The following is a 57,671-nucleotide window of genomic DNA, read 5'->3' on the forward strand; positions in this document are numbered from 1 at the left end:
TTTCTAGCTTAACCTCACTTGCGCCAGATTTGGCTACAAATTTTATTAAGTTCTGAATTTCTTTTAAATCCATAATATTTAGATAGTTTTTGTTAGTAAGTTTTTAGTTGGGGTTATAAGCCCATTTGTAATAAATCGATCCCCAAGTAAATCCGCCTCCAAAGGCTGCAAATATCAAGTTATCTCCTTTTTTAAGCTTAGACTCGTAGTCGTTAAGTAGTAATGGTAAAGTTGCGGAGGTTGTGTTACCATAACGCTCAATATTCATCATTACTTTTTCTTCTTCTAGGTTAATACGCTGTGCTGTGGCATCAATGATTCTTTTGTTTGCCTGATGTGCTACTAACCAAGAAATATCGTTGTTTGTAAGGTTGTTTCGTTCTAAAATGCGCTCGGCTACATCTGCCATATTAAAAACAGCATTTTTAAACACAGTTCTTCCGTCCTGAAAAACATAATGTTTTCCTTGATCGAATGCTTCTTGTGTTATTGGATAAGAAGAGCCTCCATAGGTAGCTTGTAAAAACGCTCTACCTTCACCGTTGCTTCTAAGTAATTCATCTTGCAATCCTAGCCCTTCTTCATTGGGTTCAAATAACACAGCTCCTGCACCATCACCAAAAATTATACAAGTTGCTCTGTCTTTATAATTGATAAAAGAGGAATTTTTGTCTGCTCCTATAAGTAATACTTTCTTATATCTGCCCGATTCAATATAGGCAGCGGCTGTTGACATACCAAAAAGAAAACTAGAACACGCTGCTTCTAAATCGTAAGAAAACGCATTTAAAGCACCTATTTGAGTTGCGGTATAGGCTGCTGTTGAAGCGGCTTTCATGTCTGGTGTCGCTGTAGAAACGATAACCAAATCAATTTCTTTGGGATCTAATTCTTTTTTTTGAATTAAATCTTTAGCTGCTTTAATCGCTAAAAATGATGTTCCCTTACCTTCTTCTTTAAGGATTCTGCGTTCTTTAATACCTGTACGCGTTGTAATCCATTCGTCGTTGGTATCTACCATGGTTTCTAAAATCTTATTAGAAAGCACGTACTCTGGCAGATATGCTCCTACAGCTGTTATTGCCGCTGTGATGTTACTCATTATTAGCTTTTAGGTTATTAAAAGTATTGAAAAATGACGAAAATTAACTGTTTTATTCCGTTTTTAGCATTTTTTGGCAAACAATAATGCAAATAAAGTGGTTTTTCAGTTATTCAGAAAATTTAAATAAAAAAAACGCCCACGAGTGAGCGTTTTATTATATGCGTGCATAACACTTATGCTACATTTTCTTCTTCTACAGAGTTGTCAATTAATACCTGCCCTCTATAATATAATTTACCTTCATGCCAATGTGCTCTGTGATATAAGTGTGGCTCACCAGTTGTTGGGCAAGTCGCTATTTGAGGTACAGAAGCTTTGTAATGTGTTCTTCTTTTATCTCTTCTTGTTTTAGATATTTTACGTTTTGGATGTGCCATTTTAAATGTTATTTATCCGTTAATAGTTTTTTTAAATTATTCCAACGAGGGTCTATATCCTCAGATGTATTATTTTCTACACCCTCTTTTGGGCTCAATTCTTCTAATTTTGAAAGTATTTCAGACTTTAATGTTCCATCTTGTATGCCAGGATGTACTCGCTTTACCGGTACCGCTAAAACAACAAGCTCATAAATATACTGAGCTACATTAATCTCGTACTCACCATGTGGTATAATCAAGATATCTTCGTTATCATCGTTATATTCAGAGCCAAACTTAACAACAAGTTTAAATTTATCTTCAATCTTTTGATTGTAAGGCTCGTTTGTAAGATCACAATTTACGTTTACAAAACCAGTTGCGTCAAAATACAACTCTAATAATGTTGATTTTTTAATGAGTTTTAAATCAATTTCAACATTAACTTCATTAAACTCTTCGTATTCAAAATTCTTAAAGAACGTATTACTTATTGTGTAATCAAAACTGTGCTCGCCTTCTTTTAACCCAACGAATTGGATTGTATACTGTTTTAATGCCTTCATTATCACACTCATTTTGAGCCTGCAAATATATAAATTTTTAGTTATTTAAAGCTTAGATATCAACAAATTTTGTTAATATCTATTTTGAGGTTTTCTTGAGCGGGTTTTTTGAGTAAATACTGTGTTCTTTTCTCTTCTTAAAAATGTTAATGGCGGTATGAATGGCCTGAACAAAGGAGTTTTCGTCTGCTTTCCCTTTTCCAGCTATTTCATAGGCGGTTCCGTGGTCTGGCGATGTTCTTACCTTACTTAGCCCTGCGGTATAATTTACTCCACCACCAAACGCAATGGTTTTAAACGGAATTAAACCTTGATCATGATATGATGCTATAATCGCATCAAAATTCTTGTAATTATTTGAACCAAAAAAACTATCTGCTGAATATGGTCCATATACAAGTGTTCCTTCTTCTCTTATCTTTTCTAAAGTTGGTCTTAATACAGTATCGTCTTCTTTACCTATAATACCATTATCTCCTGCGTGAGGATTTATAGCCAATACGGCAACTCTTGGTTTATTGATACCAAAATCTTGTTTCAGAGATGTTGTAACTGTGGTAATTTTTTCTCTTATTAGGTCTGCTGTGATGTGGTCTGCTGCGTCTTTTAGAGGCACATGGTCCGTGAGTAGTCCAACACGCAAATTACCTGCTACCATAAACATTAAACTTTTACCACCAAAGGCCTTTGCCAAATAGTCGGTATGCCCAGGAAACTTAAATTTATCTGATTGTATATTGTGTTTATTAATTGGAGCTGTAACCAATACATCTATGGTTCCACTTTTTAGCGCGTTGGTTGCGGCTTCTAAAGATTTTATAGCGTATTCACCTATTTTTTTATTTTCCTTTCCAAACTCAATTTTGACTGGTTCTTTCCACACATTAACGACATTGACCTTTCCGTGAACCAATTTTTCGGCGTTATCGATGTTAAAAAAGTTTATTTTACTGTTAAAATGTGTTTTAAAAAACTGCATGGTTTTTCCAGATGCAAATATTACAGGTGTACTCAACTCTAGAGATCTATTGTCTTCATAGGCTTTAATGATAATTTCTGGACCTATTCCGTTAAGATCTCCAACAGAAATACCTACAACTACTTTTTCTTCTTTCTTCATACGACGTTATCCTATTTTTTTATTAAAACATACAGCAGTGTTAATTTGTGTACTTAACTTTGCAAGTGCAAATTTAACTAAATAAAGCGTATACTAATGTTTACAGGTATAATTGAAGACTTAGGAATTATAAAAAAACTCTATGCTGAGGGCGAAAACCTTCATATAACAGTACAAACTTCTTTAACACCAGAGCTTAAGATAGATCAAAGTGTTGCTCATAACGGCGTTTGCTTAACAGTGGTCTCTATCGGTGTTGATAATTACATAGTTACGGCAATAAAAGAGACTTTAGATAAAACAAACCTAGGGAAATTAAAAATTGGCGATATTGTAAACATAGAACGTGCCATGCGACTAGGAGACAGGCTAGATGGGCACATTGTACAAGGGCACGTTGACCAGACTGCTGAATGTATTTCAGTAATTGAAGAAAATGGCAGTTGGGTTTTTACATTTCGCTACGATAGGTCGTATAACAATATAACGATTGAAAAAGGTTCTATTACTGTAAATGGCGTAAGCCTTACTGTTGTTAACTCTAAGATAAATGAATTTTCTGTAGCGATTATTCCATACACCTACGAGCATACCACATTTAAAACATTGAATACAGGTGATGTTGTAAATCTAGAGTTTGACGTTATTGGTAAGTATGTTAAACGTCTAAACGATTTAAGAAGTTAAACTGTTGTCTTTAGCGATTTTATAAGCCTTGAAGACCCCAAAACTAAAAGCTACGGTAAAAAGAATCATCAATCCACTATCTATAGGAAGACCTGGCGGTGGAGGTGGCATAGGTGGAGGTGGTGTAGCGCCCTGAGCCACAGCGGCAAGACCCGTGGATAAAAATAAGATTAGGATAAATGCCTTATTATTCTTCATATTATCAATTAAGGGTGCGTAAATGTATGAAAAAAACCAATCTAACAAAATTATTTCAATTAAAAAACGTCTTTGAACGGCAAATATTATCGACGAAATGCTTAAATTATGCTAAAATTAGGGAAGATACGCACAAATTTTATAAACATTTAACGCAAATATAATATTAATTCTTAATCGCAGAAATACTAAGCCAACGAAAATCAAGATAAATATCCATAAAATATAAAAGCCCTTCTGATGTAGAAGGGCTTTTTGTGGTCCCACCTGGGCTCGAACCAGGGACTTTCTGATTATGAGTCAGATACTCTAACCAACTGAGTTATAGGACCTATTGGTTATTACCAATCTCTTTATTTCTAAAGAGTTTGCAATATTACTATATATTTTAAAACTCTACAAGAATTTTAATCGCTAATGTCTTGGCATAATTCTATTAATACGCTATTTGTAGATTTTGGATGTAAAAAAGCTATGATTTTGTTATCTGCGCCTTTCTTGGGAACTTTATGGATCATTTCAAACCCTTCTTCTGTCAATCGATTAATCTCTTCTTCGATATTATCTACGGCAAAAGCGATATGATGAATTCCCTCGCCTTTTTTTTCTATAAATTTAGCTATTGGGCTATTTTCATTTGTGGCTTGCAATAATTCAATTTTATTAGGTCCACATTTAAAAAAGGATGTTTTTACGCCTTCGCTTTCTACCTCTTCAATCTTATAATGCGATTTATCAAATAATGCTTTAAATAGTTCATTTGATTTTTCGATATCTTTTACCGCAATACCTATATGTTCAATTTTTTTCATCTTAATTAATATTGGATTATAATTTCTGTCTAAGAAATAAAATTCTATCCTTTTAAATTATGATTTTTATTCTATAAAAATACCATAATCTTTAAATATCATCTACTTTTGCGGTATGGAAAGTAATAGACAAAAGAAAATAGCAGGTATTTTACAACAGGATTTAGCAGAAGTGTTACAACGTGCTGCATCTACTGGAGGGCTACAAGGTGTTATTATTTCTGTTTCTAAGGTTAATGTTACGGTAGATCTATCTATTGCCAAGGTCTATTTAAGTATTTTTCCTAATAAAGAGGCTAAATCACTATTAGAAGGTATTAGGTCTAATACACCTTTAATTAGGCATGAATTATCACAAAGAACACGTCACCAATTAAGACGTATGCCTCAATTAGAGTTTTTTATTGATGATTCTCTAGAATATATTGATGGTATAGAACGTTCTCTAAAAGGTGAGGACAATCCGCTAGATAACACAGACTTATTAGACAAGCGTAAAAAATCTTAAGTGAATTTTCCGTTATATATAGCAAAACGCTACCTGTTTTCTAAAAGCAGTAGTAATGCTATAAATATAATGACACTTATTGCCTCTGGCGGAGTTATTATTGCCTCTGCTGCGCTGTTTATTGTTCTATCTGTATTTGCGGGTTTAAAAGATTATAGTCTCCAGTTTTCATCTTTTGTAGATCCTGATTTAAAATTACTTCCTAGTGAAGGAAAATCTTTTATACTTACTGATGAAGACAAAATTAAGCTGAGTAATATAAAAGGTATTGTTTCTTTTTCTGAAGTGATAGAGGAACGCATTATAATAAAATCTGAAAACAAAAATTTGCTCGCTTCGCTTAAAGGCGTGGACCCAAACTACTTAAATGTAACGCAAATTGACTCCATGGTTAGCAAAGGGTACTGGCTTGCGCCAAACAGTAACGAAGTGGTTTCTGGTTGGGGCATTTCTCATAACCTCTCATTCGGAATATTAGATTTTAGAACCGCCTTATCCTTATACGTTCCTAAGCCCGGAAAAGGACAGATTAGTTCTATTAAGGGAGCTTACAATGCTGTTTACGTTAATAATGTTGGTTTGTTTGATATTAATGAGGAATTAAACGATAAATATATTTTTTCTGATATCTCTCTAGCCAAACAATTATTAAACTATAAAGACAATCAGATAAGTGCTTTAGAATTGAAAACACATCCTAAAGCAAATGAAGAAGACATTAGAAACGCTATAGATGCTAACTTTAAAAATAGATTTATCATAAAAAACAGAGAGCAGTTAAATGATGCTTTGTTTAAAATGTTGAATACCGAAAACCTCGCCATCTATCTCATTTTCACCTTAGTTATTATTATTGCTTTATTCAATGTAATCGGTGCAATAATTATGATGATTTTAGACAAAAAGAAGTCTTTAAATACACTTTTTAACTTAGGTACAGAACCCAAAACAATAAAATCTATCTTCTTTTGGCAAGGCAGCCTCATGACCATCATTAGTGGTATTGTGGGTATAGTAATTGGTTTGCTAATCGTATTTTTTCAGCAGCAATTTGAGCTCATTATGCTAGCACCAGATTTACCTTATCCTGTTAGATTAAAAATGTTTAATGTCTTTTTGGTTTTGATTACCATTTTTGGATTAGGTATCATAGCGTCTCGACTAGCTTCTCAAAGAATAACTAAGACCTTAATACAGGCTTAAGCAAATTGAAAATCTCCAAACTTATCTAAGACTTCATCAAAGGCATTAAAGACATCTTTAGAATCATCACTGGTTACCATTTTCATGCGATATTCCTTAAAGTTTGGAATACCTTTAAAGTAGTTAGTATAGTGTCTTCGGGTTTCAAAAACACCTAGTTTTTCTCCCTTCCAGTCTATGGACATTTGCAAGTGACGACGTGCCGCTTCAACACGTTCTCGCATAGAAATAGGTGCTAAATGCTTACCTGTTTTAAAATAATGTTTTACTTGCTTAAAAAACCAAGGATTACCTATCGTTGCTCTACCGATCATAGCTCCATCCAAACCATATTCATCTCGCATTTCTACAGCGCGCTCCGGTGTGTTTACATCACCATTTCCAAACACAGGAATATGCATTCTTGGATTGTTCTTTACCTCAGCAATTGGTTTCCAATCTGCATTACCTTTATACATTTGCGCTCTTGTACGACCATGAATGGCTATAGCCTTACAGCCAACATCTTGCAGTCTTTCTGCTACTTCGACAATTTTTATTGAATCGTGATCCCACCCTAACCTAGTTTTTACAGTAACCGGTAAATTGGTGCGCTTCACCATTTCGGCAGTAAGCTGCTCCATAAGACAGATGTCTTTAAGAATTCCAGCACCTGCTCCTTTAGAAACCACCTTTTTTACAGGACAGCCAAAATTGATATCTATTATATCTGGGTTAGATTTCTCAACAATATCTATGGTCTGTAGCATGCTTTCCATGTTAGCACCAAAAATTTGGATACCAACAGGACGCTCTTTCTCATAGATGTCTAATTTCATAACACTTTTAGCCGCATTACGAATAAGACCTTCACTTGATACAAACTCTGTATATACTACGTCTGCTCCTTGTTCTTTACACAATGCTCTAAATGGAGGGTCACTCACATCTTCCATTGGTGCTAATAGCAATGGAAACTCACCTAACTCTATGTCACCTATTTTTACCAAGTATAAAATTTTGGAGCAAAATTACATCTTTTTATAATATTTGCTATTCAAAACCCAAAGTCCATAAAAACCTAAAAGTAATTCCCCAAATATTCCTATGACATAAACAATAGAAGGTATGCCATCTAATATTAAGCTAATTATTCTACCTAAGCCAAGACCTATCATAAATAACACATTAGACAGTAATGCAAAACTTAGAAATTTTCTTTTAAATATACCTAGAATCCATAATATTGAAAACGCTAAATAAATGCCCATAATGGCTTTTGAGAAATTCCGTTCATCTATCGTTTTGTAAGAAATGTCTAAAAAAAGTTGAGGTTGAAAACCGTAAATGAATGCCGCAGGAATTACAATCAAAACAGAAATAATTAAGTGGATTTTAGTTATTATATGCTTTTGTTTCATAGTTTATGTCTAAAATCTACTTATGTATAAACAAGAAGTTTAAAACTTCTTTCTACTCATGTTTAGTACATCACGTCTGCTTGGCCTTGGGTAAGGCTTAAGTCAGCACCTGCAGCACTTTCTACTATACCATAAAATGTTGCTTGTAAAATGTTATCAGAACTAGCGGATGTGTTAGAAGTAAAATCGTCAAACCCTTGCGTAGATGGAAAATACTCTGTGCCATTTATAGTTAGTACAAAATTTTGAAACACATCTGCACCAGTGTCTCCTTCAGCAACTTGAAAATAAATTTGATAGCTACCGCCTTCACTAACACCTTCAACCGTAATTATTCCTTGATTTATTGAAACGGTTTGCTGCGTAAAGTCTATTGGTAAAGTTCCTGTTGTTACCTTTAATATACCAGAACTGTCAGATCCAGAGGAACATTCGCCTAGATCATCTATTATATCTTGTAAACTACCGTCAGGATCTCCACATTCTGCTATTTGATTTTCTAAGGCTTCTTTGTAAGCTATACATAAGTCTTCATTAGTGTTGTCGTTATTGTATGCGGCAGCAGCTTCGTTGGTTGCTTCCTCTGCTGTACAATCAGGAGATGAGTTAGCACCTCTTGTCCAAACAGAGCTAGACACTTGGGTGCTTGTAGAAGTAACTCCCGTTGCAACGTCGGTTTCTGTTGTTGTTTCATTTTGGCTAAATATTAATGTTTGCCCATTATCAGATATCTCAAATGTTGCTGTTTGTTCACCGTTAAGCTCGGCAAAATCCATTCCTTCAAAAGAAAACTCAAAGAAAGATCCGTCTACTGTCATTTCATTTCCATTTACGGAATAGCTTCCGCTGCCAGAAACATTTTCTAGTGTGTAAGGTTCTCCTTCTATATTCATACCATTAGCAACAATATCAGCTACGTAACTATAACTGCCGTTTGTAGTAAAATTGCTTTCGGTAAAATTCAAGGTATAATCTACAGTTGTGCTATAAACTTCTACGTCCGAAGAAATCTCTTGTCCCTGAAAATTAGCAGAGGTGCTTACTTCAACATCAAATTCTACAAGATTCCATTCCCCTAATAAGTCGGCATCGGTTCCACCTGTTTCGGCATCAAAATCTAAAGGTTCGTTTTCGCAAGTAAAGGCAAAGAAAAGTGTAAATAAACAAAGAAGTGATAATAGTTTTTTCATTGTAATTGATCTAGATTAGGCTTAAATGTACAATTAAATATTTTTTTTAAAGAAAAGACTTGTTGACTGGTTTAAAAATTCACTTTTGTTTCGATTGTTTCACTTCCTCTTTTAACAATAATGGCTGCCTCATCGCCTTTTTCAAAGACGGATAACGCTCGCATATAACTCATCATATCTGTAACTGTACTGTCTCCTAATTTTACAACAATATCTCCTTTTTTTAAGCCAGCATTAAAGGCTGGTGTTTCTTCTCTAGTACCATCAATACGCATACCTTTTCCGTCGAACAAATAGTCTGGCACTACACCCAAACCAACTTTAAATCGTGGTGTTTCTTCACTTTCATTTTTGGTTTTTCTAAAAGCTAATTCGCCGTTATCATCGAGATCTGATATGATATCGAAAATATAATCAGAAATTAGATTCATCCCTTCATAATTCAACTTGTCTGAATCGTCTGCAGGCTTATGATAATCTTCGTGTTGGCCTGTAAAAAAATGCAATACTGGCACATCTATTAAGTAAAAAGAAGTGTGATCGCTTGGTCCTACTCCACTTTCATTTTGAACCAATTTAAATCTATCGTTGTGTGCTTTTATGGTTTGCTTAAAGATCGGTGAAGTGCCTACTCCATAAACCGCTAAAGTGCTATCTGCTTTTAATCTTCCAACCATATCCATGTTAATCATATAATTAATAGTCTCGGCATCAATAGTTGGATTTTTAGAAAAATAATTAGAACCCAACAAACCCATTTCCTCACCAGAAAAAGCCATAAATAAATAATTATTTTCATCCTTCGTTTCTGCATTATCGTTCTTAACTTTAAGTCTTTCGGCTAAATTCAACATAATAGCTACACCACTCGCATTATCATCTGCTCCATTGTGCACTGCTTTCTCTTCTCCTCTATAAAGCGAGCCTTCACCACCATAGCCCAAATGATCGTAATGCGCACCAATAATGATTGTTTTTTCAGCATTATTATTTATAAAACCTATTACATTATTACCAGTAATTGTGCTGTCTGCATTAGTAGTAAACTCAACTTCTTTGTGAGGGTCTGTTTTTGGTTTAAATGAAAAAGGTTGTAAAAAACCTTCTGTTCCTTTTGCTTCGAGCCCAATTTCCTTAAAACGCTTAATGAGGTACTCAGAAGCTTTTTTCTCACCTTCAGTGCCTGTTTGTCGGCCTTCTAGCTTATCATCAGCTAAAAAATAAACATCTTCTTTTATTTTGTTCTCTGCAACTTTAGGTTCTTTCTTGCAAGCGCACACACTTACTAAAAGAAACAAAAACACTATATTTTTCATCACTAAATCTTATTTTTGCAAAATTAAGTATTAATGCCCATATAATATAATTATTAACCATGAACAGACTCGCCATTATTTTTCTATTTTGTGTTGCTATTTCTTCTTGTAAAAATGAGAAACAATCTTCTGATGCCGATAGCCATCCAGAAGCATCTGACCTAAATACGTCTCTCATATATCCAGAAGAAACAAACTTTAAATCGCTCAGGCAGGTTACTTTTGGTGGAGATAATGCCGAAGCTTACTGGAGCTTTGATGACAAACAATTGGTATTTCAGTCTAACAATGCAAAATGGGGCGTTAATTGCGATCAGATGTTTTTGATGAACGCAGAAGAAACTTTTACTGATAGTATTGCTCCACCAATGGTGAGTACAGGAAAAGGAAGAACTACCTGTTCTTATTTTTTACCAGATAACAAACATATTATTTACGCGTCTACGCATTTGGGAGGTGAAGGTTGTCCAGAAGTTCCTGTAAAAGAAAATGGTAAATACATTTGGCCAATCTATGATACTTACGACATTTTTGTTGCCGACTTAGAGGGTAACATTGTAAAACAACTCACATTTGAAGATGGTTATGATGCCGAGCCAACGGTATCACCAAAAGGAGACAAAATTGTATTTACATCTACCAGAAGTGGTGACCTAGAGCTGTATACCATGAATATAGACGGTACAGACGTAAAACAAATTACCGACGAGCTTGGTTACGATGGCGGCGCATTCTTTTCGCCAGATGGTAGTAAACTTATTTTTAGAGCGTCGCGTCCTAAAACGGAAAAAGAACAAAAAGAATATAAAGATTTATTAGCTAAAGGATTGGTGGAGCCTAGCGATATGGAGCTTTTTATCTGTAATGCAGATGGGAGCGATATGAAACAATTAACGGATTTAGGCAATGCCAATTGGAGTCCGTTTTTTCACCCAAGTGGTAAAAAGGTGCTGTTTTCTTCTAATTTTGAAAGTGAAATTGGTTTCCCCTTTAACCTTTATATGATTGATATTGATGGTAAAAACCTAAGGCGCGTTACTCATGGCAACACGTTTGAAGCTTTTCCAGTATTTTCTAATGATGGTAAATATTTAATTTTCTCTTCTAACCGAAATAATGGTGGTACAAGAGATACTAATTTGTTTATTGCAGAGTGGCAAGATTAATTTAAATCTTTTAGTCTATCGCGCTCTTCTGCAGATGCAGACCGCTCATTAGTGCTAAGTTTGGTATTACCAAATTTATAACTAAAACCTAATTTTACAAATCTATTGTCTTGATCTAAAATCCTTCCACTTGATTGGTTGAGATAATCTATGGAAATATCGTAATCTTGCATATTAAAAATATCATCAATACTTAATGATATAACGGCTCTATCGTTTAAGAGTGATTTTGAAACACTCAGGGTAGAAATTAATCTATCATCTACACGTTGCAAACTCTGAAGGTTTCTTCCAAACCACCAAAAAGTGGCGTTAATATTTAAACTATTATCTTTAAGTAACGTAAGCCCAGACGATAAAATAAACAGTTGAGACCATTGATTTAATTCTACAAAGCCATTTCCAAAATCCACTTCTTCATTCATATTAAAAGTAGATGAAACTGCATAAATATTAAATCTGTTAGACGGATAATAGTTAAACTCTAAATCAAATCCGTAATCTACACGGCTATCTAAATTGGTTGGTGTATAAGCAATAATATTAGTTTCATTATTCTGCCTTGGTAGCTCTTCTATGGCTCCATCATAGTTTGTGTAGTAGGCAGAGAAAGTAAAATTCTTTAAGAAATCTAAACTAATCTTGTAATTATCGGTGTAAGTGGGTAATAAATTTGGGTTTCCTAAAACCACAGTGTTTTCATTTATAAAGAAAGTAAATGGATTTAGATTTGTGTAGCTTGGCCTTGTAATACTTCGTTTATAATTAGTAGATACCCTCACATCATCTGAAATTGCGTAGGTTAGGCTAGCATTAGGAAACCAATTGAGGTAGTCTTGGGTGTTTGTTTCGCTAAGGCTTAAAGATTTGCCCTCAATATTAGTTTGCTCAGTTCTTAGGCCTAAACTTAAATCCCATTTATCCCAAGATGTACTATAGTTGGCGTAAACAGCAAGTACGTTTTCGTTGTACTTAAAGGCGTCTGAATTATCTGTATCTAAAACCTCGTTACCATTAATAATATTCAACCGCACGATATCGCTGTCCGTATTAACATTAGAATATTTTACACCTGCCCCAAAACTAGAGGACTCGCCAATCGGTAGATTGTAATCTGCTTGTGTTGTAAATATTCTTGTGTCTTGATTAGCTAATGTATTAAACTCTGAATCGTTTAAAAAGCCTGGTTCATCCTGAAACACCTCTTGGTCACGGTTGTAATCGAAAATCGTAAGATGGCTATTAAAAGTTATGTTGGCATTATTTTCAAAATCGTGTCTAAAAATCAAATCTGTACCAATATTGTACTTGTTGTCTAGAGAGAGATTATCTGCTGTAAAACTCGATTCAAAATTTTCGCTTTCGTCAAAAATATCTGTTCTATTATTAACCTGATACTTAAAATAAGGCATATACAAACCTGTACTTGTTAAGCTTAAGGTGTTTTTATCATCAAGGAAGTAATCAAAGTTTATATTGAGGTTATGGGTTTCTGACCATGTGTTTCTATTGGTATTTGATTTCCAAATCTGGTCTATTTCATAAATCTCTTCTCCGTTTGGATTTGGATTTGTATTTTCTAAAAAATTAACCGTGTCGTCTTGGTCTCTATTGATCTTCTGGTTTGTGTAATTATAATTGAGGTTAAAGTTAATTTTATTGTTTTTTAAATAGTGACTTGTACCAGCGTTGTACCTCGGAAAAACACCTTGGGTATAATTTGTTTTAACGCTACCTCTGTAACCAGTTACCAAATTCTTGCTCATAATTATATTTATCACCGATCCGCTATCTGCATCGTAATTTGCAGGCGGATTGGTAATAACCTCAACAGATTTTATACTATTTGCTGGTGCACTCTCTAGCAGTTGCATTAGCTCTTCTGAGGTTAACTGAACTCTTCGGCCGTTAATGTAAACTGCTGCGCGAGCGCTTTTAATATTAATACCTTCTTCGCTAACAATAACACCTGGAGTACTTTTTAGAACACCAAGGGTAGACCCTTCTACTAGTGCCGTATTTTCTACATTAAAAACTAAACGGTCTGGTTTTCTGGTAATCGTTGGCTTCTTTGCAACAATGGTGACTTCGTCTAAACTTTCAGAGTTTTCTTTAAGTAGTATCGTTTTTAAGTCTAAATCTCCTGTGAGAACGATTTTTTGCTCAAACTCTACTAAACCAATAAAACTTATTTTAAGATAGTAGGTGTCCTCTCTTAGATTGACCAAATTAAAATAGCCATTATCGTCTGTAGATGTACCTAGTAAAAATTCTCTTTCTTCTCCTTGTAAAAGAATCACATTGGCCAATTCAATAGGTGTGTTTTCAGCATCAACAACCTTGCCTAAAATAGAAAAATTCTGGGCATTGACGCCATAAGACAGCACAAAAATAAATGTACAAAAAAGAGAGCGCAGGTAAATAATCATTAGTTAGCTTTGTACTCGCAATATAAACATAGTTTTTTATATGTTATTACGGTTTTTCCGTAGTTTATTGAATTTTAATTGTTCTTTTTTGTTGTTACAAAGGACAATAAATCAATTATATTTGCAATCTTAAAGTTGCTTTAGAAAAAGAGAAATGAAGAATATTCGTAATTTTTGCATCATTGCACATATAGACCACGGAAAGAGTACACTTGCAGATCGTTTATTGGATTTTACAGGCTCTGTAACTGATAGAGAAAAACAAGACCAGTTGCTAGACAATATGGACTTAGAGCGCGAACGTGGTATTACCATAAAGTCTCATGCCATTCAAATGGAATATACCTACGGAGATGAACAATATATTCTTAACCTTATTGACACGCCTGGTCACGTAGATTTTTCATATGAAGTTTCTCGTTCTATTGCGGCATGCGAAGGAGCGCTTCTTATTGTTGATGCAGCGCAAAGCATACAAGCACAGACCATTTCTAATCTATATTTAGCTTTAGAAAATGATTTAGAAATCATTCCTATACTTAATAAAATAGACTTACCAAGTGCCAATCCTGAAGAGGTAACAGACGATATCGTAGATTTATTAGGTTGCGACCCTTCTGAAGTTATTCCTGCGAGTGGAAAAACAGGGCTTGGTGTTGATGCTATTTTGGCGGCAATTATAGAACGTATTCCTGCACCAAAAGGAAATCCAGACGAGCCTTTGCAGGCACTTATTTTTGATTCTGTTTATAATCCTTTTAGAGGTGTAGAAACCTATTTTAGAGTGATAAATGGATCTATTAAAAAAGGGCAAAACATTAAATTTATTAATACTGGTAAAAACTATTTTGCCGATGAGGTAGGTACTCTAAAACTAACTCAGGTTAAAAAGCAAGAAATAAAAGCTGGTGATGTTGGCTACCTAATAACAGGAATTAAAGATGCTCGCGAGGTAAAAGTTGGTGATACCATTACTGATGCAAAAGAACCCACTAAAAATGCTATTTCTGGTTTTGAGGATGTAAAGCCTATGGTTTTTGCTGGTATTTATCCTGTAGATACAGAAGATTATGAAGAGCTACGCGCCTCTATGGAAAAACTTCAGCTAAACGACGCATCCTTGGTATTTGCTCCAGAGAGTTCTGCTGCTTTAGGTTTTGGGTTCCGTTGTGGATTCCTTGGTATGCTTCACTTAGAAATTATTCAAGAACGTTTAGAGCGTGAGTTTGATATGACGGTAATTACTACAGTACCAAACGTAAGTTACCACGCTTTTACTAATAAAAACCCTGATGAGATTGTTATTGTAAACAATCCTTCAGATTTACCAGAACCTTCTACTTTAAATCGTGTAGAAGAACCATATATTAAGGCAACTATAATTACAAAATCTGACTTTGTTGGTCCTGTAATGAGCCTTTGTATAGAAAAACGTGGACAAATTACTAATCAAACGTATTTAACGACTGAACGTGTTGAACTTAGTTTTGACATGCCGTTAGCAGAAATAGTATTCGATTTTTATGACCGTTTAAAAACCGTATCTAAAGGTTATGCCTCTTTTGATTACTCACCAATTGGTATGCGTGCTTCAAAACTGGTAAGAGTAGACATCTTGTTAAACGCACAAACCGTTGATGCGCTTTCTGCTTTAGTACATGCTGACAATGCCTATACGATTGGTAAAAAAATGACTGAAAAACTAAAAGAGCTTATACCAAGACAACAGTTTGACATCCCAGTACAGGCTGCTATTGGTGCTAAAATAATTGCACGCGAAACCATTAAAGCGCTTCGTAAAGACGTAACAGCAAAATGTTATGGAGGTGATATTTCGCGAAAGCGTAAACTTCTTGAAAAGCAGAAAAAAGGTAAAAAACGTATGCGCCAAGTGGGTAATGTAGAAATACCTCAGCAGGCTTTTATGGCTGTATTAAAGCTAAACGATTAACAGAAAAACTCCCTCATATATGAGGGATTTTTTTAATTCTTATACTTCAACTTAAGAAAGTAATAAATAGAATAGATAAACCAGTGCGAGATTAAAAAATCCGTATATGATGAGTATAAAACGAAAAGGAAATTTGATGATTTTAAAAGTTTTATCACTAAAGTTATACTTGTAATTTGCAACTAATTCCTCATTAGAAGATGATTCAAAAATCGCTTGTTTTGGTAATGTTTTAACCTTTTTTAATACATACTTTTTAAATATTGTGTCTATTATGAAAACAAATGGAAAGGCAAAAAACTTTACTCGCTTCCCAATAACTTTATTTAATGCTGGCTTTATTACAAACAACGCCACACCTTTAAAAACGTCAGAAAAAGTAGTTTTTAATGTCACATCATTTTGTCTTTGCGTACGTAACAATCCTGTATCTTTATATATGTTTTTAGTGGTTTGTAATGTTATCTCATAGACTTTTTCGATATCGCTTTGTATAGTGCTAAAAAGCCTAATTACAGAAAATATAATAACGGTTGGTAATGATATTATAAAAGCTAAAAACCAAAATAAAATACCAAAAAAGGTGTTTTGAAAATGCATATATGCAACCATGGTTAACATCACTAAAAAAACAAGTAATACCAAGCCAAAAACTTTACCAATATAAAGCGGAAATAAAATAGCGTCAGATATAGTTTCGGCTAGTTCATCTACTTGATATTTTGAATAATCTATTCTCTCAGTTTCATTCATTTGTAGGAGCTAGCTAAGTTTGTTAATGGCAGTTCTTATTGATTTAACCATATATTTAAAAGCCTCATAGTCCTTAAAGTAGGGTTCAAAAAATTCTGAACCATTAACTTTTTTGTTAATATCAAAATTTAAATAATTAGATTTTTGAGGTAATGTTATATATAATTGACCTTCAGAAAAAGCTATTATTGGTGTATAACCATTTGCTAAATATATGTTTTTAAGTGCTATGGCTATAGCTTCTACTAATGGATGCGATGTCTTAAATTTAGAAAATAATTTGTACTGCTGTGGCATGCCTAATTGTTCAAAATTTAAAGTATCAACCTCATTACCATAATCAATAGCAGAGAATTTTGTTTTATCTTCTGAGTAAATTGTTGGTATTAAGAGTAACTTATCTTTATTTTTAATTTTAAAATTAGCATGCATAAAAAGACCTTCGTAAAACTTAATTTCATCCTTTATAATTCCAAGCCCAGGTAAATCATTATCTTCTTCTGTTTCAGTAAAAATTCCTCTTATAATAAAAAGCGGTAATAAAAGAATAGACAATAAGCAACCTCCTATTGTTTTGCCATAATTTATAACATCTTTATAAAACTTAACTTCACTAAAACTAATAGGAACGTCTTCAATTTTTCCAGAAATATGGTTAAACCCTACAATATATTTTGATTGATTAATGAACGTATTTTTAAAAATTTTACTACTACTTACAAGTGTTTTTAATGAGATATTAATGCTATAAATATTTTCTGGATGTAAAGATTTTACCAGTTTTTGTAATACTTTTTCCTTAACTGAATTGGTATATTTATATTTTGGAGACGGAATTAATCCCGAAAGAATACAAACCGTACCAGAAATAGCGAGATACATTAAAAGCGGTGGAAAAATTAGAATGACAAATAATATTACAATGCTAGTAACTTTAGCTATTTGAAAAATTGGCATTACAGTAATTTTGTATGCTCTGTACAAGACATATAGCCTTTTTCGTTTCAGCTCTAGGGCTCTTGAGACATTTTCTAAATTAAGATGGTCTAACATATTTTTAGTTAGAGGCTTCTATTTTTTTACCGAGATAAACCAGTACGCTTTTAGCGTCTATTTCCTTTTCTACATCATCATCTAATGAAGGAATTATATGTATTTCACCCTTACTGGTTTTAAGGAATAACGGAATTTGATCTTTATCAGATTTAATAATCTCTAATGTATTGTGATAAGTATCTAGGTCTTTAACTGCAAACTCATGTATTTCTGGGTACTCTTCTGTAACTTCCATAAGATTATTAAAATCATCAGACATGGTAAACACACCGTCTTCTGTTGAAATAGAGCTGTTTTCTAATTCTGTTTTAGATGCAAGCCTAAATGAGCCATTTTCACCGAATTGGGCTCCAAATTTTTCTACTGCGTATCGGTTAATATCTGCGTTTCCTGTAAGAGCTAAAAGGTATCCTATATCATTAAACTCTACATTATCTTTTAATGTTTCTGAGTAAATATTTTCAGTATGCGCCTCTATTCCCATTTTTTGAGCTTCATTAACATTACTTTGGTTACTATCTACCAAAACCACGTGCCTTCCGTTGTCTATGAGATATTGAGCAACAATGCGAGAAACTCTAGATGCGCCTATAATTAAAATACCTTCGGATTTTGACAAGAAAACACCAGATACTCTTGCAAACAAACGTGCTGTGGTTGCATTTAGTAATACTGTCCCTAAAACGATCATAAATACTAAGGGAGTAATGTACTCAGCCCCTTCAACTCCTGCTGCTCTTAACTTACTGCCAAAAAGAGAGGCAATACCAGCAGCAACTATACCACGAGGACCAACCCAGCTAATAAACATTTTTTCATTAGTTTTTAATGTTGAGCCTTGAGCACTTACAAATACTGCCAAAGGTCTTATAAAAAGTACCACTGCTAAAAAAAGAGCAAGAGTTTCCCACCTATACAATAGCATTAAATCTTGGTAGTTAATATTTGCAGCCAAGAGTATAAATAATATGGAAATTAATAATACACTAAGCGACTCTTTAAAGTAAAGTAACTCTTTAATATTGTCTAGTTTGCTGTTTCCTATTACCATTCCCATGACAACAACGGCCAATAAACCAGACTCGTGGGCAAATATTTCAGACTCAATAAACACTAAAAGAACTACTGATAGCGACACTACATTGAGAAGATAATGTGGTATAAACTTTTTATTAATTGCAAATACCAAAGCGTGCGCAAAAGTAAAACCGAATGTGGTGCCAAATAGTATAATTTTGCCAAATTCTATTAGTGCAGTTTTTGTAAAGCCAACTTCCCCTTCAACAGAGATAAACTCAAACACCAATACTGCAACCAAAGCACCAATTGGATCAATTAAAATACCTTCCCATTTTAAAACCGTAGAAACATCTCGCTTTAAAGGTATATTTCTTAAAATAGGAGTTATTACCGTTGGCCCTGTAACAATAATTAATCCTGAAAATAAAAAACATAAATCCCAACTAAGACCAAAAAGATAGTGTGCTAAAACAGCTGCACCAAAAAAAGTAACTGCAGCACCCACAGTAATTAATTTTGTTATTACAGGACCAACATTTTTAATTTCGCTTCGCTTTAATGTTAGCCCTCCTTCAAAAAGAATAATGCTAATAGCCAAGGATACAAAGTAAAATAGACCTTCACCAGGGAATAAGCCTTTTTTTTGCGTTTCGTCCCAAATGGGTTCTATCCATTTTGTACCATCAGCATTTATAAATTCGGCAGCAATTGGACCAACCAAAAGGCCAATAAGTATCAAGGGAAGGATTGCTGGTATTTTAAATTTCCAAGCTACCCATTGCGCTAATATTCCAAGAATAATAATACCAGCTAATTCAACCATAGTGTAGTTTTTAAAATCATCTCGAAAATAGCCTTTTTTTTACAATCGTAAAAATCCTAATAATTTCAAAAGGATATTCCGTTTTAGAAGCTAATTTGGTAAATTGCGTAATTATGAAATTATATCCTATAAACGCTGGCAATTTTAAACTCGATGGTGGCGCTATGTTTGGTGTAGTACCAAAATCGCTTTGGCAACGTACCAATCCTGCTGATAACAATAACATGATTGATATTGCTGCGCGCTGCTTGTTAATTGAAGATGGCAATCGATTGATATTGATAGATACAGGAATGGGCAATAAGCAAAGCGATAAATTCTATGGCTATTATTTTCCCTGGGGAGACGATACCATTGATAAATCATTGTCAAAATACGGTTTCCATAGAGATGACATAACAGACGTCTTTATGACGCATTTACATTTTGATCATTGTGGTGGTAGCATTAAATGGAATAATGACCGAACAGGTTACGAGCCAGCTTTTAAAAACGCTCATTTTTGGAGTAATGTAGCTCATTGGAAATGGGCAACGGAACCAAACCGAAGAGAAAAGGCTTCGTTTTTAAAAGAAAATATAATACCAATGGAAGATAGTGGACAATTAAAGTTTACAGCACTACCTGAAGATAAGATTTTAAAAAACTCCGAATTAGGATTTAATATTTTCTTTGCAGATGGCCATACAGACAAGCAAATGATTCCTATGATTAACTATAAAGGAAAAACCATTTGTTTTATGGCAGACCTATTACCCACAGCTGGTCATTTACCTTTACCATTTGTAATGGGTTACGATACCAGGCCATTACTAACCTTAGATGAAAAAGAGCTGTTTTTAAATATGGCGGCAGATAAAAATTTTTACCTCTTTTTAGAGCACGACGCACACAATGAAATTATAACTGTAAAACACACTGAAAAAGGTGTTAGACTCAATGAAAACTATACTTGTAAAGAACTATTTAATTAATACTAAACATCAACACATGAAATTTAACATTAAACCATTAGCGTACCTATTTGTTTCTTCAGCACTCTTTATGGGTTGTGGTGGTACAGCAGATATTTTATCTACACCAGTAGAAAATATAGATACGTCTCCACTAAAAGTTACAGAATTAACCGAAGCCGAAAAGAAAAATTGGGGCCATTTAGATCTAGAAAGAGATACCATTCCTGGTATGGCTGTAGACAGAGCTTACGAAGAAATAATTAAAGGCAAAAAGGGTAAAAAAGTAATCGTTGCCGTAATTGATTCTGGTATAGATATCGATCACGAAGACTTAGATGATGTTATCTGGACTAATAAAGATGAAATACCAAATAACGGAAAAGACGACGATAAAAATGGTTACATAGACGATATTCATGGTTGGAATTTTTTAGGTGATGCCTACGACGAACAATTAGAATATGTGCGTATGATTGCTGCCAAAGATACTTCAAACCCAAGATATGATGAGGCTGTAGCACTACAAGCGTCCGAATACGAAAAGTGGTTGGGTCGTAAGACGCAGTACGATCAAATTTACCAAAGAGTAGTTTCTGCTGATGAAACTTTAGCTAAAGCCACAGGTAAAGAAGATTACACAAAAGAAGATGTTAATGCAATAGATTCTCAAGATGAAGCTGTACAACAAGCAAAAGGTATGGCGCAGTACATGTATAGTAACGGTTTAGAGTCTATGGCAGATGCCAAAAAAGAAATTAAAGAAGCATTAGAGTCTATCAATGAGCGTTTAAACTATAACTTAAACATCAATTTTTCTGGTAGAACAACTAAAGATGATATTAATGATTTAACTGATGTAGGTTACGGAAACGGAAACGTAAAGCATGTAAAAAAATCTGAGTCTCATGGTACACACGTTGCTGGTATTATTGCGGCTGAACGTAACAATGGTTTAGGTGCAAACGGTGTGGCTAACAATGTTGAGATTATGGCGCTACGCGTTGTACCTAATGGAGATGAGTACGACAAAGATGTGGCGCTATCCATACGCTATGCTGTAGATAACGGAGCTAAAGTTATTAACGGTAGTTTTGGTAAATCTTTTTCACCTCATAGCGAATGGGTAAGAGATGCTATAAAATACGCGGCAGATAATGATGTTGTTTTTGTGCATGCTGCTGGTAATGATAGTAACAATGTTGATGTAGAGCCAAACTTTCCCGACGATAACGTAAACTTTGTTGAAGTTGCTGATAACTACATAAGAGTTGGGTCTTTAACGCAAAACTACGGTTCTAAAATGGTGTCTGGTTTTTCTAATTACGGAAAGCAAAATGTAGATGTTTTTGCACCTGGTTCTTCTGTATACTCAACCACACCAGAAAACGAGTACGACTTTAAAGGAGGTACATCTATGGCTGCACCAGGTGTTGCTGGTATTGCTGCTTTAATTCGTTCGCAATATCCAAAATTAACTGCTGCTCAGGTTAAGCAAGTTATCTTAGATTCTGGGTTACCTTTAACTACTAAAGTTATTGTTGGTGGTGATGCTAATAACGTAAAACCTTTTGCAGATTTATCTAAATCTGGAAAAATTGTTAATGCCTACAATGCACTAATAATGGCTTCAAAAATAAAATAAACCCTAATGGGACTTTAAATAAGGTAACTGTTCTACATTTTAAACTAGAATAGTTACCTTTTAATTTTAAATCATTTTGAAATGAAAAAATTACTTCTAAACCTTTCTGTTTTTGCTATAATACTATCGTGTGGAGCCACAGAAAATCCAGTAAAAAACACATCAAAATCTACTGTTAGCACTTCTTCTTATGGTTATTGGCAACAACACGTAGACTATGCTATGGAAATTGATATGGATGTTGAGACGTTTCAATATCAAGGTAAGCAAAGATTAGTATACACCAATAATTCACCAGATGTACTCAATCGTGTGTATTACCATTTGTATTTCAACGCGTTTCAGCCAGGAAGTGAAATGGATATTAGGTCTAGAACCATAGCTGACCCAGACCCTAGAGTTGGTGATAGAATAAGTAAACTTCAACCCAACGAAATAGGTTATATAAAAGTAAACTCATTAAAACAAAATGGTAAAGACATCGCTCACGAAACTGTAGGTACAGTACTTGAGGTAAAACTTAGTCAACCTATTCAACCAGGCGAAAGTGTAACCTTTGATATGGATTTTGATGGCCAGGTACCTTTACAGATTCGTCGGTCTGGTAGAAATAATAAAGAAGGTGTTGCACTTTCTATGACACAATGGTATCCTAAATTAGCAGAATATGATGATGAAGGTTGGCATGCAGATCCTTACATAGGAAGAGAGTTTCATGGTGTTTGGGGAGATTTCGATGTAAAATTAACCATAGACAAAGATTATGTAGTTGGTGGCACAGGTTACATTCAAAGTGAAACAAAAGCCAAAAAAGGCAAGAAAACTGTTCATTTTAAAGCTCCAAAAGTTCATGATTTTACTTGGGCCGCAGATCCGGATTTTATTCATGATACGTTTGAAATGGAAAATGGGCCAACACTTCATTTTTACTACAAAAAAGACCTAGAGCCTAAGTACATAGAAAACTGGAAAAAGCTTCAACCAGATACTGCAAAATTAATGACTTATTTTAGTGAAAATATAGGCGAATATCCTTACGATCAGTACTCAGTAATACAAGGAGGAGATGGCGGAATGGAGTATGCCATGTGTACGTTAATTACAGGAAAAAGATCTTATGGCAGTTTACTTGGAGTCACAGCCCATGAAATGGCACACACATGGTTTCAGTTTTTATTAGCAACTAACGAAGCTAAGCACGAATGGATGGATGAAGGTTTTACCAGCTACATTTCTACATTAGCAGAAAACGAATTTGGATCTAGTAAAAGTGATAATCCTTTAAGCGGATCTTACAGAGGTTATATTGGGCTTGCTAACTCTGGTTATGAGCAACCGCTAACTACACACGCAGATCGTTATAAATACAACCAAGTATATGGTGCTGCTGCATATAGTAAAGGTGCTGTTTTTATAGCACAATTAGGTTATGTTATTGGAGAAGAAAACCTAAAGAAAACCATAAAAAAGTACTTTGAGGATTTTTCATTTAAGCACCCTAAACCAATGGACTTTGTACGTACTGCAGAACGTGTTACAGATTTTGAGCTAGACTGGTATCTTATTGATTTTGCACAAACTACAAATACAGTAGATTATGGAGTTAAATCTGTAGAAGGCAATACAATTACCCTAGAGCGTATCGGCTTAATGCCAATGCCAATAGATCTTTCTGTAACTTACACAGATGGTTCTACCGAAGAATTTTACATTCCGTTACAAATGATGCGTGGCGAAAAACCAACATCAGCAACTATAATAAGTGACTGGGCTTGGGCAATGCCTACTTATTCATTTAATACAAAGAAAACCGTTAAATCTGTGGAAATTGATGCTTCTAAATTAATGGCAGATGTTAACCGTGAAAACAACACACTTACTGTAGAGTAATTTTGGTATTACTAAAAATTTTAAAGAGGTTGTTTAAAAAGTTAATGTTTTGTCAATCTGAACTCGTTTCAGATTCTAAAACAAATTGAAAATCAAATTATTGAGATTCTGAAATAAACTCAGAATGACAGGATTCTTCTACTTTTTAGACAACCTCTTTTTTAATACCACTTTTCATTCTTATACATGGCCCTTTTAGCTACACGCTCTCTGTTGTATAATAAGAGGTGATTTTCGTCCATTTGTTTGTTTCTGTAACCAAAAAGATGAAATATAGATTTTGCTAAAAACCGAGCAACTTTTAGATTGGCCTTTAAGATTCCTTTTTGCTTATTGTGCCAGGTAATACCAGGTAAAAAAGTTAACGCATGATCTGCTTTTACTAGTCTTAGAAGTTCTGATAATTTTAGAAAGAATCTTGGTATTGTTTTAATAATAAAGAAGCCGTCCTTTCCTGATTTTTGATATAGTGGCATAAACAGTTTAGCTGAATAAGTTGAACGAATGTCCCTACCGTTAGAGCGAGCCAAAATGGTTCCTTTTTTTATAGATTGAAAGCTTTCAAATCCTTGATACATCTTAAAGTTTTCCTCTGGCTCTATATGGTATTTATAAACAACTTCAAAAATAGAGTCTATAGATTTTGAAGCACTTTCTAATTCATTTTTATACACATTTATCTTTTCGCTATCTGGATTTATAAGGTTGCTGGTATGACTCAAAACCAAATAAACAAAAGCCTCGCAACTTTTTATTGCTTGAGGATCGTTATGCTGCCCAGCCTCAAAACCTAGAGACACATAACCAAGCGTGTTTAGATAACTTAAAAGAGGCCCTTCTAAATATTCTTCAATACCAAGTACTACAGGTATATTAAAGCAGGCTGAAAATTTACGATTGATTAGAGCGTCATTAATGGTTATAAACGGTAAGGTTTTGCTGGATGTGGTGTGAAGGTCAATAAAATAAATTGGATTATCTGTAGAAGCTAAAACACCTTTTATAAACTGAAATACACCTATTTGCTCTTGGAGCTCGTTTTCGGGATTCTTTTCCGTTTCTAATTGCTCAAGTTGTTTAGTTGTCCATAATCTGTTTAAGTCTAAGTCTATGAATCGCTTGTTGGCTTTAAGTGCTTTTATATTACCATAAACACCAAATATTTCTCCTCTAATAGTTTCTTCATTCAGTTGTGGCATTATAGCGTTTAGCGCATTAACTCCAGCAAACTCATTACCATGAATACCAGCAAAAAAAATGACTGTTGCACCGGATTGAATTCCTTTTATATGATGAAAAATGCGGTTTGAAGCTTCCAATGTTTTGATATGTTCTTGTAGGTTAACGTTCATCTTTCAAAAATCACTTGAAGTTATAATACCTAGTAGCTCCTTATTTCTAACTACAGGTAAACAATTAATTTTATGTTTTTGCATTAAGTCTTTTGCTTTATTTAGTGGTGCTTCTTGAGTTATGGTGATTAAACCAGTAGTCATAACATCCTTAACCCTTAGGCCTAAATCTTTATCGCCAAGCTTTATTAAATCTGTCCAAGTTAATAATCCTGTGAGCGCTTTCTTTTTGTTTATAACTGGTAAATGGTGAATATTTTTCCATTGCATTATACTACTCACTAATTCTAGGCTATCATTTTGGTCTACGAGTAGTATTTTAGTATTCATGTTGTGTTTTACGATTCGACTGACATCAATTTTTAGATTATCGTCTGGGTTAAAAATATTCCACTGATCAACTGTTTTCTCGTCAAGCTGATGCTTATACATATATGCTGTTATATTCTGAAGCGCTTCGAAATTAGTTTTTGTTTTTTGAAGATTTCTATAATTATCCACCATCCATTGTGCACCTGTATGTGATTTTGCTCGAGCTTCAATTACAGATAGATATTTTGAAACATCTTCAGAAGAAATATTTACTTTTTCCAAACCTTTTATAGCCATTGGTAAAAGCTCATTCAAAATAAGGTCTTGGGCTGAAATGCGTTTGTTATTCCACTTAAATTGTGTTTCCATGCCATTACGAGCCGCCTTAAAGAAATTGTTTTTTACATCTTTAAAATCCATCTTTTCATGAACCTTGTTGTATGCTTCTGATTGACCAAGCATTAAGCCAACCCAAAATACCATATTGGCAATCTCATCTGTTAGTGTTGGTCCGGCAGGAATATAACGACACTCTATCCTTAAGTGTGGTTTTCCCTCGCCTACTCCATAACAAACGCGGTTCCATTTATAAACGGTTCCGTTGTGTAGCTGTAATGCTCTAAGTTTTGGTATCTCTCCTTGTTCTAATTTTTCTAAGCTATCATCGTGCTCATTTGAGGTTAGCAAACTTCTAAACCGCGAAATATGATCTCTAAAAATATCTGTTACAGTGCCTCTTTCCCAATCGACACCAAAACTAACGCGCGACTCTTTCTCATGATGTATAAATGAATTTCTTCTGGTATCAATACTTTGTGTAAACAAGGCAATACGTGTTTCTGCCCACAATTCTCTACCAAAAAGAATAGGAGAATTTGTACATATGCTAAGCACAGGTCCTGCTATCGCTTGTGCCCAATTATACTTATCTACAAACTCATCTGGATTGATCTGTAAATGGGTTTGAAAACTTGTATTACAAGCCTCTAACATTACACAATCATGAATTAAATTAAGCTCATCAACACCTTTGATGTGAATATTAAAATGTTCGCGTCTAGAAGATTTTAACGAATTATTTAACACGTGATATCTAGGTCTATCCGTCATGTAATTTTCACCGATATGCTTCAATCTTAAGGTTGGCAAAATACCTGTCAATACAACTTTAGAGTTACTTGCTTTAGCACCCTTTTTTGCTTTCTTGAGTAAATCCTCAAGCTGTTGTTGTAGAAGTGAAAAACAATTGTCTTTTAGTAGTAATGGGTCTGAGTTAATTTCGAGATTGTATTTTCCTATTTCTGTAGTAAAGTGATCGTCGTTAATAGCTTCTAAAACTTCAATATTATTGTTGTTGGGAAAAAATTGGTTGTTTGTAATACAAAACTCTTGTTCTGCGCCAATTCTAATAGGTTCTTTCTCAATCAAATCTTGTTTTAGTATCATATCTAAAGCCTCTAAATCTCTTATAAGATGCCGAATATATAACGCTTTATCCTTAGGGCTTTTAAGTTGTTTTACGTCTAAACGTCCCATAATTATAAAGCTGTATTTGATTAGTATATTGTAAGTTACTCTAAATAAAATGCTTAAAACATGACTTTTATCATAGCTTCAGGGTCTATTTCCTTTGGTAAAGAGAAAATACAATTCTATTTTTACCTGCTTCTTATTATAAAATATGCAGTTTAATTACGGAAAAAAAGACAAACTAAAAAGTAAAAAAAGCATCGAACGATTGTTTAATGAAGGTAAGTCCGTAACAGTCTATCCTTTAAAACTCATTTTTCTACAAACAGAATTTGAAGACAACAGTATTTTAAAAACAGGTGTATCTGTAAGCAAGCGCCTTCATAAAACAGCTGTAGCAAGGAATAAAATAAAACGTTTACTTAGAGAAGCCTACAGGCTTAATAAGCCTTTATATTTTAACAATAGTTCAACATCTTATGCGTTTATGATATTGTATCTTAGTAAGGATGGAACAACTTTTGATGACATAGATAACAAAATGAAATTGTTATTTGAGAAATTCTTAAATAAAACAAGAAAAAATGAAGAACCTACTACATAAAAAAATAGCAATACCAGTAATTGCTGTAGTTATATTTTTAAGCACTACAGCTTTTAAAAATGACTTCTTTGAAATTGCTAAGCAGATTGAAATTTTCACAACTATGTTTAAAGAGTTAAACATGAATTATGTTGATGAAACTAATCCTGGAAATCTTATGGATACTGCTATTAAGAGTATGCTAGACGATTTAGATCCATACACACAGTTTTATAACGAACAAGATGTAGAAGCTTCTAGAATAAACAATGCTGGTGATTATACAGGTATTGGTGCTAAAGTTTTAACGCTAAAAGATAAACTGGTTATTGTAGAACCCTATAAAAATTATGCAGCTGACAAAGTGGGCTTAAAAGCTGGAGACGAGATAATTAAAGTAGATAATGTAGTTGTATCAGATTTTAAAGAAGATGCTGCAAATTTATTACAAGGCGCTGCTGGTACAGAAGTTAACATTACTTACAAAAGACAAGGTAAAACCAATACGGTTAAAATTATTAGAGAATCCTTAGAGATTAAAGCGGTACCTCACTACTCAATGATAGATGATAAAACAGGCTATATCGTATTAAGAAAATTTAATAACAAAGCATCTTCAGAAACTTTAGGAGCGCTTAGAGCCTTAAAAAACCAAGGTGCTAAACAACTTATTTTAGATTTAAGAGGAAATCCTGGTGGCTTATTGCACGAGGCTGTAAATGTCACTAATATTTTTGTACCTAAAAACCAGTTGGTAGTCACTACAAAATCTAAGGTAAAAAAGTACAATAAAACGTATTACACAAAACGCGATGCTATTGATACAGAAATACCATTAGTCGTTTTAATAGATGGTAGAAGTGCATCGGCAAGTGAGATTGTTTCTGGTGCTTTACAAGATATGGATAGAGCTGTTGTTGTTGGCACACGTAGCTTTGGTAAAGGCTTGGTACAGCGTCCTAAACCATTATCTTATGGGACACAAATGAAGATTACAATTTCGCGTTACTATACACCGTCTGGTCGTTGTATACAATCTTTAGACTATTGGAATAGAGATGAAAACGGAAAAGCTACTCGTGTTAAAAAAGAAAACTACAACGAATTTAAGACCAAAAACGGAAGACCGGTTTATGACGGTGGCGGAATAGAACCTGATGTTGAAGTAGAATTTGCTAAAGAAACACCAATAACAAAAGCAATTTTAAATGAAAATCTGGTTTTTAACTTCGCTACAGATTATTACTATCAAAATACAGTTGAAAATTTAAAAGCATTTCAACTATCTGATAGTGAATTTAAATCCTTTAAAAGTTATTTAAAAACTACTGGTTTTAATTTTGAAACTAAAACGGAAAAAGCCATTAGTGATGCTATAGAAATTGCTAAAGAAGAAGAATTAGAAGATGTAATTAAAACAGAATACCAAAATTTATCGACAGCGTTGCAGTCCTATAAATCTAATGCAATTGATGCCAATAAAAAGCAATTAAAATCTTTGCTAACGGACGAAATTATAAAGCGCTATTTTTACAGCGAAGGCTTATACATGTATTACACAGCTAATAATCCCGAGATAAAAAAGGCAATTGATATACTCAATAATCCAAATCAATATGCTAATATTTTAAAGTAGTGTATAGAAGTCTAATAATGAGCATCTTAAGAAAATAACGAAAATTTACATATATTTAATGTTAAGTAAATTTTCATCATGTTAGAAAATTTAAGAAAAATGAAGTCCCTAATCTTTGTCATATGCCTAACTTTTCAGTTTGCTTTAGCTCAAAAAGAACTAAAGCATCAGGTATATTTTTTAACCGATGAATACCAAATTCCCGAAACCGAAGAAAGCCGATTGCTATTATTCTTGTCTGAAATAGAAAATATGGATATTCAGAAAATATCCATTTATGGGTTTTGTGACGATAGAGGGAGTGATTCTTATAATTTAGTACTTTCTCAACAACGCGCAGATGCTATAAAAGAGGTTTTTTCTAATAATGAATTTGATGAATCTGTAATTACCAATGTAGATGGTAAGGGTAAAATTTTACTCAATGTTGTTAATGATAATGATCTTTATAAAATACGTGGTTTAAACCGTAAAGTTGAAATTATTGTACAGCCCTACGATCCGCCGAGGGAAAAAGTAGAACAACCTAAAAAAGAAACCACTGAAGAGCTTTTAAAGGGCGAGCTAAAAGAAGGTGATAAAATTCAATTAGAAAATATTTTATTCCGAACGGGCTACAGTTACCTTACTAAAGAGTCTAAAGCTAAGCTCGATGATATTGCAAAAATCTTAGTAGAACGAACTGATATTTATTTTAATATAGAAGGCCATGTCTGTTGTACGCAAGGGTCTCGCGATGCCATAGACCGAAAAACTAAAAAACGTAATCTCTCATTAGCCAGAGCGAAAACAGTCTACGATTATTTAGCTGACAAGGGTGTTAAACGTTATAGAATGAAATTTGTAGGCCAAAGACGTAAATTTCCACTTGGTGGTGAACCAGAATTAGATAGACGTGTGGAAATTGTTGTAACACGAATTATAAAGAAGTCCTCAAACTAATTCTTAATCATATTAACGTGTGGAATACCATCTTCTAGGTACTCCTCTCCTACTTCTTTAAACCCTAAATTGTTATAAAATTTTTTTAAATAGGTCTGAGCAGAAATTCTTATTTCTGAAGTTTTAAAGTGCTTTTTAATAGCTTCGATAGAAGCATTCATAATATCATAACCAAAGCCATATTGTCGCTCTTTTTCTTTTACCACCACTCTACCAATACTAGCTTCTTCAAAATAGTCACCTGGCTGAAATATACGTGTATAAGCCACTAATTTATTACCTCTGTAACCTAAAATATGTAAAGCTTTTTGGTCTTTTCCATCAATATCTTGATAAACACAATCTTGTTCCACAACAAAAACCTCACTTCTTAGTTGAAGCAAGTCATAAAGCTCTTTTGTATTGAGTTGATTGAATGTCTTGGTTTGTATATCTAACATTAGTCTTGTACAATTACTTCTTTAGGATCTTCCTTATTGTATTCTGGTTGAATGGTAACATGATTTATATCAAACTCTTCATGAAGGAGTGCTTCAATCTGTAATAATAGTTCATTAAATTCAGTAGTGCTAATATCTTCTGTAAGATCTAAGTGTGCTTCAAGATGTAGCTCATGATCACTTAAATTCCATATATGTACGTGGTGTAGTTTATTAACTTTTGGTAGCTTATTAACAACGCGTACAACTTCTTTTATATTGATATGTTCTGGTGTAAAAAGCATCAACATCTTGGTTGATGTTTTTAATAAATCATAGCCCACATAAATTAGATATAATGCAATTAACAACGTTAATAAACTATCAACCCAATACAGCTGATAATATTTCATTAATAAACCACCTATTAATACAGCAACACTAGCTAACATATCTGTTAATAAGTGTAAATAAGCAGAACGAAGATTAATATTATTAGAAGATTCTTTTCTTAATAATAATACACTAAAGCCATTAGCAAAAATTGCAATTAACGATAACCATATTACTAAATTAGAATCTATTGACTGCGGATTCTGAAAACGCTCAATAGCTTCTTTTATTAAAATTATAGCGACGATAACTAATGTAGATGCATTAATAAAAGCAGCCAGTATCTCTGCACGTTTGTACCCAAAAGTTTTATTAATAGACGCTTTTTGTTGCGATAATTTTGCCGCAACATAACTCACAATAAGTGAAAGAACATCACTAAAATTATGCACTGCATCGCTAATAAGAGATAAACTACCAGATACTAAACCACCAATTACCTGAGCTACAGTTATAACAATGTTTAGTACTATTGCTATTAAAAGTTTTCTACTTTTTAAATCTGAGTGATTATGTGTGTGTGAATGACTCATGCAATACCAACTTATAAATTGGTATTAACAAGATAAAGGAATTTTATCTATACGTCTTTTATGACGGCCTCCTTCAAACTCAGTATTAAGAAAAGTATCTACCATTTTTATAGCTTGTGGTATAGATGTATATCTTGCCGGAATGCAAATAATGTTAGCATCGTTATGCTGGCGCGTTAATTCTGTAATTTCACCCGTCCAACAAACACCAGCTCTAACATTTTGATATTTATTAGCCGTCATAGCGACTCCATTTGCAGTACCACAAATTAAGATTCCAAAATCTACTTTTCCATCATTAACATCTTTGGCAACAGGATGTACAAAGTCTGGATAGTCTGCACTATCAGTTGTGTCTGTACCGTAATTAGTAATGGTATGACCTTTACTTTCAAGGTGTTGTATTATAGCTTGTTTATACTCTGGTCCTGCGTGGTCGTTACCGATAGAAATTGTCATGTTAATAAGTGTTTGTTTTCCTCTGCAAAATTACAAATAATAAAATGCGGTTAATACAATTTCTAATTACTTGTTAATAAGTGTTCACAAGTTTTGAAAATAAAAATTAGGAATGTTCCATTATTTTTTCAAACAAGAATTTAATTCTAAAATCAAAATTTAATTCTCACTTTTTTCAAGGAAGTTATTCATACTCCTAACAGAAGAAATTAACAGTGCTTTGAAAATAAAATATGAGTCATTTCTATTAACATGAGTTATTAACAGTTGTTTACAATAATTTTACGTTCATTCAAAATCAAGCCCTTACATGTAAATTTAATGTTAACTAAACCGTAATAAAGTGTAAACTTCAAGGTATCAAAATAAAAGTTAAAAAAGTTATACTAACTATTAACAGACTATAATAACCATTATTTATTTTTTTAAATTTTAAAAGAGAAATGATAATAGTATATATAATTGTGAATAAGTGAATTTTAATTTATTTAACCTTATCTAAACACTTTTAAATTTTAATAGTGTAGCTTTGTAATAAACTTAATAACTTCACTTCCACCTTTATTAAGTTTTAAATGAAGAATTCCTAACACTTTTAGGAAACGAATATGATTACATAATTAAATGACAAGAAAAAGAAAAAAGAAATCCGGTAAAAACAAGATTTCTAACCTTACAAATACAATTTTAAGTATTCTAAAAAAAGAACGAAACAAAACGTTTAACTACAAGCAAATAGCTGCTATTATTGGTGTTAACGATGCTAGTAGTCGTAACCAGATTATAAAAACTTTAGCCAAGCTTACTGCCAAACAAGAAATAGAACAAGTAGATCGTGGGAAGTTTAAAGCCGTAGTTACTGCAGAATATCACACAGGTATTTTAGATTTAGCCTCTAAAGGAAACGGTTATATCATTTCAGACGATTTTGAAGAAGATGTCTTTATAGCATCTAATAATATTAACAAAGCGCTAGATGGTGATGAAGTAGAATTCTATGCCTACAAGCGCAGAAAACGAGGTAAAATTGAAGGTGAAATAACCAATATCCTTAAGCGTGCTAAAACCGAATATGTTGGTACCATTCAAATTCAACAAAACAGAAATTTTGCCTTTGTAGTTGCCGATAGTAGTAAAATGTACAAAGACATTTTTGTACCAATAAACAAAACTAAAAAGGCAGAAGATGGTGATAAAGTATTGGTAGCACTAACAGACTGGCCAGAAAAAGCTGATTCACCTTACGGTAAGGTACTAGAAGTTTTAGGAAAACCAGGGGAACACAATACCGAAATACATGCTATTTTAGCTGAGTATGGTTTACCACATGAGTTTCCTTATGAAGTTAAAAAATTTGCCAATGATCTAGATATTTCTATCACAGAAGACGAAATATCTAAACGTAGAGACATGCGTAAGGATTTAACCTTTACGATAGATCCTAAGGACGCAAAAGATTTTGATGATGCATTATCCTTTAAAGTTTTAGAAAACGGCTTATATGAGATAGGAATCCATATTGCAGATGTATCACACTATGTGCAACCAGGAACAGTTTTAGACGATGAAGCTTACGAACGTGCTACATCTATTTATTTAGTAGATCGCGTGGTACCAATGTTACCAGAACGTTTATCAAATGGGGCATGTTCGTTAAGACCACACGAAGAAAAGTATACTTTCTCTGCAGTGTTTCAGATGAATGATAAGTGCGAAATTAAAAACCAATGGTTTGGTAGAACAGTAACGTATTCTGATGCACGTTTTGCTTACGAAGAAGCACAAGCTATAATAGAGAATAACCCAAAGTTTACGCTCACTTCGAGAGCCTCAGTGAGCGGAGATGATTCGGTAGCTGAGGCTCTCGAGGCTACAATTCCTAAAGAAGTATCGCTAACAGGTAAGGAGTATAATACTAAACCAGAAATTGCAGAGGCTGTTATGGTTTTAGATCGTTTAGCTAAAAAAATGCGTTCAAAACGTATGCGATCAGGAGCCATTTCTTTTGATAAGGTTGAGGTGAAATTCAATTTAGATGAAGAAGCCAATCCCGTAGGTGTATTCTTTAAAACCAGCAAAGATGCTAACAAACTTATTGAAGAATTTATGTTGTTAGCTAACAGAAAAGTATCTGAATTTGTCGGTAAGCAAAACCCGAAAAAAACCTTTGTATATCGTGTACACGATGAGCCAGACGAAGCTAAATTAGTACAGCTACAAACTGTTGTAGGTCGTTTTGGACATAAACTAAACTTTAAGGATCGTAATAGTATTGCCTCATCATTAAATAAATTATTAAGCGATGTCGTTGGCAAAAAAGAGCAAAATCTTGTAGATACCTTAACTATAAGAACCATGGCAAAGGCAGAATATACCACGCATAATATTGGGCATTATGGGTTAGCGTTTGATTATTACAGCCATTTTACCTCGCCAATTCGTCGTTATCCAGACGTTATGGCGCACAGATTATTACAGCATTACTTAGATGGTGGCAAATCCGCTAATGAAGAAGTTTACGAAGAAAAATGTAAGCACAGTAGTAATATGGAATATCTGGCAACAAAAGCAGAGCGCGATTCTATAAAGTACATGCAGATTCGTTTCATGCAAGATCATCAAGACGAAGAGTTTTTAGGTGTTATTTCTGGTGTAACAGATTGGGGAATTTATGTAGAAATAGAATCTAATAAATGCGAAGGCATGGTCAGTGTAAGAGATATGAAAGATGATACTTACGATTTTGATCAGTCGTATTATGCAATGGTAGGCCGTAACACAAACAAAATGTATCAACTTGGAGATGAGGTTATAGTTAAAGTAAAAGATACAGATTTAGTAAAGAAACATTTAGATTTTTACTTAGTTGGTAAACCTGAGTAAAACGATTAATTTTATTCTAAATTCTAATAGCGAAGCGGTCTAACATCTAACATCTTTTTAAAATGATATTAACCACAACCAATTCAATAGAAAACTTTAAAATAGTAGATTATCTAGGTATAGTTACAGGTGTAGCACTAGCCGAAGAAAAGATAGTGATGGGTTTTAGCATGTCTAAATATTTAAACTCTATAAGAAATAGTGTTGACGCTACAAAAGAGAAAGCTTTTCAGCAATTACAAGAAAATGCTAAAAAACTCAATGCTAATGCTGTTGTTGGCATTAAAGTTGAGATAGAACTCATGACAAGCAATTATGCTATGGTTTCGGTTACAGGAACTGCTGTAAAAGTCGCTGCTTAGCAAAACAAAAATCAAATAAATTATGAAGAAATATGCTTTATTATTAACGTTAGTATTAGGATTAGTAGCAAATGCACAGGATACTATTGAGAAATCTATTGGCGAATTTTCTACCGTAAAGGTCTATGATTTAATCAATTTAAAAATGATAAAATCAGACGAGAATAAAGTGATTATTTCAGGCGACAACAAAGAAGATGTTCAGGTTATTAACAACAACGGAAAGTTAAAAATTAGAATGAAGTTAGAAGAAAGCTATGATGGCAATGACACTGTTGTAAAATTATATTACACCTCTGTTGATGAAATTGATGCAAATGAAGGAGCTAATGTTGTTATTGATGATATAATAGAACAATTTGATATCGATTTAAGAACTCAGGAAGGTGCTGAAATAACAGCAAAAGTTAAAACAAGTTATGCCAATTTTAGAGCTGTAACAGGTGGTATTATCAATGTTACCGGAAACACTAAAAATCAAGATATATCTATATATACAGGAGGTGTTTTTAATGGAGAAGAGCTCATAACAAAACAAACCGAAGTGAGCATCAATGCTGGTGGTGAGGCTTATGTTAATGCCTCGGAACTTGTAGATGTAAGATTAAAAGCAGGAGGTAATGTTTACATTTACGGACAACCAAAACAGGTTAATGAAAGTAAAGTTTTAGGAGGCACCATAACGCGTATGTAATAGTGCAGGCGCCATCAGAAAAAACCCTTAAGTACAATTCTTTAACGGTTTTAATTTGTTTACTACTTTTGTGTAAACTGTAGGTCTACATGTTAGATGATATTTTAAGAGCCATACCATTTGGGATAATACTTGCCTTTACTATAGGTCCTGTTTTCTTTGTGCTACTAGAAACCAGCGCAACAAAAGGCTTTACTAGCGCTTTAGTTTTTGACTTAGGAGTTATATTAGCAGATATCGTTTTTATTTTACTCATTTTTATGAGTACTGATACGCTTTTAGATAAAATAAAAGACGATCCTAAGTTACTCGTCTTTGGAGGCGTTTTACTCGTGGTTTATGGTTTAATTTCATTTGTAAAAATTTCTAAGTCCTTTAGATCTATAGTGAGAGAGCATCATAAAATAAAACTCCCAAAAAGAAATTACGGAAAGCTATTTATAAAAGGATTTTTACTCAATTTCATCAATATTGGAGTGCTTTTAGGTTGGCTCGGTTTTATTGTAATAGGTACTTCAATAACTAAATCAGAGAACGGTGTAGTACTCTTTATCATTACAATGTTGGTATCTTACTTTGTATGCGATTTATTTAAAATAGCAGCAGCAAAGCGCTTAAAAAATAAACTTACACCTAAATTAATCTTCAAGACAAAAAAAATAGTAGCGCTAGTTATTTTAGGCTTTGGCATTCTACTGCTATCTCAAGGTCTTTTTCCAGAACTTTATGAAAAAGGGAAGGAACAGATAGATAAGGTAAATCCTATAAACTAAAAAAAAGCCTTTAACATTTGTTAAAGGCTTTTTTGAGGTGTCGAGCGGATTCGAACCGCTGTAGATGGTGTTGCAGACCACTGCCTAGCCACTCGGCCACGACACCTTTTTGCAAGGGCAAATATATAAATTATTACTGTTTTACCCTATACAGACTTACTTTTTTCGTTTTTCAGAAAGTTTAATCGTTACCATCTCTACATCACCACCAATTGGAGGATTTATTTTACTCACAGAAACAGTAACTTTAGAAACCAATTTATCTTCTTTTAGAATTCTATCTATGATCTGCTGTGCAACAGTTTCAAGCAGTTTCGAAGGTTTTGCCATTTCTTCACGCACTACTTTATTTAAAAATACATAATCTACAGTATCACTCAAATTATCAGTTTGAGAAGATTTAGATAAATCTGCATTAACCACAATATCAACTCTATAGTCGCTACCAATAGTAGTTTCCTCTTTTAAACAACCATGATTGGCAAATACGCGGATATTTTCAACTTTTATTATTCCCATGTTGCAAAGATAAACCTTCTGTCACTTCGAGTGAATTTCTATAAGAAATTTGTATCGAGAAGCTTTATACCGATATATTGTAAATCTCTAATTCGTAAAAAAGTCAAAAATATTACTCATAGCACTGGTTTTAGCCTTAAAAAACTCTGTGTAAGTACACTTTTTACAAGTTACAGATGTAAATTTCTTGTTCTGTACATCAAAGATTTTAGACAATGTGCCTCCAGTAGCTCTCATTTCACCCAATTCGTATGTGGTATTATCGCATTTTGGACATTTGTAATTCATTCTTATTTAGTTTTTTTGGTGTATACTATAAGTACGAAATATCATTTTAATGTTACAATTTATGTAATTTTGCACTTTAATTTTTTGTAATGTCTGAAGAAACAAAATCACTCAATTTTATTGAGCATATTATAGAAGAGGATTTAGCAAACGGTTTACCAAAAGATAAACTGCGTTTTCGTTTTCCACCGGAGCCAAATGGCTATTTACACATTGGTCATACTAAAGCTATAGGCATCAGTTTTGGTTTGGGCGAAAAATACAATGCGCCTGTAAATTTAAGATTCGATGATACCAACCCAGCAAAAGAAGAACAAGAATATGTAGATGCAATAAAACGCGATATTGCTTGGTTAGGTTACCAATGGGAAAATGAATTATATTCTTCAGACTATTTTGATAAACTTTACGATTGGGCTGTACAATTAATTAAAGATGGAAAGGCTTATGTAGATAGCCAGTCTTCTGAGGTTATGGCGGAGCAAAAAGGTACTCCAACACAGCCAGGCACTAATAGTCCATACAGAGATAGAAGTATTGAGGAAAACTTAGATTTATTCCAACGCATGAAAGCTGGTGAATTCCCTGCAGGCACACATGTATTGCGTGCTAAGATCGACATGGAAGATCCTAACATGCTAATGCGAGATCCTATTATGTACCGCATTATGTATGCACACCACCATAGAACAGGAGATGAATGGTGCATTTACCCAATGTACGATTGGACGCATGGTGAAAGCGATTATATAGAGCAGATTTCACATTCCTTATGTTCATTAGAGTTTAAACCTCATAGAAAGCTCTACAATTGGTTTAGGGACAATGTATATGAGTATGCTAAAGAGATTTTACCTTTACCACCAAAACAGCGCGAATTCGCGCGATTAAACTTGTCTTACACCATTATGAGTAAACGTAAGTTGCTTAAATTGGTAGAAGAGAAGGTAGTTTCTGGTTGGGACGATCCGCGTATGCCAACAATTTCTGGATTGCGAAGAAGAGGTTATACACCAAATTCTATTAGAGAATTTATTAAAAAAGTAGGTGTAGCTAAACGCGAAAATGTCATTGACGTCTCATTATTAGAATTTTGCATTCGAGAAGATTTAAACAAAACAGCCAACCGTGTTATGGCTGTTTTAGATCCTGTAAAGGTTGTTATTACCAATTATCCTGAAGATAAAGAAGAATGGTTAGAGGCTGAGAATAATCAGGAAGATGCTTCAGCAGGATATAGAAAAGTACCGTTTTCACGAGAACTTTATATCGAAAAAGAAGACTTTAAAGAAGTAGCTGGTAGTAAATTTTTTAGATTAAAGCTTGGAGGCGAAGTAAGACTAAAAAACGCTTACATTATACAAGCGAATGATGTTGTTAAGGATGAAAACGGTGAAGTAACCGAAATTCATTGTACATACGACACAGATACTTCTAAAAAAGTAAAAGGAACACTGCATTGGGTTTCTATAAAGCACGCTATAACTGCAGAGGTCAGAGAATACGATCGTTTATTTATGCACGAAGCACCAGATAGTGATAAGGACAAAGATTTTATGGAATTTTTAAATCCTAATTCATTAAATATTCAAACAGGATACTTAGAACCAAGTTTATCTGATACTAAAGTGGGAGAGCGCTTTCAATTTCAACGATTGGGTTATTTTGTTGTGGATAAAGATTCCACTTCAGAAAAGCTTGTGTTTAATAAAACTGTTGGATTAAGAGATAGTTGGGCAAAGCAAAAAGAGAAACCACAAGCTACTATACAAGCAAAGCCAAAGCCGCAACAGCAAAAGCGTTCGGCTATTAGCGTTATTCAACAACTAGGTAAAAAATACACTAATTATCCTGAAGATAAACAAACCAAAGTAAAAGCTGAAATTATTGCTTTAGCCAAAGAGGTGTCCTATGACGAATTAGAGCCCTTATTTGCCACTGCTGTTAAAAAAGCAGGTACACGTATCGCTGTAATGATTACCTTAAAAGAACTGCTTAAAAATGGCTTAGAACGAAATGATGCTGTTAATGAGTTTATAACAAAAGCCTTAGAGGACAAAAACGAACTATTAGTTGCGGAAGCTTCAGAGGTTTAACAATTGTTTAGCAGAGATTGTATTCTATAATGTTTATATTAAAAAAAACTGTTAATTATGGAAATCAAACAGCAAATACTCACCAAGATAGCAACATTAACTAGAGAGATTAAAGATCATCATCCAGAACTTATAAAATATCTTGATGAAACCAGAAGCACTTTACCTAATAATTCTGGTGAGGCTACTTTAAATGATAGTGATTTAAAGAACTATTTAGAACAATTAGAATCATTAATAGAAAATCATAACAAGGAAAGCTAATTTAACGGTAATTTTCGTATTCATATAAACCTCTTTGTATTAGACTTAGAGGTTTTTTTGTACATTTAATTCAAACTAACTAAAACTATAACACTATGGAATTAAATTATTTAGCTATTGTGGTTTCGGCCGTTGTACCTTTATTAATTGGTGCAATTTGGTACAACCCAAGCGTATTAGGAACAGCTTGGATGAAAGCTTCTGGCATGACTGAAGAAAAAATGAAAAGCGGAAATATTGCTGTAATTTTTGGTGTAACATTGGTACTATCATTTATGTTAGCCTTTACCGTAAATGGCATGGTTATTCACCAAGTAGGAGCTACGCAGCTGGCATACTCCAATCAAGATGCAGAATCTTTTAAAGCCTTTATGGCAGAGTTTGGTAACATGCACCGAAGCTACGGTCATGGTGCTTTGCATGGTGCCATTGGTGCCATATTTTTCGTATTGCCAGTTCTGGGTATTAATGCCCTTTTTGAAAGAAAAGGGTGGAAGTATATCTTAATCAATGTTGGTTATTGGGTAATTACCTTAGCTATTATGGGAGCCATACTTTGTGGTTGGAAATAATCAATTAAAGCATAAAAAAAATCCGAAGTGAAAACTTCGGATTTTTTATGGATAATAATTAATTTCTTAAAATTTTAATCATTAAAAGAATAAATAAAATAATGAGTAAATAAAGTAAAATTTTGTCAGCTTGTAATTTTTGAAAAAAAGAAGATTTAATTGGGCTATATAATGTGTCATAAAATGAGCGTTTGCTTTCTCTTAACTCTCTAATAATTTTTTCAGTATCACTCTTATTTTCAATACCAATGTTTTCGGTGTAGACATCTTGAAATTTCATTAACTCGTCCTCAAGTTTTTTTGCCAAGTTTATATCATATGATTTAAAAAGAGGGAGTATTTCAAAATGAAAACTGTTTTTAAGTTTATGCAAGCTTTTTTCTTTTTTAGCCTTATTTTCAAGGTATTCCTTTGTTATTTCTTTGTAATCTGAGAGCAGCTGTTTTCGAGATTCTTTAAATTCATTAAAAATAGATTTAAAAAATTTTTCAATTTTTTCTAAATTAGAGTTAACAATAATTTCAATGTACCAGCTTTTTTTTCTATCGTGATACATTTGATAATTATTAAAAGCCACAGATAGCCCGAATATAATTACTGTAATTATTAACCCTAATTCTTCAATTTTCATAATTAAAATCCAAAACCTTTTTTAGAATCTCTCAATGAGTTTTTTGCGTATGTAAGAGCCTCATCAATATTGTCACTGATTATTTCTTTTAATATTTCAGATTCATTTTTGTTAAAAACAAAAATGAATTTTTCTTCAAATTTTTCTATACTGCCTAGTTTTTTTATACTGTTGTAGAATAAACCTAAAAAAAAGGAAGGGTTAAAAGATGTAGTACCAAGGGGAATATGTACTAATATTTTATCATGGCTTTCCTCTTTTGTATCTAACTTAAGTTCTTGCCTGACATCTTTACCTTGTGGGCGACCAGTTAACGAAGTACTATTAATACCTCTATAAGGGGTTAAATCAATGTTTAAAATTTTCTCCACTTTAACTAAATTTTGTCTTTAAATTATTTTCATTTAAATAAACCCTGAGGCTGATAATTGTTCCTGGAAAATGTTTTTCAAGTTTTTTCAAATGACTGGTATTAGGAGGGCTGTAGACATCATTACTATCATTTAAAGGTATTATTATTTTTCCATTATCTGAAACAACATATTTGTATTTATTGTCAATATTAATTAAAGTTTTTCCAGAAATAATAGCCATTTTTGGGTGTAAGCCTCTTTCCTTATCCTCATGATCACCAATCTCAAAAAAAGCTCTGAGTAACTTAATTGTTCCAGTACCTCTACCTTCGTCTTCGTACCTTAAACTACTTACGCCTTCATTTAAAGAAAGTAAAGTGACTATATTTTCTTTATCAAACTTACTACTTTTTGAAAGTATTTCATCTGATACTTCATCTAAAAAGCTAAACATTTCTATATTTTCAACTTTTCTCTCCTCGAAACTCTTAAATATAGTTGAACCTAGGTTTAAAAAGTGTAATTGAGCCTCAACTACTTTATCTCCTATTTCCATATCCTTATCTTCAAAAAAATAAGCACAAACGAACCATTCTCCTCTAAAAAATGAATGTTGCTCGGAATTATCTATTGTTTCACTTATTATACCTTCTAGGTTATTAATACCTAATTCTGTCAATTCAAATTTAGAACAGTTTCTAATTTGTTTATTAAAGAATTGTACTATATTTCTGGTAGTTCTTTTTTTCCTGCTCTCAACATAGGATTTTGAAGTTCTCTGACCCACATACCTTCTTTTCAGAACAGGAATTAATTCCTTGTCATCAATATCAATATCAAATAAAAGTTTATTATCAATTATGCACAACCTTTTATTTACTTCATTATTTTCAGATTTTATAACCTCAATTTGATTAGTGATCTTTAATCTTAATTTTGGTTGGAGCTTTTGTTTGTACTCAAAAACTTCTAATAATAGATTTTCCAACAGAAAAAGACTTATCATCTGAACCTTTTTACATTTTTTAAAAGAAAGTCTTACTGTTTCGTTATAAAGAGCATCATACGAATAAACCGCAGTATAAATTTTAGAAATACTCTCTTCGTAATTTTCAGTAATTGAAAAAACTTTTGGAAAAAAAATTGTTTTCTGAATTTCTAATTTTTCAAAAACTTCATTTTCACTCAAAAACTTGTAAGCAGGCGATTTTTTTGTCTTTAAAATTCTTCGTTCGGCACCAATCAGGTGCTTAACATACTTTTGCTGTTTTTCAGTATTATAAAACTTACTTTTTCTTTTTTGATTTCTCCTCCTCCTCGATTCCGCAAGCGAATTAAGTTTTGACTTATATTTACCGTCTTTGTAATACATTAATTTTTATTCGTCATCGTTTTTCTTTTTGGCATTTTTCATAGCTTCCCCAATTTGGTTACTCGCGGTAAAACTTGCCACCATATCATTAAGCATGTTACTACCAGCCTGTGGTGCATTTGGAAGTAAAATTAAGTTACTGTTAGTTTCTTCACCTAAAGACTGAAGCGTATCATAATGCTGGGTTACAACAATAAGAGCAGATGCCTCCTGCGAGTTAATACCAACTCTGTTTAAAACCTCTACAGATTCTTCCAAACCACGAGCAATCTCACGTCTTTGGTCTGCAATACCTTGACCTTGTAAACGCTTACTTTCAGCTTCAGCCTTAGCTTTCTCAACAATTAAAATACGTTGTGCATCACCTTCAAACTGTGCGGCGATTTTTTCACGTTCAGATGCATTAATACGGTTCATAGCAGCTTTTACTTGAGCATCAGGATCAATATCTGTTACAAGGGTTTTTATAATATCAAAACCGTAATCTAACATCGCGTCATTCAATTCAGCTTTAACCGCCAACGCAATGTCATCCTTCTTAACAAAAACATCATCGAGTTTCATTTTTGGAACTTCCGCGCGCACCACATCAAAGACGTAAGATGTAATTTGTTCATGTGGATAGTCTAATTTATAAAAAGCATCATAAACTTTCTGCGTTAAAACCCTATATTGAACAGAGACCTTTAAACGCACAAAAACGTCGTCTAAAGTTTTAGTTTCTATAATAACATCTAATTGTTGAATTTTTAAACTCAAACGGCCAGCAATACGATCTACCAAAGGAATTTTTAATCTTAAACCCGATTGCGCTATATACTGAAAACGACCAAAGCGTTCTACAATGGCTGCAGTTTGTTGCTTGACAATAAAAAAAGAAGAAATTAAAATAACGAGTCCAAAAAAAACAATTGGTATTAAGTAAATAGGAAAATTCATAGCGATTTTGTTAAATAACGGTTATAAATATGTTTGTACTAAATTAAGCTATATTTGTTTCGAATTGATAAGTAAATCATGAAAAAACAAAGAGATACCTTATTAGTAGTTATTTGTATGGCTTTTGTTACACTTTGCATTGCTCAACATAAGCGTTATGCCATAAAAAATGGAATAGGTCTGCAAGGTGGTGTAACACAGTTTGATATTATCACAGATAATTTTGTGACTAAAAAGAACACCGGATTTATAGGTGGCTTATCTGCTTCTGTAGATATTCCTCAAAAATGGTATAATGTAAGCTATAACATTGCGCTTTCTCAAAATCATATGGATATTGCTGCATTTTCATTAGTTAATCCAACAGAAGAATTTGTAGAATACAAGTTGCTCACGGCTCAATTATCATTTTTATTTCATGCTAAATTAATAGGAAGTAACCTAACCTTAGATTTAGGGCCAATGCTACAATACAACGGAGATTTAGAACTTAAAGACAGCTCCAAAGAAGGTTATATAATATCTAATTACGATACCCTTTTAACCGAAGATATTTCTAAAATTTCAAACTTCAACGTAAATGGAGCAGTGGGTTTGTCTGCTGGTTTTGGTGCGTTTAGACTAAGAGCGCAATACATTTATGGTTTTACTAATATTTTAGGAAAATTAAATGATGAAGACCTTAACGTTGGTACAAGTGATAACAAATTTAAAGGCAACCAGTCTATGATTGCCTTTACTGCTATTATTACGTTTTAGTAATTGTTTGTCATTGCGAATCACGTCAAAAGCGTGATTTGGCAATCTCAAAATAAAAAGATTACCACGTCATTCGCGCCTCATCCCTAGTAATGATAAAGCTAAATCGTCTTCACCAAAGCCTCAATACGTTTAACCGTTTCGACTTTACCAATCATATGCATAATATTAAACACATCTGGTCCTTGTAAGGCACCAACAAGCGCTAAACGTAATGGCATCATCACTTTTCCGAAGCCAATGTCGTTGTCAGTAATCCAGCCTTTTATATTGGCTTGAAGATTTTCTACCGTAAAATCTTCGGTTGAATTTACCAATTCAATCACTTTATTTAAAATCTCATCGGTACCTTCTTTTAAAGCCTTTTTAGATGCTTTTTCATCATAATCTGTAGGTGACACAAAGAAGAAGTGACTCAATTCCCAAAAATCACTTACAAACGTTGCACGTTCTTTAATTAAGCCCACAACTAAAGCAATGTAATTCACATCAATATCTTTCAACAAAATGTTTTTTGATTGAAATTCTGTTGCCAATTCCAAGTCTAACTGCTGTTGCATATAATGATGATTAAACCATTTCGTTTTATCAGGATCAAAACGTGCACCTGCTTTGTTAACTCTTGCTAAATCAAAATCATTTACCAACTGTTCTAAACTGAAAATTTCTTGCTCAGTACCCGGATTCCAGCCTAAAAATGCCAAGAAATTCACCACAGCTTCTGGGAAATAACCATCTTCCTTATAACCTCTGGAAACCTCATTGGTTTTAGGGTCTGTCCAAGCTAATGGAAATACAGGAAAACCTAATTTATCACCATCACGCTTGCTTAATTTTCCCTTTCCTGTTGGTTTTAAGATTAAAGGCAGATGTGCAAATTCTGGTGCTTCCCAACCAAAAGCATCATATAATAATTTGTGCAAAGCCAGTGATGGTAACCATTCTTCACCACGAATAACGTGTGTGATTTCCATTAAATGGTCATCTACAATATTAGCAAGATGATAGGTTGGCATTCCATCACTTTTAAACAAAATCTTGTCATCAAGAATGTTAGTATCTATAGAAATATCGCCTCTAATAATATCCTTTAGTTGCAAAGTTTTATCTTGTGGCGATTTAAAACGCACAACATAATCGTCGCCAGCATTAATCTTTGCTTGGGTTTCTTCTTCAGAAAGTACCAAAGAATTTACCAAACGTCCTTTTTCACGATTGTGCCAGTTGTAGATAAAGGTTTTACCTTCTGCTTCGTGTTGTTTTCTGTGTGCATCTAATTCTTCCGAAGTATCAAAAGCATGGTAAGCTTTGCCTTCAGCAATCAATTGATCAGCATATTGTTTGTACAAATGCTTACGCTCACTTTGTCTGTATGGACCAAATTTTTCGTTTTTAGAGCTTGTACTGAGCGTAGTCGAAGTAGGACCTTCATCAAACGGAATACCACACCAGTTTAAGGATTTTACAATGTAATCTTCTGCACCTTCTACATAACGGTTTTGGTCGGTATCTTCTATACGCAACACAAAATCGCCATTGTGTTTTTTGGCAAATAAATAATTGAATAAAGCAGTTCTTACACCACCAATATGTAAAGGTCCTGTTGGACTGGGCGCAAAGCGCACACGTACTTTTTTTGACATAATATAATTTCAAAAATTAAGTCTGATTGTCACACTGAGCGTAGTCGAAGTGTCTTCAAAAGCAAGTGCCAACCATAACAGTGGCAAAGATAAATTTTTGAAACTCAAAGTTCAAAGTTTAAAGTTCAAAGTTTTGGGAACTGAAGACTGAGACTGAAAACTAATTTAACACCATGCTTCTCGGCACACGCTTATTCATAATCTTAAACCAAAGAGGTGGCATCATTGCCAATACCATCGACGTTGGATAGCCAAATGGCATTTGCGGACTATCATCGTGGCAATCTAAGATTTGATATTTTTTTGAAGACTTAAAATGATGATCGCTATGGCGTGTTAATTCATATAACACAATGCGACCGATAACGTGATTAGAGTTCCACGAGTGTATTTCTTTTACACGTTCGTAACGACCAGACTTGGTTTTTAAACGCAGTAAACCATAATGTTCAATATAGTTGACAGTTTCTAGTAGGATGAAACCAACCACACCTGCACAAACAGCAAATAGCAAAGCTGTAGCTCCTAAAAGAACTATAACTAACACCAAATACATCAGTTGAAAAATGGTATACCACAACATATCATTCTTATAAGAAAAGAAGGATTGCTTGTTGTTTTTCAATAGTTTCTTCTGAATGCTCCAAGCATTAAAATACTGTCTAATCGTAGACGTCAACCAAAACGAATACACACTTTGATTGTATTTTGCAGTTGCAGGATCTTCTGGTGTGGCAGCGTGAAGATGATGCCCAAAATTATGTTCAATATAAAAATGCATATAAAAAGAGGGTAGAAGCAAAGCCTTACCCAAAAAGCGTTCGTTGGTTTGTTGTCTGTGCCCAAGCTCGTGACCAACATTAATGCCGTTAACGCCTAAAACAATACCAACGGAAAAAATGAGTCCGACAAACTCATAAGTTTCGAAGGGTTGACGAGCAACCAAAATCAAAGCATAGATTACAATACCATAAACAATAGGTAAGTTGAGGTAAAGTAACCAATCAAAAATCTTACGTTTTAGTCTGCTATCTACCTCTTCAGATTGAAGATTAGTAGTATCTACAGGAAAAATAAGTTCTAAAACCGGAATACAAACAAAGGCAAAAATAGGTGTAGCCCAAACCCAATAGCTCTGAAAACTAAGTCCTAAAACTGCCATAATTGGAATTGAAAATGCTGCTAAATATTTAAGGTCTTTCATTTATAGGCTGATTATTAACAGTTAATCCCTCTAAATTAACACAATCTTACCAAATTTAGGAAATCATCAATTAAAATAAAATTGTAGTTTAGTAAGTTAGAATGTCACATCGAGCGCAGTCGAGATGTTTTTGTTGTGAGATAATGAGGTTCTCGACTGCGCTCGAACTGACAGAAAGAAATAACAGCCAAGAATGAGCAATTTCGAAACCATAAAAAACAAACTACAGCAATTCATTAAAAAATATTATACTAATGAACTGCTAAAAGGCGCCATTTTATTTTTCGCCATTGGCTTGTTATATCTCATTATAACGCTATTTGTGGAATATGTGTTTTGGCTCAACCCAATAGCAAGAACCATTTTATTTTGGGTGTTTGTAGCTGTGGAAGTGGCTTTGTTTGTTAAGTTTATTGCTATTCCGTTAGCACATTTATTCAATCTAAGGCAAGGTATAGATTACGAAACTGCTTCAAAATTAATAGGCAATCATTTTCCTGAAGTCAATGATAAATTGTTGAATGTACTTCAGCTGAACCAAAGTCCACAGCAATCCGATTTATTATTAGCAAGTATAGAGCAGAAGTCGCAAGAATTGCAACCCATTCCTTTCAAATCGGCAATTAATTTTAAGACCAATACTAAGTATTTAAAATATGCAGCTATTCCTGTGGTCATCATTTTGATGTCTTACATCACAGGAAAAATCGATTGGTTTAGTGATAGTTATGAGCGTGTAGTCAACTACAAAACAGCCTATGAGCCACCAGCACCTTTTCAATTTTTTGTTCTGAATGAAAACCTTCAAGCTATTGAAGGTAAGGACTTTAAGTTAAAGGTAAAAACCGCAGGAGATGTTATTCCAGAGAATGCTCAGATTCAATTCAACGGTCAATCGTATTATTTACAACAGGTTGCACCAGGTGAATTTCAATACACGTTTAATCTACCAAAAAACAATATAGAATTCAGTTTATCAGCTAACGACGTTAATTCAAAACCGTATGAATTACAAGTGGTAAACACACCAAACTTGGTCAATTTTGAAATGCTGTTAGACTATCCATCGTACACACAAAAGCAAGATGAGGTATTAAAAAGTACAGGTTCTGCGGTTGTTCCAGAAGGGACAAAAGTCACATGGAAAGCAATGACCAAAGCCACAAATGCGGTCCATATTTATGCCGAAGATACCTTAACGTTTTCAAAAAACGACAATAACAATTTTGAAGCGACCAAGCGATTATTCAGAAACTATAATTACAACATTTCAACCAGTAACGAAAATCTAAAGGATTACGAAAATCTGGCTTACAATATTTCGGTTGTCAAGGATTTACATCCAGAGCTCAACATTAAAATGCAAATCGATTCCTTAGACCAGCAAAGTATGTATTTCTATGGTCAGGCGAGCGACGATTTTGGCTTGTCAAAATTGAATTTGGTGTACTATCCAACAGAAGATGAAACTCAGAAAGTGGTCGAACCGATTAGCATTTCAAAATCTAATTTTAGTGAGTTTGTGAGTGCGTTTCCAAATCAATTCAATTTAGAAGAAGGCGTCAGCTACCAATTGTATTTTGAGGTTTATGATAACGACGCTATTCACAATTATAAGCGAACAAAAAGTAGTGTGTTTAGTTACCGAAAATTAACTAAGGACGAAGAAGAGCAGAAGCAATTACAAGAGCAGAATGAAACGATAAAAGATATTGGCAAAACGTTTGAAAAATTAGAAGAGCAAGACAAAAAGCTTGAAGAATTTTCTAAAACCCAAAAGGAAAAGCAAGAACTTAATTTTAACGATAAAAAGAAGTTTGAAGACTTCTTAAAACGTCAAAAACAGCAAGAGCAGTTGATGAAAAATTTCAACAAAAAGCTGCAGGATAATTTAGAAGAATTTCAAGAAGAAAAGAAAGAAGACCAATTTAAAGAAGACTTAAAAGAGCGTCTTAAAGAGAACGAAGAAAAGCTAAAGCAAGATGAAAAATTGCTTGAAGAATTAGAAAAGCTGAAAGATAAAATCAACAAAGAAGAGTTTACCCAAAAACTTGAAGAATTAGCCAAACAAAACAAAAATAAAAAACGAAGTATGAAGCAACTCTTAGAGTTGACCAAGCGTTTTTATGTAATGAAAAAGGCTGAAAAAATTGCCAATCAGTTAGACGATTTAGCGAAGAAGCAAGAAGAACTTTCTAATAAAGACAAAGAGAACACCAATGAAAAGCAAGACGAATTAAATAAAGAATTCGAAAAGCTTCAAAAAGATATCGAAGATTTAAAACAAGAGGACAGACGTTTACAAAAACCGATGAATGTTCCTGTGGATGAGTTTTTAGAAGACGGTGTGAAGTTTGACCAAAAGGAAGCTAAAGAAGCACTTGAGAAGAAAGAAGAGAAAGAGAGTGAAGGTAAACCTAGTGAAGCACAAGAACAACAGCAAAACGCTCAGGAAAAGCAGAAAAAGGCTGCTAAAAAGATGAAGCAGATGAGTGAGCAGATGATGCAAATGTTATCTGGTGGTGGCGGTGGTGGAGGCGACCAAGCTTCTGAAGATGCCGATGCCTTACGTCAAATTCTTGAGAATCTTTTATTGTTTTCTTTCGACCAGGAAGCGTTGATGAATACTTTTGAGAGTATTGATATTAATAATAACAAATACGGTAAATACATCATTAACCAAAGTAATTTAAGAGAGCACTTTGAGCACATTGATGATAGTTTGTTTGCTTTGTCTTTGCGTCAACCAAAGATTTCTGAGAAGGTAAATGAGCAAATCACAGAGGTGTATTTCAATATAGATAAAGCGCTTGGTCAATTGACTGAAAACCGCATATATCAAGGTGTGTCTTCTCAGCAATATGTTATCACAGCAAGTAATGAATTGGCGAGCTTTTTGAGTGATGTTTTAGATAATATGGAGATGCAGATGAATTCTGCTATGGGCTCTGGCGGAGGAGGAGGGCAACAACTTCCAGACATTATTTTGAGTCAAGAAGAGCTTAATAAGCAAATGGAAGAGGGTGTAAAAAAGAACGAGCAAGGAAAACAAGGTGAAGAGGGCAAGCAAGGTGAGGGTGAAAAGCCAGGACAAGAAGGTAACGAAGGCAAAGAAGGCGAGGGAAAACAGCCAGGAGAACAAGGACAAGAAGGTCAGCAAGGACAGAGTGGACAAAGTGGCGAGAATGGACAGTCTGGAGAACAGCAAGGCAAAGGTGGGAAGAACGGAAAAAATGGCCAACAGGATGGAGACGGTAATCAAGAAGGTAGTGAAGGTAAAAACGGAAATGACGGCAAAGGAAAAGACGGCAAAGGAAAAAATGGTAAAAACGGAAATGGTTCTAATGGAGATGGTAATGGGGAAGAACAAAATGATGGTTATGGTGAAGGTGGAAGAGAAGAACAAAATGAAGAATTATTCAAAATTTATCAGCAACAACAACAATTACGTCAGGCACTAGAAGACCGTTTATCTAAGGAAGGTAAGATTGAATCTGCTGGCGAATTGATAAAGCAAATGGAAGATATAGAGTTGGATTTATTGAACTACGGTTTCACAAATCAAACGCTTCAAAAGATGATGGATGTACAACATCAATTATTAAAATTGGAAAATGCCACCTTTATGCAAGGTCAGGATACGAAGCGTGAATCTGAAACAAATAAGAAGGATTTCGACACCAACAATCCAAGTCAAATTCCAACAGCAAAACAATACTTTAACACTACAGAAATATTAAACAGACAAGCACTACCTTTGCAGAATCATTTCAGGAAAAAGATTCAAGAATATTTCAAAAGCAATGATTAGTTTTAATTACGAAACCGATTTTAAATTAGAGAAGGAAACACAGATGTCCGAGTGGATTTCTAAAAGCATTAATTCAGAAAATTGTAAAGAAGGAGAGTTGAATTACATCTTCTGTTCCGATGATTATCTGCATAAAATTAATGTTGATTTTTTAAATCACGACACGTTAACAGACATCATCAGTTTTGATTATTCGGTAGGAAAAGAACTACACGGAGACATCTACATTTCAGTAGAACGTGTAGAAGATAATGCTATAGATTTTGATGTGTCTTTTGAGGATGAATTGGCACGTGTAATGATTCACGGTATTCTGCATTACTGTGGATATAAAGACAAGACTGAGGAAGATGCTAAGTTGATGCGCTCTAAGGAAGAGTACTATTTGAGTACGCGTTCTTAGTCTTGTGTTTTCGATGTATCTTTGCACGTTTATTTTTAATGAAATTCTAGTTGTTCCACGTGGAACAATTGCTTGGTGGCTTCGAGGGCCTCTGCCACCAAACTGAAATGGTCACTGAGGCTCTCGAAGTGATAAAAGCAGAACAGAATGTTTAATGAAGTTTACGATGTAATAGTAGTTGGTGCAGGTCACGCAGGAAGTGAAGCTGCTGCTGCTGCTGCCAATATGGGAAGTAAGACGTTGTTAATTACAATGAATCTCCAAAATATTGCACAGATGTCTTGTAATCCTGCTATGGGTGGAATTGCAAAAGGACAAATTGTGCGTGAAATTGATGCGCTTGGTGGTTATAGCGGAATTGTGTCTGACACATCTGCTATTCAATTCAAGATGCTTAACAAATCTAAAGGACCTGCAATGTGGAGTCCTAGAGTGCAGTCCGACAGAATGCGTTTTGCTGAAGACTGGAGATTGCTGTTAGAGCAAACACCTAATCTCGATTTTTATCAAGAAATGGTGTCTGGGTTAATCATAGAAAACAATAAAATAGTTGGCGTAAAGACCTCTCTTGGTATTGAAGTAAAAGCCAAAACCGTTGTGCTTACAAATGGTACTTTTTTAAATGGTTTAATACATATCGGAGACAAAAACTTTGGTGGAGGTAGAGCAGGAGAAAGAGCTGCTACAGGAATTACAGAAGACCTTATTAAACTTGGTTTCGATTCTGGTAGAATGAAAACAGGAACACCACCAAGAGTCGATGGAAGATCTTTGGATTATTCAAAAATGATTGAACAACCAGGAGATGAAAATCCAGAGAAGTTTTCATATTTAGATGTTACAAAACCTTTGACTGAACAACGTTCTTGTCATATGACTTACACCAGTCCAGAAGTGCACGATTTACTTCGTGAAGGTTTTGATAGATCGCCAATGTTTAATGGTAGAATTAAAAGTGTTGGACCTCGTTATTGTCCATCGATAGAAGATAAGATTAATCGATTTGCAGACAAGGATCGACATCAACTATTTGTAGAGCCAGAAGGATGGAACACGGTTGAAGTTTATGTGAATGGCTTCTCAACATCCTTACCAGAAGATGTTCAGTTTAAGGCGCTACGTTCTGTAGCTGGTTTTGAAAATGTGAAGTTTTTTAGACCTGGTTATGCTATAGAATACGACTATTTTCCTCCGACACAATTAAAGCACACTTTAGAAACAAAGTTGGTTGAGGGTTTATATTTTGCTGGTCAGATTAACGGAACAACAGGTTATGAAGAAGCAGCATCTCAAGGATTAATGGCAGGTATAAATGCGAGCTTAAAAGTACAAGAACGCGATCCTTTTACTTTAAAAAGAGATGAAGCTTATATCGGTGTCTTAATAGATGATTTAATTACAAAAGGTACAGAAGAGCCTTATCGCATGTTTACATCCCGTGCAGAATATAGAACGCTTTTAAGGCAAGATAATGCAGATTTTAGATTAACACCCAAAGGATATGAACTTGGTTTAGCTTCTGAAAAGCGATTAAAACGAATGGAAGAAAAGCAATCAAAAGCTTCAAATTTTGTTCAGTTTTTTAAAGACACAAGTGTAACGCCAGAAGAAATAAATCCGATTTTAGAATCAAAACATTCTGCAAAAGTGAAGCAACAAGATAAGATGTTTAAGTTGTATGCTCGACCAAATATCACGATTGAAGATATGCAAAAAGTGGCTTCTGTAGATGCTTATATTTCTGAAAACAGTTTAGATGCCGAGGTTATAGAGCAAACTGAAATTCAGGTTAAATATGCTGGTTATATTGAAAAGGAAAAGAACAATGCAGATAAGTTAAATCGCCTTGAAAATGTAAAAATCCCATTAAACTTTGATTATTCAAAACTGAAATCTATGAGTATGGAAGCAAGGCAAAAGTTAACCGAAATTCAGCCAGTAACCATTTCACAAGCATCAAGGATTAGCGGAGTATCGCCTAATGACATTTCTGTTTTATTGGTGTATTTAGGCAGGTAAAATTCCTGCGAAAGCAGGAATTTCAAGAATTAAAGACATATATGTTCCACGTGGAACAACGATGGTGGCTTCGAGAGCCTCAGCCACCGATTTTGGTCATTGAGGCTCTCGAAATGACCAACTAATGATAAACGACAAACCAACATATCTCACCGTAAAAGATCATTCCGTTTCTGGAGAAGAATTTCAATTATTGCACAATGAGGCATTGGATATGTTGGAAACATTTCCACAACCTCAGAGCGAAAAACTCTCAGAATATTACAAAAGTGAAGACTACATTTCGCACACAGATGCCAAGCGAAATCTGTTTGAAAAAGTGTATCATTTAGTCAGAATGATTTCTTTAAAACGAAAACTGAAACTGATTAATTCATTTCAGTCCGAAGAAAAAACACTTTTAGATATTGGATGTGGAACAGGCGATTTTTTAGAAACCGCAAAAAACAATAATTGGAATGTTGTTGGAGTAGAGCCAAACGAACAAGCAAGAACAATTGCTAATTCTAAATCCAACAATTCGGTTTTTGATATTCAACATTTAGAAACTTTAAAAGAAAACAGTTTTGATGTGATTACTCTTTGGCACGTTTTAGAACATTTGCCAAATTTAGATATGCAAGTAAAACTTTTAAAGCGCTTACTTAAACCAAACGGAACTTTGGTAATTGCTGTGCCAAACTTTAAGAGTTACGATGCGCAACATTATAAAAACTTTTGGGCTGCTTATGATGTGCCGAGACACCTTTGGCATTTTTCAAAAACGTCAATTGAAAAACTGTTTCACGACGAACAATTAAAATTAGTAAAAACACTACCAATGAAATTCGACGCTTATTATGTGAGTCTACTTTCAGAAAAATATAAATCAGACTTTATGAATCCCATCAAAGCATTTTGGATTGGATGGCGCTCAAATCTAAAAGGAAATCGTTCTAAGGAGTATTCTTCTCATATTTATGTCTTAAAATTTAAAGATAATTAGAATTAACCCTCCTATGCGCCTTATCTCTTGTTAAATAATAAGTTGGGTTAGAGAAATTATAAAAGCGCTTAAAAGGCTTCATTTAAGCTTAAAATTAATAGGTATTAGTTATTTATTGTTCCATTTGTAATTGATTTTCTTTATACCATAAAAAAATACTCAAACACAGTTCAACTTTTATACATTTGCAAAAATTTAATTTAAATCATAACATGAAAAGAGCAATTGCCCTATTAATTATTTTAATTTCATTTTCGTCTTGCCAGGAGCAACAAAAAATTGGATTTATAGACAGAACAAAAGCGATCAACGAATATCAAGCTAAAAAAGATATTGAAGATAAGTACAAACCCAAAAACGATGCTTATATAAAAAGACGCGACAGTTTGGTAAAGCAATTTGAATTTGATTATCAAAATGCTGCAGTAAGAGCGCAAAGCATGAGTCCTAAAAAACAACAAGAGCTAGCTCAAGAGTTTCAGCAGCGAGATGCGTTATTAAGACAGCAAATACAGTTTGAAAAAGAAGCATTAGAAAAAGAGTTTACTACCGAAATTGACTCAGCGATGTCTAAGTTTAAGACGTTTGTAAAAAATTACGGAAAATCTAATGGGTATACCTTTATTTTGGGTACGAGTGACATATCAAATTCAGTAATGTACGGAGCAGAAACTACCGATATTACAGACACCGTAATTAAGGCCTTAAATGAAGACTATAAAAAGTAATTAATACTTATTAAATAAAGCAAAATTAGCCGAGCTTATACTTGGCTTTTTTTATGTAAAAACCTTGTTAACTTAATTGATAGATCTGTAAGAATTATCTTAGAGCTACCATTGCGCTCAATATGATACATAGCATCTTGTAATTCATTAGAAATGTCTAAAATATTACCATCATGCACGAATGGTGCAAATTTTTCTAACTGAAAATTCTCTGCGCGTGGCTCTAAATATACAAGAGAACTTGCGTTGTAATTAAGAAGCAAGGCTTGTCTAAAATAGTTGAGGCAAAACGCTAAAAATTTTTTCTGTGTTTCTCTTCCGGTTTTTGCAATTTCTTCAGACCACGAAATTAAGTCATGTATGGCTTTTTTATTGCCTTTAGCTTTAAAGGCAGAGCGTACCCAAAAGACAAACCATTTTTCAAATAGAATGTCTTCGCTATCTTGATAAACAAGATCGCAAGCCTTGTTGTAATTGCCGTTTGCCTGGTGTGCAATCCTGCTAGCAACCGACTTTTCTATATGGTAATTGTCTACTAAAGCATTAGAAATAATAGCCTCTGTTAATGGCGGAAAATGTAGAATTTGACAACGGGACCTAATCGTATTTATAATCTGTTCTTCATCTTCAGCAATGAGAATAAAAATGGTTTTCTCAGGTGGTTCTTCGATTAATTTTAGCAACTTATTAGCGGCAGCAGTATTAATTTTTTCTGCCATCCAGATAATCATTATCTTATAACCACCTTCGTAAGACTTTAAGGTTAATGATTTTACGATTTCAGAAGCTTCATCTACACCTATTTGGCCTTGTTTATTGTCTACACCTAATAATTTATACCAATCAAAAAGATTTCCATAAGGTTGTTCTTCAAGGAGTTGCCTCCATTCTTCTAGATAAAATTTAGAAACAGGTTTGCTTTTTACTTTGTCACTTGTTGTTACTGGAAAAGCAAAGTGTAGGTCTGGATGAGAGAAATTTTCAAATTTAAGATTACAAGATTCGTTGCCTCCCAAATTTTCGCCATTGGTATTATTACACAAGATATATTGTGCATATGCTATGGCCATTGGTAAAGTTCCGGAGCCTTCAGGACCAACAAATAACTGGGCATGTGCAATTCTGCCGTCATCTACACTTTTTGTGAGATGATTTTTAATATGTGTTTGTCCTAAAATCTTTGAAAACTGCATATGGCAAAACTAGTAATATTTTATCGTTTTAAAATAGATATGTACTCGCTATGTTACTAGTTGGTTATTTTCTCCTGTTATTGAAACTCTACAGTTGGCTTTTGAGCAATATGCGTGTATATTTGTGATACAAATTTTATGTAAATGAAGACACTAAACGATTTCAATTTCAAAGATAAAAAGGCTTTAATTAGAGTAGATTTTAATGTACCGTTAAACGACACTTTTGAAGTAACTGATGCTACAAGAATAGTTTCTGCAAAACCAACAATTATTAAAATTTTAGAAGATGGCGGAAGTTGTATTTTAATGTCCCATTTAGGAAGACCCAAAGGAGCCCAAGATCAGTTTTCTTTAAAACACATTAGATTCAAGGTATCAGACATACTCGGTGTAGAAGTAAAGTTTGCATCAAATTGTGTTGGTGCGGAAGCAGAAGAAAAAGCAAATGCGTTACAATCTGGTGAAATTCTGCTGCTTGAAAATTTACGTTTTCATGAAGAAGAAACTAAAGGGGATAAAAATTTTGCAGAGCAGTTATCTAAGCTAGGTGATATTTACGTAAATGATGCTTTTGGTACAGCACACAGAGCCCATGCATCTACAACAATAGTAGCACAATTTTTTCCAGAATCTAAGTGCTTTGGTCACCTATTAGCAAAAGAAATAGAAAGTATTAAAAAAGTGTTAGAAGATGGTGAAAAACCTGTATTAGCAGTACTTGGTGGAGCAAAGGTGTCTTCAAAAATTACGGTTATCGAGAATATTTTAGATAAGGTAGATCACCTTATTATTGGTGGTGGAATGACATTTACATTCATTAAAGCTCTAGGAGGTAAAATAGGTGATTCAATTTGCGAAGACGACAAAATGGAGTTAGCCTTAGATATCCTAAAACAAGCCGAAGCAAAAGGAGTTAAAATTCATTTAC

53 protein-coding genes and 2 tRNA genes (2 of these 55 cut by a window edge) are annotated in these 57,671 nt (G+C 33.8%); 25 read left to right on the forward strand and 30 right to left on the reverse strand.

From position 1 onward, the window contains the following. The 5 genes from accB to pdxA all read right to left on the reverse strand — a co-directional run. Positions 1–73, reverse strand: partial view of an acetyl-CoA carboxylase biotin carboxyl carrier protein gene (gene accB, locus BWZ20_RS08905; RefSeq protein ID WP_076619177.1) — the 5' end (the start) only. It extends 410 nt beyond the left edge of the window; the window shows 73 of its 483 coding nt (coding positions 1–73); it begins with the start codon at positions 71–73; its stop codon lies beyond the left edge, outside the window. A gap of 30 nt (positions 74–103) precedes the next feature. Then, positions 104–1,102, reverse strand: coding sequence for a beta-ketoacyl-ACP synthase III (locus BWZ20_RS08910; protein ID WP_076619179.1), 999 nt, complete (start codon positions 1,100–1,102; stop codon positions 104–106). A gap of 176 nt (positions 1,103–1,278) precedes the next feature. Beyond that, the gene (gene rpmF / locus BWZ20_RS08915; RefSeq protein WP_076619181.1) at positions 1,279–1,482 is read right to left on the reverse strand and encodes a 50S ribosomal protein L32; all 204 of its coding nucleotides are present in this window, start codon (positions 1,480–1,482) and stop codon (positions 1,279–1,281) included. Between the two features lie 8 nt (positions 1,483–1,490). Next, a complete protein-coding gene (locus BWZ20_RS08920; RefSeq protein ID WP_076619183.1) occupies positions 1,491–2,030 on the reverse strand; it encodes a YceD family protein in 540 nt (179 codons plus the stop codon). Between the two features lie 79 nt (positions 2,031–2,109). Then, positions 2,110–3,150, reverse strand: coding sequence for a 4-hydroxythreonine-4-phosphate dehydrogenase PdxA (gene pdxA / locus BWZ20_RS08925; RefSeq protein WP_076619184.1), 1,041 nt, complete (start codon positions 3,148–3,150; stop codon positions 2,110–2,112). Between the two features lie 96 nt (positions 3,151–3,246). Here pdxA and BWZ20_RS08930 point away from each other — a divergent pair, with 96 nt between their 5' ends. Then, positions 3,247–3,837: a riboflavin synthase gene (locus BWZ20_RS08930; RefSeq protein ID WP_076619186.1), complete on the forward strand. Its 591-nt coding sequence runs from the start codon at positions 3,247–3,249 to the stop codon at positions 3,835–3,837. 456 nt (positions 3,838–4,293) lie between these two features. Here BWZ20_RS08930 and BWZ20_RS08940 read toward each other — a convergent pair. After that, positions 4,294–4,367, reverse strand: a tRNA-Ile gene (locus BWZ20_RS08940). A gap of 75 nt (positions 4,368–4,442) precedes the next feature. Continuing rightward, positions 4,443–4,847: a methylmalonyl-CoA epimerase gene (gene mce, locus BWZ20_RS08945; protein ID WP_076619188.1), complete on the reverse strand. Its 405-nt coding sequence runs from the start codon at positions 4,845–4,847 to the stop codon at positions 4,443–4,445. A gap of 115 nt (positions 4,848–4,962) precedes the next feature. Here mce and rbfA point away from each other — a divergent pair, with 115 nt between their 5' ends. Beyond that, entirely contained in the window at positions 4,963–5,355 is a 393-nt protein-coding gene (gene rbfA / locus BWZ20_RS08950) for a 30S ribosome-binding factor RbfA (RefSeq protein WP_076619190.1), read from the forward strand. After that, complete coding sequence (locus tag BWZ20_RS08955) at positions 5,356–6,558, forward strand: ABC transporter permease (protein WP_076619193.1); 1,203 nt, start codon at positions 5,356–5,358, stop codon at positions 6,556–6,558. Here BWZ20_RS08955 and dusB read toward each other — a convergent pair. From dusB to BWZ20_RS08975, 4 genes are all read right to left on the reverse strand, one after another. Next, complete coding sequence (gene dusB, locus BWZ20_RS08960; protein ID WP_076619195.1) at positions 6,555–7,547, reverse strand: tRNA dihydrouridine synthase DusB; 993 nt, start codon at positions 7,545–7,547, stop codon at positions 6,555–6,557. The genes BWZ20_RS08955 and dusB overlap by 4 nt on opposite strands. 21 nt (positions 7,548–7,568) lie before the next feature. Further along, positions 7,569–7,958 carry a DUF4345 domain-containing protein gene (locus BWZ20_RS08965; RefSeq protein WP_076619197.1) on the reverse strand — a complete coding sequence of 130 codons (390 nt, stop codon included), beginning with the start codon at positions 7,956–7,958 and terminating at the stop codon, positions 7,569–7,571. Positions 7,959–8,020: 62 nt separating this feature from the next. Then, positions 8,021–9,148: a hypothetical protein gene (locus BWZ20_RS08970; protein ID WP_076619199.1), complete on the reverse strand. Its 1,128-nt coding sequence runs from the start codon at positions 9,146–9,148 to the stop codon at positions 8,021–8,023. A gap of 71 nt (positions 9,149–9,219) precedes the next feature. Continuing rightward, the gene (locus tag BWZ20_RS08975; protein WP_076619201.1) at positions 9,220–10,464 is read right to left on the reverse strand and encodes a M28 family peptidase; all 1,245 of its coding nucleotides are present in this window, start codon (positions 10,462–10,464) and stop codon (positions 9,220–9,222) included. Positions 10,465–10,523: 59 nt separating this feature from the next. On the opposite strand from BWZ20_RS08975, the gene BWZ20_RS08980 reads away from it, so the two are divergent. After that, positions 10,524–11,630: a TolB family protein gene (locus BWZ20_RS08980; RefSeq protein ID WP_076619202.1), complete on the forward strand. Its 1,107-nt coding sequence runs from the start codon at positions 10,524–10,526 to the stop codon at positions 11,628–11,630. On the opposite strand, the gene BWZ20_RS08985 is transcribed toward BWZ20_RS08980, so the two are convergent. Further along, positions 11,627–14,059 (reverse strand): outer membrane beta-barrel family protein, encoded by a 2,433-nt coding sequence (locus BWZ20_RS08985; protein ID WP_076619204.1) that lies wholly within the window; start codon positions 14,057–14,059, stop codon positions 11,627–11,629. The genes BWZ20_RS08980 and BWZ20_RS08985 overlap by 4 nt on opposite strands. A 154-nt stretch (positions 14,060–14,213) precedes the next feature. Between BWZ20_RS08985 and lepA the strand changes: the two genes are divergently transcribed. Then, positions 14,214–16,010 (forward strand): translation elongation factor 4, encoded by a 1,797-nt coding sequence (gene lepA, locus BWZ20_RS08990; RefSeq protein WP_076619206.1) that lies wholly within the window; start codon positions 14,214–14,216, stop codon positions 16,008–16,010. Between the two features lie 51 nt (positions 16,011–16,061). On the opposite strand, the gene BWZ20_RS08995 is transcribed toward lepA, so the two are convergent. The 3 genes from BWZ20_RS08995 to BWZ20_RS09005 are packed head-to-tail and all read right to left on the reverse strand — an operon-like array spanning position 16,062 to position 19,662. Next, positions 16,062–16,763: a hypothetical protein gene (locus BWZ20_RS08995; protein WP_076619208.1), complete on the reverse strand. Its 702-nt coding sequence runs from the start codon at positions 16,761–16,763 to the stop codon at positions 16,062–16,064. A 9-nt stretch (positions 16,764–16,772) separates the two neighbouring features. Then, the gene (locus BWZ20_RS09000) at positions 16,773–17,816 is read right to left on the reverse strand and encodes a hypothetical protein (RefSeq protein WP_157358370.1); all 1,044 of its coding nucleotides are present in this window, start codon (positions 17,814–17,816) and stop codon (positions 16,773–16,775) included. Between the two features lie 4 nt (positions 17,817–17,820). Next, positions 17,821–19,662 carry a cation:proton antiporter gene (locus BWZ20_RS09005; protein WP_076619212.1) on the reverse strand — a complete coding sequence of 614 codons (1,842 nt, stop codon included), beginning with the start codon at positions 19,660–19,662 and terminating at the stop codon, positions 17,821–17,823. A gap of 113 nt (positions 19,663–19,775) precedes the next feature. Here BWZ20_RS09005 and BWZ20_RS09010 point away from each other — a divergent pair, with 113 nt between their 5' ends. The 3 genes from BWZ20_RS09010 to BWZ20_RS09020 all read left to right on the forward strand — a co-directional run bounded on the left by BWZ20_RS09010 (position 19,776) and on the right by BWZ20_RS09020 (position 24,150). Beyond that, entirely contained in the window at positions 19,776–20,636 is an 861-nt protein-coding gene (locus BWZ20_RS09010; RefSeq protein ID WP_076619215.1) for an MBL fold metallo-hydrolase, read from the forward strand. 16 nt (positions 20,637–20,652) lie between these two features. Next, a complete protein-coding gene (locus BWZ20_RS09015; RefSeq protein ID WP_076621316.1) occupies positions 20,653–22,260 on the forward strand; it encodes a S8 family peptidase in 1,608 nt (535 codons plus the stop codon). 81 nt (positions 22,261–22,341) lie between these two features. Beyond that, positions 22,342–24,150 carry a M1 family metallopeptidase gene (locus BWZ20_RS09020; protein ID WP_076619216.1) on the forward strand — a complete coding sequence of 603 codons (1,809 nt, stop codon included), beginning with the start codon at positions 22,342–22,344 and terminating at the stop codon, positions 24,148–24,150. Between the two features lie 161 nt (positions 24,151–24,311). Here the strand turns inward: BWZ20_RS09020 and BWZ20_RS09025 are convergent, their stop codons facing one another. Further along, positions 24,312–25,502, reverse strand: coding sequence for a succinylglutamate desuccinylase/aspartoacylase family protein (locus tag BWZ20_RS09025; RefSeq protein ID WP_076619218.1), 1,191 nt, complete (start codon positions 25,500–25,502; stop codon positions 24,312–24,314). A 3-nt stretch (positions 25,503–25,505) separates the two neighbouring features. Further along, complete coding sequence (locus BWZ20_RS09030) at positions 25,506–27,350, reverse strand: CBS domain-containing protein (protein ID WP_076619220.1); 1,845 nt, start codon at positions 27,348–27,350, stop codon at positions 25,506–25,508. A gap of 145 nt (positions 27,351–27,495) precedes the next feature. On the opposite strand from BWZ20_RS09030, the gene rnpA reads away from it, so the two are divergent. From rnpA to BWZ20_RS09045, 3 genes are all read left to right on the forward strand, one after another. Further along, positions 27,496–27,888, forward strand: a complete 393-nt coding sequence (gene rnpA / locus BWZ20_RS09035) for a ribonuclease P protein component (RefSeq protein WP_076619223.1) — start codon at positions 27,496–27,498, stop codon at positions 27,886–27,888. Next, complete coding sequence (locus tag BWZ20_RS09040) at positions 27,869–29,503, forward strand: S41 family peptidase (RefSeq protein WP_076619225.1); 1,635 nt, start codon at positions 27,869–27,871, stop codon at positions 29,501–29,503. The genes rnpA and BWZ20_RS09040 overlap by 20 nt, the downstream gene beginning before the upstream one ends. Positions 29,504–29,602: 99 nt before the next feature. Then, on the forward strand, positions 29,603–30,445 hold the full coding sequence (locus tag BWZ20_RS09045) for an OmpA family protein (protein WP_076621317.1): 843 nt from the start codon (positions 29,603–29,605) through the stop codon (positions 30,443–30,445). Here the strand turns inward: BWZ20_RS09045 and BWZ20_RS09050 are convergent. The 3 genes from BWZ20_RS09050 to rpiB are packed head-to-tail and all read right to left on the reverse strand — an operon-like array spanning position 30,442 to position 32,249. Next, positions 30,442–30,885, reverse strand: coding sequence for a GNAT family N-acetyltransferase (locus BWZ20_RS09050; RefSeq protein WP_076619227.1), 444 nt, complete (start codon positions 30,883–30,885; stop codon positions 30,442–30,444). The two genes, BWZ20_RS09045 and BWZ20_RS09050, sit on opposite strands and share 4 nt — an antisense overlap. Next, positions 30,885–31,790: a cation diffusion facilitator family transporter gene (locus BWZ20_RS09055; protein ID WP_076619229.1), complete on the reverse strand. Its 906-nt coding sequence runs from the start codon at positions 31,788–31,790 to the stop codon at positions 30,885–30,887. Before BWZ20_RS09055 ends, BWZ20_RS09050 begins: the two co-directional genes overlap by 1 nt. Before the next feature lie 24 nt (positions 31,791–31,814). Continuing rightward, positions 31,815–32,249, reverse strand: coding sequence for a ribose 5-phosphate isomerase B (gene rpiB / locus BWZ20_RS09060; RefSeq protein WP_076619231.1), 435 nt, complete (start codon positions 32,247–32,249; stop codon positions 31,815–31,817). A 624-nt stretch (positions 32,250–32,873) separates the two neighbouring features. Between rpiB and BWZ20_RS09065 the strand changes: the two genes are divergently transcribed. From BWZ20_RS09065 to BWZ20_RS09080, 4 genes are all read left to right on the forward strand, one after another. Beyond that, complete coding sequence (locus BWZ20_RS09065) at positions 32,874–35,132, forward strand: ribonuclease R family protein (RefSeq protein WP_076619234.1); 2,259 nt, start codon at positions 32,874–32,876, stop codon at positions 35,130–35,132. Positions 35,133–35,194: 62 nt separating this feature from the next. Further along, positions 35,195–35,494: a YbjQ family protein gene (locus BWZ20_RS09070; protein ID WP_076619236.1), complete on the forward strand. Its 300-nt coding sequence runs from the start codon at positions 35,195–35,197 to the stop codon at positions 35,492–35,494. A 22-nt stretch (positions 35,495–35,516) separates the two neighbouring features. After that, positions 35,517–36,188, forward strand: coding sequence for a head GIN domain-containing protein (locus tag BWZ20_RS09075; RefSeq protein ID WP_076619238.1), 672 nt, complete (start codon positions 35,517–35,519; stop codon positions 36,186–36,188). Between the two features lie 89 nt (positions 36,189–36,277). Further along, the gene (locus BWZ20_RS09080; protein ID WP_076619241.1) at positions 36,278–36,961 is read left to right on the forward strand and encodes a LysE family translocator; all 684 of its coding nucleotides are present in this window, start codon (positions 36,278–36,280) and stop codon (positions 36,959–36,961) included. Positions 36,962–36,996: 35 nt separating this feature from the next. Here the strand turns inward: BWZ20_RS09080 and BWZ20_RS09085 are convergent. From BWZ20_RS09085 to BWZ20_RS09095, 3 genes are all read right to left on the reverse strand, one after another. Next, positions 36,997–37,067, reverse strand: a tRNA-Cys gene (locus BWZ20_RS09085). A gap of 50 nt (positions 37,068–37,117) precedes the next feature. After that, positions 37,118–37,480, reverse strand: a complete 363-nt coding sequence (folB, locus tag BWZ20_RS09090) for a dihydroneopterin aldolase (protein ID WP_076619243.1) — start codon at positions 37,478–37,480, stop codon at positions 37,118–37,120. An 87-nt stretch (positions 37,481–37,567) separates the two neighbouring features. Continuing rightward, entirely contained in the window at positions 37,568–37,768 is a 201-nt protein-coding gene (locus tag BWZ20_RS09095) for a zinc ribbon domain-containing protein (RefSeq protein WP_076619245.1), read from the reverse strand. Between the two features lie 89 nt (positions 37,769–37,857). Here BWZ20_RS09095 and BWZ20_RS09100 point away from each other — a divergent pair, with 89 nt between their 5' ends. The 3 genes from BWZ20_RS09100 (at position 37,858) to BWZ20_RS09110 (ending at position 40,700) form a co-directional block, all read left to right on the forward strand. Continuing rightward, entirely contained in the window at positions 37,858–39,864 is a 2,007-nt protein-coding gene (locus BWZ20_RS09100; RefSeq protein WP_076619248.1) for a glutamine--tRNA ligase/YqeY domain fusion protein, read from the forward strand. 57 nt (positions 39,865–39,921) lie between these two features. Beyond that, on the forward strand, positions 39,922–40,128 hold the full coding sequence (locus tag BWZ20_RS09105; RefSeq protein ID WP_232217094.1) for a hypothetical protein: 207 nt from the start codon (positions 39,922–39,924) through the stop codon (positions 40,126–40,128). A gap of 95 nt (positions 40,129–40,223) precedes the next feature. Then, complete coding sequence (locus BWZ20_RS09110) at positions 40,224–40,700, forward strand: DUF1761 domain-containing protein (protein ID WP_076619252.1); 477 nt, start codon at positions 40,224–40,226, stop codon at positions 40,698–40,700. A 58-nt stretch (positions 40,701–40,758) separates the two neighbouring features. On the opposite strand, the gene BWZ20_RS09115 is transcribed toward BWZ20_RS09110, so the two are convergent. From BWZ20_RS09115 to BWZ20_RS09130, 4 genes are read right to left on the reverse strand one after another with little or no spacing between them, the layout of a single operon-like run. Further along, on the reverse strand, positions 40,759–41,331 hold the full coding sequence (locus tag BWZ20_RS09115) for a hypothetical protein (RefSeq protein ID WP_076619254.1): 573 nt from the start codon (positions 41,329–41,331) through the stop codon (positions 40,759–40,761). Positions 41,332–41,333: 2 nt separating this feature from the next. Continuing rightward, the gene (locus BWZ20_RS09120) at positions 41,334–41,702 is read right to left on the reverse strand and encodes a hypothetical protein (RefSeq protein ID WP_076619256.1); all 369 of its coding nucleotides are present in this window, start codon (positions 41,700–41,702) and stop codon (positions 41,334–41,336) included. Between the two features lies 1 nt (position 41,703). Further along, positions 41,704–43,056, reverse strand: coding sequence for a hypothetical protein (locus tag BWZ20_RS09125; protein WP_076619258.1), 1,353 nt, complete (start codon positions 43,054–43,056; stop codon positions 41,704–41,706). A 6-nt stretch (positions 43,057–43,062) separates the two neighbouring features. Next, positions 43,063–43,995 (reverse strand): SPFH domain-containing protein, encoded by a 933-nt coding sequence (locus BWZ20_RS09130; protein ID WP_076619260.1) that lies wholly within the window; start codon positions 43,993–43,995, stop codon positions 43,063–43,065. Between the two features lie 78 nt (positions 43,996–44,073). On the opposite strand from BWZ20_RS09130, the gene BWZ20_RS09135 reads away from it, so the two are divergent. Beyond that, positions 44,074–44,754: a hypothetical protein gene (locus tag BWZ20_RS09135; RefSeq protein WP_076619262.1), complete on the forward strand. Its 681-nt coding sequence runs from the start codon at positions 44,074–44,076 to the stop codon at positions 44,752–44,754. Between the two features lie 101 nt (positions 44,755–44,855). Here the strand turns inward: BWZ20_RS09135 and gltX are convergent, their stop codons facing one another. Both gltX and BWZ20_RS09145 read right to left on the reverse strand, forming a co-directional pair. Next, the gene (gene gltX, locus BWZ20_RS09140; RefSeq protein ID WP_076619264.1) at positions 44,856–46,397 is read right to left on the reverse strand and encodes a glutamate--tRNA ligase; all 1,542 of its coding nucleotides are present in this window, start codon (positions 46,395–46,397) and stop codon (positions 44,856–44,858) included. A gap of 160 nt (positions 46,398–46,557) precedes the next feature. Then, positions 46,558–47,601, reverse strand: a complete 1,044-nt coding sequence (locus BWZ20_RS09145) for an alkane 1-monooxygenase (protein WP_076619267.1) — start codon at positions 47,599–47,601, stop codon at positions 46,558–46,560. Positions 47,602–47,794: 193 nt separating this feature from the next. Here BWZ20_RS09145 and BWZ20_RS09150 point away from each other — a divergent pair, with 193 nt between their 5' ends. The 5 genes from BWZ20_RS09150 (at position 47,795) to BWZ20_RS09170 (ending at position 55,547) form a co-directional block, all read left to right on the forward strand. Then, positions 47,795–51,412: a DUF4175 family protein gene (locus BWZ20_RS09150; RefSeq protein ID WP_076619269.1), complete on the forward strand. Its 3,618-nt coding sequence runs from the start codon at positions 47,795–47,797 to the stop codon at positions 51,410–51,412. Further along, positions 51,405–51,815: an rRNA maturation RNase YbeY gene (gene ybeY, locus BWZ20_RS09155; protein WP_076619271.1), complete on the forward strand. Its 411-nt coding sequence runs from the start codon at positions 51,405–51,407 to the stop codon at positions 51,813–51,815. The genes BWZ20_RS09150 and ybeY overlap by 8 nt, the downstream gene beginning before the upstream one ends. Positions 51,816–51,962: 147 nt before the next feature. After that, positions 51,963–53,834 carry a tRNA uridine-5-carboxymethylaminomethyl(34) synthesis enzyme MnmG gene (mnmG, locus tag BWZ20_RS09160; RefSeq protein ID WP_076619273.1) on the forward strand — a complete coding sequence of 624 codons (1,872 nt, stop codon included), beginning with the start codon at positions 51,963–51,965 and terminating at the stop codon, positions 53,832–53,834. 124 nt (positions 53,835–53,958) lie between these two features. Further along, complete coding sequence (locus BWZ20_RS09165; RefSeq protein ID WP_076619275.1) at positions 53,959–54,819, forward strand: class I SAM-dependent methyltransferase; 861 nt, start codon at positions 53,959–53,961, stop codon at positions 54,817–54,819. A gap of 212 nt (positions 54,820–55,031) precedes the next feature. Next, entirely contained in the window at positions 55,032–55,547 is a 516-nt protein-coding gene (locus tag BWZ20_RS09170; protein WP_076619276.1) for an OmpH family outer membrane protein, read from the forward strand. 35 nt (positions 55,548–55,582) lie between these two features. Here BWZ20_RS09170 and BWZ20_RS09175 read toward each other — a convergent pair whose 3' ends face one another. Further along, positions 55,583–56,740 (reverse strand): ATP-binding protein, encoded by a 1,158-nt coding sequence (locus tag BWZ20_RS09175; protein ID WP_076619277.1) that lies wholly within the window; start codon positions 56,738–56,740, stop codon positions 55,583–55,585. A gap of 144 nt (positions 56,741–56,884) precedes the next feature. Between BWZ20_RS09175 and BWZ20_RS09180 the strand changes: the two genes are divergently transcribed. Further along, positions 56,885–57,671, forward strand: the 5' portion of a protein-coding gene (locus BWZ20_RS09180; RefSeq protein ID WP_076619278.1) for a phosphoglycerate kinase. 401 nt of this gene lie beyond the right edge of the window; only the first 787 of its 1,188 coding nucleotides appear in the window; its start codon is at positions 56,885–56,887; the stop codon falls past the right edge of the window.

The organism is Winogradskyella sp. J14-2 (assembly GCF_001971725.1).
GTDB lineage: Bacteria > Bacteroidota > Bacteroidia > Flavobacteriales > Flavobacteriaceae > Winogradskyella.

Bases quoted from the DNA above. Each gene is read 5' to 3' on its own strand.
- BWZ20_RS08910 (WP_076619179.1), bottom strand. From the start codon at position 1,102: ATGAGTAACATCACAGCGGCAATAACAGCTGTAGGAGCATATCTGCCA.
- rpmF (WP_076619181.1), bottom strand. From the start codon at position 1,482: ATGGCACATCCAAAACGTAAAATATCTAAAACAAGAAGAGATAAAAGA.
- BWZ20_RS08920 (WP_076619183.1), bottom strand. From the start codon at position 2,030: ATGAAGGCATTAAAACAGTATACAATCCAATTCGTTGGGTTAAAAGAA.
- pdxA (WP_076619184.1), bottom strand. From the start codon at position 3,150: ATGAAGAAAGAAGAAAAAGTAGTTGTAGGTATTTCTGTTGGAGATCTT.
- BWZ20_RS08930 (WP_076619186.1), top strand. From the start codon at position 3,247: ATGTTTACAGGTATAATTGAAGACTTAGGAATTATAAAAAAACTCTAT.
- mce (WP_076619188.1), bottom strand. From the start codon at position 4,847: ATGAAAAAAATTGAACATATAGGTATTGCGGTAAAAGATATCGAAAAA.
- rbfA (WP_076619190.1), top strand. From the start codon at position 4,963: ATGGAAAGTAATAGACAAAAGAAAATAGCAGGTATTTTACAACAGGAT.
- BWZ20_RS08965 (WP_076619197.1), bottom strand. From the start codon at position 7,958: ATGAAACAAAAGCATATAATAACTAAAATCCACTTAATTATTTCTGTT.
- BWZ20_RS08970 (WP_076619199.1), bottom strand. From the start codon at position 9,148: ATGAAAAAACTATTATCACTTCTTTGTTTATTTACACTTTTCTTTGCC.
- BWZ20_RS08975 (WP_076619201.1), bottom strand. From the start codon at position 10,464: ATGAAAAATATAGTGTTTTTGTTTCTTTTAGTAAGTGTGTGCGCTTGC.
- BWZ20_RS08980 (WP_076619202.1), top strand. From the start codon at position 10,524: ATGAACAGACTCGCCATTATTTTTCTATTTTGTGTTGCTATTTCTTCT.
- BWZ20_RS08985 (WP_076619204.1), bottom strand. From the start codon at position 14,059: ATGATTATTTACCTGCGCTCTCTTTTTTGTACATTTATTTTTGTGCTG.
- lepA (WP_076619206.1), top strand. From the start codon at position 14,214: ATGAAGAATATTCGTAATTTTTGCATCATTGCACATATAGACCACGGA.
- BWZ20_RS08995 (WP_076619208.1), bottom strand. From the start codon at position 16,763: ATGAATGAAACTGAGAGAATAGATTATTCAAAATATCAAGTAGATGAA.
- BWZ20_RS09000 (WP_157358370.1), bottom strand. From the start codon at position 17,816: ATGTTAGACCATCTTAATTTAGAAAATGTCTCAAGAGCCCTAGAGCTG.
- BWZ20_RS09005 (WP_076619212.1), bottom strand. From the start codon at position 19,662: ATGGTTGAATTAGCTGGTATTATTATTCTTGGAATATTAGCGCAATGG.
- BWZ20_RS09010 (WP_076619215.1), top strand. From the start codon at position 19,776: ATGAAATTATATCCTATAAACGCTGGCAATTTTAAACTCGATGGTGGC.
- BWZ20_RS09015 (WP_076621316.1), top strand. From the start codon at position 20,653: ATGAAATTTAACATTAAACCATTAGCGTACCTATTTGTTTCTTCAGCA.
- BWZ20_RS09020 (WP_076619216.1), top strand. From the start codon at position 22,342: ATGAAAAAATTACTTCTAAACCTTTCTGTTTTTGCTATAATACTATCG.
- BWZ20_RS09025 (WP_076619218.1), bottom strand. From the start codon at position 25,502: ATGAACGTTAACCTACAAGAACATATCAAAACATTGGAAGCTTCAAAC.
- BWZ20_RS09030 (WP_076619220.1), bottom strand. From the start codon at position 27,350: ATGGGACGTTTAGACGTAAAACAACTTAAAAGCCCTAAGGATAAAGCG.
- rnpA (WP_076619223.1), top strand. From the start codon at position 27,496: ATGCAGTTTAATTACGGAAAAAAAGACAAACTAAAAAGTAAAAAAAGC.
- BWZ20_RS09040 (WP_076619225.1), top strand. From the start codon at position 27,869: ATGAAGAACCTACTACATAAAAAAATAGCAATACCAGTAATTGCTGTA.
- BWZ20_RS09045 (WP_076621317.1), top strand. From the start codon at position 29,603: ATGAAGTCCCTAATCTTTGTCATATGCCTAACTTTTCAGTTTGCTTTA.
- BWZ20_RS09050 (WP_076619227.1), bottom strand. From the start codon at position 30,885: ATGTTAGATATACAAACCAAGACATTCAATCAACTCAATACAAAAGAG.
- BWZ20_RS09055 (WP_076619229.1), bottom strand. From the start codon at position 31,790: ATGAGTCATTCACACACACATAATCACTCAGATTTAAAAAGTAGAAAA.
- rpiB (WP_076619231.1), bottom strand. From the start codon at position 32,249: ATGACAATTTCTATCGGTAACGACCACGCAGGACCAGAGTATAAACAA.
- BWZ20_RS09065 (WP_076619234.1), top strand. From the start codon at position 32,874: ATGACAAGAAAAAGAAAAAAGAAATCCGGTAAAAACAAGATTTCTAAC.
- BWZ20_RS09070 (WP_076619236.1), top strand. From the start codon at position 35,195: ATGATATTAACCACAACCAATTCAATAGAAAACTTTAAAATAGTAGAT.
- BWZ20_RS09075 (WP_076619238.1), top strand. From the start codon at position 35,517: ATGAAGAAATATGCTTTATTATTAACGTTAGTATTAGGATTAGTAGCA.
- BWZ20_RS09080 (WP_076619241.1), top strand. From the start codon at position 36,278: ATGTTAGATGATATTTTAAGAGCCATACCATTTGGGATAATACTTGCC.
- folB (WP_076619243.1), bottom strand. From the start codon at position 37,480: ATGGGAATAATAAAAGTTGAAAATATCCGCGTATTTGCCAATCATGGT.
- BWZ20_RS09095 (WP_076619245.1), bottom strand. From the start codon at position 37,768: ATGAATTACAAATGTCCAAAATGCGATAATACCACATACGAATTGGGT.
- BWZ20_RS09100 (WP_076619248.1), top strand. From the start codon at position 37,858: ATGTCTGAAGAAACAAAATCACTCAATTTTATTGAGCATATTATAGAA.
- BWZ20_RS09105 (WP_232217094.1), top strand. From the start codon at position 39,922: ATGGAAATCAAACAGCAAATACTCACCAAGATAGCAACATTAACTAGA.
- BWZ20_RS09110 (WP_076619252.1), top strand. From the start codon at position 40,224: ATGGAATTAAATTATTTAGCTATTGTGGTTTCGGCCGTTGTACCTTTA.
- BWZ20_RS09115 (WP_076619254.1), bottom strand. From the start codon at position 41,331: ATGAAAATTGAAGAATTAGGGTTAATAATTACAGTAATTATATTCGGG.
- BWZ20_RS09125 (WP_076619258.1), bottom strand. From the start codon at position 43,056: ATGTATTACAAAGACGGTAAATATAAGTCAAAACTTAATTCGCTTGCG.
- BWZ20_RS09130 (WP_076619260.1), bottom strand. From the start codon at position 43,995: ATGAATTTTCCTATTTACTTAATACCAATTGTTTTTTTTGGACTCGTT.
- BWZ20_RS09135 (WP_076619262.1), top strand. From the start codon at position 44,074: ATGAAAAAACAAAGAGATACCTTATTAGTAGTTATTTGTATGGCTTTT.
- gltX (WP_076619264.1), bottom strand. From the start codon at position 46,397: ATGTCAAAAAAAGTACGTGTGCGCTTTGCGCCCAGTCCAACAGGACCT.
- BWZ20_RS09145 (WP_076619267.1), bottom strand. From the start codon at position 47,601: ATGAAAGACCTTAAATATTTAGCAGCATTTTCAATTCCAATTATGGCA.
- BWZ20_RS09150 (WP_076619269.1), top strand. From the start codon at position 47,795: ATGAGCAATTTCGAAACCATAAAAAACAAACTACAGCAATTCATTAAA.
- ybeY (WP_076619271.1), top strand. From the start codon at position 51,405: ATGATTAGTTTTAATTACGAAACCGATTTTAAATTAGAGAAGGAAACA.
- mnmG (WP_076619273.1), top strand. From the start codon at position 51,963: ATGTTTAATGAAGTTTACGATGTAATAGTAGTTGGTGCAGGTCACGCA.
- BWZ20_RS09165 (WP_076619275.1), top strand. From the start codon at position 53,959: ATGATAAACGACAAACCAACATATCTCACCGTAAAAGATCATTCCGTT.
- BWZ20_RS09170 (WP_076619276.1), top strand. From the start codon at position 55,032: ATGAAAAGAGCAATTGCCCTATTAATTATTTTAATTTCATTTTCGTCT.
- BWZ20_RS09175 (WP_076619277.1), bottom strand. From the start codon at position 56,740: ATGCAGTTTTCAAAGATTTTAGGACAAACACATATTAAAAATCATCTC.